Source organism: Shimia thalassica, assembly GCF_001458215.1.
GTDB classification, from domain to species: domain Bacteria; phylum Pseudomonadota; class Alphaproteobacteria; order Rhodobacterales; family Rhodobacteraceae; genus Shimia; species Shimia thalassica.
Map to the genome: position 1 here is coordinate 1,662,141 of NZ_CYTW01000001.1, position 56,294 is coordinate 1,718,434.

Below are 56,294 nucleotides of genomic sequence, written 5' to 3' on the forward strand. Positions count from 1 at the left end.
AGCGGCCTGCCATGCGGCCTCTGAGCCGGCCATTCCGCCGCCAAGGATATGCAATGTGTGTGTCATGGCGCGGACATAAGCCCGAAACAGCGTTTTGGAAAGGGGAGAAGAAGAACCTGGGTCGCCGGGCGGGTATGTCATGGTCCAGAGAGAGGACCCGGAGGGACCTTCCGCGCGGCGACCCAGTGTTGAAAAGTCGTGCAGTGACGACATGACCGTTATCGCACGAACGCATAGCTTGTCCTAGGGGAAAATGACGGTTTTTGTGCCCTCAGACGGAAACAATCTTTTGTGATTGCGACGTTTCGGTGAACAATAAATGAGCAGTTTTTTAAGAGGGGGTGGCCCTTTGATAGGGCGAGGTAAGTCGGGGTGCCCGTCTCAAATGGCCGCCCCCCTCAGCGATCACTGTTCAGTGGTCGCATAGCGAACTGTTCGGACGTCGACGCAGCAAATGGCAACCAACCAGCCCCTTCTGGGCCGAGATCAGGTTACCCGTTTTGCGTCTATTCCGAATCCGGCACACCAACTGCGCCGGACGATTTCTTTCACTGTATCCGATCCTCTTGTCGCGAATAACAAAAATTCTTGAAAAACACCGTTGCGAAGGTGGAAACGCTTACTGTGACCAGTCGGGATCGCGTTTCTCGAGAAAGGCGCTGATGCCTTCTTCGGTGTCCCGGTACAGCATGTTTTCGACCATAACGTCGCCGGTATAGGCATAGGCGTCCGAGGTGTTCATGGTGATCTGGTTATAGAACGCCTCTTTTCCGACCCGAACGGCCGCACCCAGCTTGGCCGCCACGGTCTCGGCCAGCTCTGTCGCTTTTGCGTCCAACTGATCGGCGGGCACGACATGATTCACCAATCCGATATCGCGGGCTTCGTCGGCATTTAGAAACCGGCCCGTTGTCAGCATTTCAAAGGCCTGTTTGCGATGCACATTGCGGGTCAGGGCAACCATCGGTGTGGAACAAAACAGCCCGATATTGACGCCGTTCACGCCAAATCGCGTGCCCTCGGCGGCAACGGCCATGTCGCATGTGGCCACCAGTTGGCATCCGGCGGCGGTGGCGATCCCATGAACGCGGGCAATCACGGGCTGGGGCAGGGACTGTACCGTCATCATCATCTGGGCGCAGCGGTCAAACAAATCCTTGAAATACGCCTTGCCGCCATCTTCGGCCTGTCGACCCGCGGTCATTTGCTTGAGATCATGCCCCGCACAAAAGGCCTTGCCCGATCCCGAAAGCACCACAGCGCGCACAGATCTGTCTTCCTTGAGACCGTCCAGCGTGCTTTGCAGCGCGGCGAGCATTTCATCGGAGAGCGCGTTCAAGCGGTCCGGCGCGTTGAGATTGAGGTACGCAACTGCATTAACGTCGCGACGTTCCAGAATTTCCATCTTGTCCTCCCTAGGGTATGGCGCAAACCTAGCGGGACAATTTGAGGGAGGGAAGTATGCAAGCCGTGATGACAGCAGAAGAAATGATGGAATACCTCGAAGAGGTGTTCCCACAAGTTAACAATGACTTTGCGATCGATCATATGGATGGCACGAAAACTGTCATGCGCCTGTTGACGGCAGAACGTCACTTGCGCCCGGGCGGAACGGTTTCGGGCCCTTCGATGTTCGCCTTGGCCGATGTTTGCGCCTATGTCGCGACAATGGCCTGTATCGGCAAACAGGCGCTGGCTGTTACGACAAACTGTTCGCTGGATTTCATGCGCAAACCCGAAGCCGGCAAGGATCTGGTCGCCGTCGCGACGCTTTTGAAGCTGGGCAAATCCCTCTCGGTGACGGACATCCTGATCTATTCGGAAGGGATGGAGGCTCCGGTGGCGCGGGCGTCGATGACCTATTCCCTCCCGCGTGCAAGCGGGGCATAACCCGCACACCCCAACCAAAGCTCATCACACAAAGCAAAGCGGCCATGCGTTTCAATGTCATGGTATAAGTATTCTGAATTTGATATGTGATGCGGGCGCTGCGAAGGCCTCACCTGATCCTTCGTCGATTCACAGGAGACACAGCAATGACTGACGCGCCTATATCCGAGCCCAAACTCAAACATTTTCCTGTGCCATTCTTTGCGGTGGTCATGGGGATGATGGGCTTGACACTTGCCCTGCACACCGCTGCCGATGTGTATCCCGTTCTGGCCATGGTATCCGAGGTTTTCATGTGGGGCGGCATTGCGGCTTTCTTGGTGATTTCAATGTTTTACATCGCCAAGTTCATGACCTATCGGACTGCCATCTATGCCGAGTGGAACCACCCCGTGCGTCTGGCGTTCTTTCCGGCGATTTCAATTTCCCTGCTTTTGATCGCAACGGCGCTGATGTCCAGCTTTCCAGACGCGGCGCGCGGCATCTGGATCATCGGGGCAGCATTACAAGCGGTACTGACGCTGGCAGTGATTTCAGGATGGATCAGCCACCGGTCATTCGAGGTGGGACAACTTACGCCGGCGTGGTTCATTCCTGCGGTGGGAAATGTGGTGGCACCAGTGGCGGGCGCACCGCTTGGCTATGTTGAGTTGTCCTGGCTGTTTTTCTCAACCGGACTGGTGTTCTGGGTGGTTTTGTTGACTTTGGTGTTCAACCGCTTGATCTTTCACAACCCGATCCCCGGCAAACTGTATCCGACTCTGGTCATTCTGATTGCACCACCGGCGGTCGCGTTTCTGGCGTATGTGAACCTGACAGGGGACATTGATCCGTTTGCGCGTATCCTGCTGAACAGTGGATATGTTTTTGCCGCGTTGATGGTGATCCAGATCCCGAACTTTGCCAAACTTCCTTTTGCGCTGCCTTGGTGGGCGCTGAGCTTTCCAGTGGCGGCGCTGACGATTGCGTCTTTCCGTTTTGCCGCGCTGGCAGGATCACAGGCGCATGTGGTGATCGGAACCTGCATTCTTGTCGTGCTCTGTGCAATCATGGCAGGGCTGATCTATCGCACGGCTGTGGCCATCATCCGAAACGAGATTTGCGTGCCGGAATAACACCGTGACATATAAAAAGGGCCGGGATTTCTCCCGGCCTCAGGTCACTGACGTGTAACGGGGTTAGCCACGCCAGAACATTTTGGCGGCTTCATCTTTGGCCTCTTGCAAAGAGATGCCGACATCCTGAAGGCGCGCGGCGTCCAGTCGGGCCAATGCACGACGGGTGCGCACGCGCCTGTCCCAAGTGGTGACGGTCACCGCAAATGCCACTGCCCAGCGTGCGACAACCGGAAGAGGATAGTCTTGCGCGAAAGAAATCAGCTGCTTGCTGTGGTGTGCCGTTTGTACCATTGGGAATGTCCTTTTGTATTGATACAATTTGTTACCTGCGATAATGTATTGGTACAAAATCTATTCGTTTAGGTACAGGAATACATTGTGACTGATACAATTTGGCCGCCGGACTTTCAGGATTCAACGCAATCCAAGTATATTGTATTGATACAATCCTTGCGCGCTGCCGTACGATCCGGTGCCTTGTCTCCCGGAGAAAAGCTGCCACCCGTGCGTGAACTGGCCTGGCAACTGGGCATCACACCGGGCACGGTTGCGCGGGCTTACAAGCTGGCCGTGCAGGAGGGATTGCTTGATACCACGGTGGGGCGGGGCACTTTTGTATCGTCTGGTCACCGTGAAGATCCGCCCGATGATATCTCGCTTGTCGCGCACATGGCCCATGACGATTTGAACTTGCGGGGCATCCGCGTGCCCGATGTCGGACAGGAAGGCATCATTCGCGACATCATGCGCCGCCTTGGGACGGACGGCGGCATGGGGTATATTGATTGCCCGGCGCCAGACAAGGATCTTGCCGCCCGCAAAGCTGTTGTTCAGTGGATCGGCGAAGATCGCGTGGGACGCTTGTCGCCTGACGATATTGTCCTTGGCCTTGGGGCGCAGCATACGGTTATCCTGACACTTCAGGCCTGTCTCTACGGGCCCAATCCCATCATCCTGACCGAAGACCTTGCCTTTCCGGGTGTGCGCCATGCCGCGCGGATGTTGCGGGCGCAGGTTCTTGGGGTGGGCATGGATCAACAGGGGCTGCGCCCTGATCGCTTAGAGGCGGTCCTGCGGGAACATGGTGGTCAGGTTCTTTTGACCTCGGCCGAAACACACAGCCCGACCACCATTCGCACCACACTTGAACGGCGTCGCGAGATCGCTGATGTGGCCAGCCGGTATCAGGTGCAAATCATCGAAGATGACTGTCACACGGTGGCACGTCCGGAATTGCCGGCCTATCGCGCCATATGTCCCGAGTGGTCTTGGTATGTGTCATCGCTGACCAAATCGGTTTCCGCCGCCCTGCGGTTCGGGTTTGTTGCCTGTGCGAAGGGGCAGGGGGGCACGGCGCATCAAGTGGCCCAGTCGTCCTTTTATGGGTTGCCGTTGCCGATGCTGGATATTTGCGAAGCCTTCATCACAAGCGGGCAGGCCGAAACCGTCCGTCAAAAGGTTGAGGCGCGGATTGCCGAACGTGTGCGTCAGGCCGTGAACATTCTCGGACAGTGGGACATAAGCTGGCGACCGGATGCACCCTTTGTCTGGTTAAAGCTGCCGCGCGGCTGGCGGTGTTCCACATTTATGCTAGCCTGCGGATCGGAAGGCATCGGCATAAAACCCGCGGACGAATTTGTTCTGGCGGATGGGCATGCACCAAATGCGGTGCGCATCGGCATGAATCCAGACCTGACAAACGCGGAATTTGAAGGCGCCTTGCAGAAACTGTCCCAAATGCTGGCAAAACCGCCTGCTACGGTCGATGTTTGATGGGGTATTTTAATACCTAATTTTCAAGCAATTGATTTTAAACAATTAAATAGATCTTTGTGGGATTGACTGTGCGCCCTACACCTTTATAACCCGCCCATCGAATTTCGGTGCGCCGGAATACGGCGTATCTGTCAACCAAAACTCAGGTAGACCCAAAATGAAAACCTTTTCTGCTACTCCGGCAGACATCGAGAAGAAATGGATCATCATCGACGCTGAAGGCGTCGTGCTTGGTCGTCTCGCATCGATCGTCGCCATGCGCCTGCGCGGCAAGCACAAGGCGTCTTTTACTCCGCACATGGACATGGGTGACAATGTCATCGTGATCAACGCGGACAAGATCCAGTTGACCGGCAAAAAACGCACGGACAAAAACTACTACTGGCACACAGGCCACCCTGGCGGCATCAAGTCGCGCACTGCTGAGCAAATCCTCGAGGGGAAGTACCCCGAGCGTGTTGTGACCAAAGCGGTTCAGCGCATGCTGCCTGGCAACCGTCTGTCGCGCAAGGTTATGACCAACCTGCGTGTGTATGCCGGCGCCGAGCACCCGCACGAGGCACAATCGCCAGAAGTGCTGGATGTGAAATCCATGAACCCGAAAAACACCCGGAGCTAATCAATGGCTGATCAAATCAACTCGCTTGAAGAGCTGAACGCCGTTGCTGGTGAAGAAGCTGTTGTAGAAGTTGCTGCACCACGCGAGCCCGTTCGTGACGAGCTGGGCCGTTCGTATGCAACCGGTAAACGTAAAGATGCTGTTGCACGCGTTTGGATCAAACCCGGTTCGGGCAAGGTCATTGTGAACGGCAAAGACCAGGACGTGTACTTCGCGCGCCCCGTTCTTCAGCTGATCCTGCGTCAACCAATGCAGATTGCTGGCGTTGAAGGTGAATTCGACGTGTTCGCAACTGTTAAAGGTGGTGGTCTGACTGGTCAGGCTGGTGCGGTTAAGCACGGTATCTCGAAAGCGCTTCAGCTTTATGAACCCTCGCTGCGTGGCGCTCTGAAAGCTGCCGGCTTCCTGACACGCGACAGCCGCGTTGTGGAACGTAAGAAATACGGTAAGCGCAAAGCGCGTCGTTCGTTCCAGTTCTCGAAGCGTTAATCTTCGGTGCAAAAGAATTGAAAGGGCTGCCGTTTGGCAGCCCTTTTTTCGTGCGCATACGCGCCCGAAGCCTCCGGCGGGGATATTTTTGGCCTGAAGAATAAAGGGTTTCTTAACTGTGAACTGCGAGCCTTTGCTTGCGGTACAGGCGGGGACGCCGATGGCCGTGCCAGGAGAAGCTCCCCGGAAGAGCCGGGGAGTGGATCCGGACTTCTTCTGGCTAAAAATATCCGCGCCGCAGGCCGTATTCTGGCAAAGCCAGAATGCGTTAACTGTCTGGCGTGATCAGACCAAGGCCGCGTAGATACACACCAATCCCCGTTTCAAGCAGATCTTCAGGGGGAAAGGGGCTTTGGGTACCCGGCGAGTTTCGGGCGAACAGTTCGACGACGCCGTGACTCATGGCCCAGATATGGGCGCTGAACATGCTGGCGGGCGGGCGTTTTTCTGGCGGGATGTGTTGGCTCAAGTCCTGCGCAGCGCGTTCCATGACGCCCCGCGCACGTGATGCAACGGCGGCCAGTTCCGGGGTGCGGTTGACGGATATCCCACTTTCGAACATTGCGATATAGTGACCCGGATATTTGCGGGCAAAGGCAAGATAGGCGCGCCCCGTTGCCTCAAAAGACGCCAGAGCAGAGGGTTGGCCCTTGTCATAGGCAAACTGCATGACATCGGCAAAAATTTCATAGCCCTGCCTTGCGGCTTCGGCAATAAGGTCATCCCGCCCTTCGAAATGACGATAAACGGCGGCAGGGGTCACGCCGGCCTGTTTCGCCGCTTCGGACAGGGTAAATCCTGTTGGGCCTTTGGTTTCGATCAGCCGGAGTGCTGCATCGACAAGGGCCTGGCGCAGATTGCCGTGGTGATAGCCGCGTTTAGGCATTCCAGATGTCCGGTCCGCCACAAATGCTTGGGTCCAGGGCACCGATGGCATCTGTGTCTTTGCGATCATAATCCAGACGCGTCAGAACACTGCGCAGGGCCATCAATCGGGCGCGACGTTTGTCATCGGAGCGAATGATCGTCCAGGGCGCCGCCTCGCTGTGGCTGCGTGTCAGGGTCTCGTCGATTGCATCCGTGTACTGGTCCCAGCGTTTCAGGCCTTCGACGTCTATCCAGCTGAGTTTCCATTGTTTCAATGGATCGGATTCCCGTGCCAGAAAACGGCGTAATTGCTCGGCCCGCCCAACGTTGAGCCAGAACTTGAAAATGTGGATGCCGTCATTGACCAGCGCGTGTTCCAAAGGTGGGGTCTGGCGGAAGAAGCGTTCGCGTTCCGGTGCTTCGCAAAATCCAAAGACTTTTTCAACGACACCGCGATTGTACCAACTGCGATCAAAGAAGACCATTTCTCCGCCAGAGGGGAGGTGATCGAAGTAACGTTGGAAATACCACTGGGTTTGTTCGGCATCGGTGGGTTTGGAGAGGGCCACAACACGCGCGCCGCGCGGGTTCAGGTTTTCACGGAACCGTTTGATTGTGCCGCCTTTTCCAGCCGCGTCCCTGCCTTCGAAAACAATCGCAACCCGCTGACCGGTATCCTTGATCCAGCGCTGCAGTTTGACCAGTTCGCATTGCAAGGCCTTCATCTCGCGCTCATAGTCCTTGCGGCCCATCCGTTGCGCATGCGGGAAGCCGGCGTCAAGGATGGCGTCCTTGTCACCGTCGCGAATGGCATCGCGTATCTCTTTCGGGGCATCGTTTTCGTAATAGGCGCTGATGGCACCGTCGAAGGGTAGCTCCATGAAACCTCTCCGTTTTCTTTTAATATGGACGGGCGGTGACGCCTGTGCAATGCGCCAGCGCAGGTTTTGTCAAACACGGGGCAGGTGTCAGCTGCCGATTTCGTCCATATTATAGGGCGTGGTCTCGTAAAGTTCGGTGATCCAGTTTCCATAAAGAAGATGCGCGTGGCTGCGCCAACGGTTCATCGGCGGCTGGCTTGGATCATCATCGGGATAATAGTTCATCGGGACATTGATGGGCGTGCCCTCTGCCACATCACGATCATATTCCTGCTTGAGCGTTTCGCTGTCATATTCGAAGTGGTTGAAGATATAGATCGCGCGGTGTGCGGGATCTTCGACCAGACATGGCCCAACCTCTTCGCTGCTAAGAAGTGTGGTCAGCCCGTCTGCGGCGTCGATTTCGTCTTGTTTCATTTCGGTCCAGCGGCTGACAGGGATCACGCAGTCATCCGAGAAACCGCGCAGGTAATGCGACGCAGGGTCCATATTTTTATGGCGGAAACAGCCAAAGGCCTTGGCATCCAGAATGTGTTTTTGGACGCCATGGAAATAGTTGATCATGGCCATACCGCCCCAGCACACACCAAAAGTGGAATGCACATGGGTTTGCGTCCATTCAAAAACGTCGCGCAGTTCCTGCCAGTAAGTGACGTCTTCGAACGGCAAATGTTCGATTGGCGCGCCAGTGATGATCAAGCCGTCGAATTTTTCGCCAGAGGCCTTAACCTCATCAAACGGGCGATAGAATTCGGCCATGTGTTCCGCGGCGGTGTTGCGCGTCTTGTGTTCGCTCATCCGGATCAGGGACAATTCGATCTGCAGCGCCGTTGCCCCGATCAGGCGGGCGAACTGGTTTTCAGTCTGGATTTTCTTGGGCATCAGATTCAGCAATCCAATGCGCAAGGGACGGATATCCTGCCGCGCGGCCTGCCTCTCGGACATGACCATGACGCCTTCGCGCGAAAGCACGTCAAAGGCAGGCAGGTCGGAGGGCAGTTTAATAGGCATGATACTTGGTCTTTCCAGTTTAGTTTGGGTTATCTAGGAGGTCTCTCAGGCGCGCTCAAGTGCGGTGGCGATCAGGTCGTCAAAGTCGGAGGTGGTTTTGACCGCGGCAACCTCTTGTGCGGTGACGGTCACGCCCCAGTTTGCCATGCCCTGATACAGGGGCTGGCGGTGGGCAAGTGCGGCGGCATAGGTCCAGCGCACAAAGGCATCTGGATCAACCTGATGTTCGTTCAGGCCGTTTGTTTCCAGATACTCTGACCAACGCGCCTTAAGGAACCGAGGTTGATAATACATCGGTTTTGGAGCTTTGTCGAAACGGCGGGCCAGCTCTGCGGCGTGATCATCAGAGCCTTTGATCCAGACCATCAACGTGTTCTGGCTCAGTGCCTTGAGGATCGGATCATCGGGATTGTTGGGATCGACGACTTCGCAGATAGAGCCACCTGTATCGCAGACGAAATGATCGTAGCCATAAAGATCATGGGCGCGGGTGACGAAATGGGGCGTGTCAAGAAGCGCTGCGATCTCGGCGGTGCGGTGCTGATCCTGACGGCGCATATATTCCTCGAAGGGAACGCCGCCCAGATCGGGGTTTCCGGGTTTGCCAAGATAGGTCGAAAGCGGTGCAAGATTGTTGAAGGTGATGTTGGAGCCGATATAGATCGAGTCACTGAGCAAAAGGTCCCTGAGGAAGGGCACTTTCATCGCCTCGCGTTTGGCATTGTCAGCAATGTGTTCGCCCATGTAGCGCGTGCCGATACGGTAATCGATCGAATAGTGGAACCAGTCTCCGGCATCTCGCAACATATTGGACAGGTGGGTTTTTCCCAAGCCTGACATGCCAAAAAGAAGCACCTTTTTTTGCGCTGCATTGCGCCAGTCATCTGCAGAGGCGTAGATCATTGCCCGGTCCCTTGTTCTTGTCGGTTTTTGGTAACGGCGAGGCGCGCGCAGGTCAAACGGGAAAGCAAGGGATGTTGGGCAGAAGCCACCGAAACAGGGGCTCCCGCCATCTTCGGGGCCATTCGGCCCCTGCCAGATGTTGGGCCGGGCCGGGGGCGTTGCCCCCGGTGCGCATGTGACGGGCGGGTTTTACTGGGTCGAAGGTTTGAAGATCCGCGTCACAAGACGACCGTCAAGAATGACCAATCCCAAGGACAGCAGGGCAAACCCCGCAAAGGCATTGGCCGGAAGGGTTTCATCCAGAACCAGAGCGCCAAGAAGTATGGCGAAGGGCGGGATCAAAAGCGTGACCAGCATGAGATTGCCGCTGCCTGCCATCGCCAGCACGCGGTAGTACAGAAGATAGGCACCTGCGGTGGCGATCGAGGCGTAATAGATCAGCGCGATCCATGTAACGGGCATCAGATCCATCCGGAAGGGGCCGTCCACCATCCATGCCAGAGGCAGGGCCACAACCGACGACATGGTCAGCATGCCCGCCGCGGCCATTTCCGGTGGCATGCCAATCAGCCGTTTGCGCGCCCAGACACCTGCAAAAGCATAAGACAACGTCGCCCCGAGGGCCGCGAGCTGGGCGAGGCTTGTCAAATCCAACCGTGTGATATTCTCGAGGCCGATGGTTGTCGCAACGCCCAGGAAGCCGACGGAAACCCCGATCACTTTGCGTTTTGTCAGTTTTTCATCAACAAAAAAGAAGGCAGCGACCAACACCCCGAAAATGGCGGTTGTGGCGTTGAAAATCGAGGCAAGGCCGCTCTCGATATAAAGCTGGCTCCAGTTCAAAAGGGTGAAGGGGATAATGTTGTTTAACAATCCCATTCCAAGAAACGCCCCCCAGACACGCAGGCCGGTCGGGAGTTTCTGACGTTTGAGCAGGACGACGCACCACAGAATCAGGGCCGCCCAGAATGTACGGTGAGCGACCGCCGTAAGCACACCAACTTCGTTCAGCGCAAGACGCGCCGCCAGAAAAACGCCGCCCCAGACAAAGCCGAGCAAAAAGAGTTCGGCCCAGGCGCGGGAGGTCAGAGAGGTTTGTTTTGAATCAGTCATACCCGTGGGATAGCGCAGGGTCCGAAATCGCGCACTCCGATTCCTGCGCAATTCTTTCCCCCCACGACAGGGCAAGACGCCCGTGTCACAGGCTGGCTACTTGTCGCGAGATTCCGCGCGTGTGTCGGCGGTTTTGGGTGCGCGGGTTTCGTTGAGGATGTTCAGGTAGTTCCCAGAGAAAATGATAATAGCCCCGATCAGGACGAAGATATCCAAAGGCTCGTTATAAAACAGTGCGCCGATTACCGCGATCGCGGGCAGGCGTACAAAGTCGATGGGGACAACAACCGACGCAGGCGCAATGCTAAGTGCTGTGGTCAGGCAGAAATGCGCCAAAAGACCCGCGCATCCGATAAGGATGAGCCAAGGCACGCTTTGGGCCGAGGGCAGGGCGATATCAAAATCCCATCCGGCGCACAGAATGCCAAACACGGCCTGCATTGTTGTCAGATAGAACAGGATACACGTTGTCGTTTCCGTACGTGTCAGGCGTTTGGTGAGCATGATGGAAAAGGCAAATCCGATGGCCGACAATGCGGCCGTGACCAAACCGATGTTGAACGTGCCAACACCGGGGCGCGCCACGATCAGAATGCCGATGAACCCCATCACGGCGGCAAGCAAACGCATCGGTGTCAGGCGCTCTCCCAAGACCAGCGGCGACAAAACCAAAACCCAGAGCGGAGACGTGAATTCAAGCGCGAACACCTGTGCCAAAGGGATCAGTGTAAGCGAATAAAACCAAAGGTTTTGGCCGGTAAAATGCGCCAGATTTCGGACCAGATGGGTGCCCATTGAGCGGCGCGTGATCTGACGTTGCGTGCCCGCAAGCGCCGAGACCACAACCACAATCAGCACCCCGACAAAGCTGCGGTACATCATGATTTCGAATGTATCGAGCTCGAACGACACCGCCCGACCGGCGATGGCCATCGACGAAAACGACAGGATCGCCCCGATCATCCAGATGGCGGCTTTGATGGTGTCGCTCATTCGGCGACCGTGCAGCAACCGGTCAACAGGATCGGCGTTGTGTCGCGTTGTGTCAGGACCTGCACCGATATGGGCCAGTTAGTGCCGCCAAGACTGCATGCGGTTTCATTGGTCACCACGATTGCAGTGTCAAACGAGGAAATCAGGGTATAGGCGCGAGGCCAGTCGCGGCCTTGGGCGACGGTCGAATGAGGGATGTCGAAGTCGGTTTTGCGTTTGTGAAACCGAAACTGCGCCACAGGTCCGGCCAGCGTCAAAAACCATTCAGGGTCATGGCCTTCGCATGCCAAAGGTGGCTCGGCTTGGGCGGCACTCGCGGCCAGAGCGCATATGGCCCCAATTCGTTTAAGCATCTGACGTCCTCTCGCATTCTGTCTGTTGTCGCGGAAGGTGGCGCGATTTTCTAGACCTTTTTACGCGCGAACGAAAAACGCCACCCAATCGGGTGGCGCGTTTCTCTGGACTATTCCCACTCAATCGTGCCCGGAGGCTTTGATGTGATGTCATAGGTGCAGCGGTTGATGCCTTTGACCTCGTTGATGATCCGCGTGGCGGTTTCGCCAAGGAACTCGTGGGTGAAGGGGTAGTAATCCGCCGTCATGCCATCAACCGAAGTTACGGCGCGCAGGGCGCAGGCATAGTCATATGTGCGGCCATCACCCATCACGCCAACCGTGCGCACCGGAAGAATCGCAACAAAGGCCTGCCAGATTTCGTCATAAAGACCATGCTTGCGAATTTGGTCGATATAGATCGCATCCGCTTCGCGCAGGATTTCCAGCTTGGCGCGGGTGATCTCACCGGGGCAACGGATGGCAAGACCCGGTCCGGGGAAGGGATGGCGTCCGATAAAGCTGGCCGGAAGGCCAAGTTCGTGGCCAAGGGCGCGGACCTCGTCTTTGAACAGTTCGCGCAATGGTTCAACCAGTTTCAGACCCATCTTCTCGGGCAGGCCGCCCACGTTGTGGTGCGATTTGATCGTGACCGAAGGACCGCCCGAGAACGAGACCGACTCGATCACGTCAGGATAAAGGGTGCCTTGGGCCAGGTATTCCGCGCCATCAATTTCGTCGGCGTATTTCTGGAACACGTCGATAAACAGCTTGCCAATGATTTTGCGCTTGGTTTCGGGATCGCTTTGCCCCTCGAGTTCACCAAGGAACAAATCGGATTCATCAGCGTGGATGACATGAAGGTTCATGTTGTCGCGGAACATGCCGACGACTTCTTTGGCTTCGTCCTTGCGCAATAGGCCGTGGTCCACGAACACACAAGTCAGCTGATCGCCGATGGCTTCGTGCAGAAGGGCCGCCGCAACGGACGAGTCGACCCCGCCGGACAGGGCACAGATGACTTTCTTGTCGCCAACCTGTTCCTTGAGTTTGCTGATCATCTCCTCGCGATAGGCACCCATGGTCCAATCGCCCGCAAACCCTGCCAGTTTGACGAATTGTTCATACAGTTTCGCCCCGTTCGGGGTGTGGTGCACCTCGGGATGGAACTGTACGGCATAGAAGTGGCGTTTTGTGTCCGCCGTGATCGCATAAGGTGCGTTGGGCGAGGTGCCATAGACCTCAAAGCCCGGTGCAATTTCCGAAACGTGATCGCCGTGGCTCATCCAGACCTGCTCGTCGCCGTCCTGATACCAGCCTTCCAGCAGATCAAGTTTTTGCGTCTCGGTCACATAGGCACGACCGAATTCTGCGGTGCCGTGGCCTGATTCCACTTTGCCACCCAGTTGATGCATCATGACCTGCTGGCCATAGCAAATCCCGAGGATCGGCACGCCATAGTCAAAAATCTCTTGGGGCACGCGCGGAGAACCGTCGCGGGTCACGCTATCGGGGCCACCGGAAAAGATGATCGCCTTGGGCGCCATCGCGTTCACCATATCCATGGTGACGTTCTGGTAGGGGTGGATTTCGCAATAGACGTTCAGCTCGCGCAGGCGGCGCGCAATCAGCTGCGTGACCTGACTGCCGAAGTCGATGATAAGAAGGCGGGCATGGGATTTATCAGACATGTCTGCCGCATAAGGAAAAGGGGGCGTTTTCGCAAGTGGCGTTTGTTCGAATTTGCTTGCGATTTGCCGATTCCAAGCCCCGCCGCCCAGAGCCGCATCGCCGGTATTGCCCTGTTGGGTAGGCGGGGGTTGTTTATCACCTGTATATCGGTATATTTCGATATATGGACATTGAACAAGCCTTATCCGCCCTGAACAACCCGATACGCCGCCAAATTCTGGAATGGCTCAAGGATCGGTCCAATTTTCCGCCTGCCTTGCCGGAACATGAAGATCTGGATGGGGTGTGCGTTGGCTATATCCAGGAAAAGGCCGGTTTGTCCCAGTCCACGATCTCGAACTATATGGGTTTGTTGAAAAAAGCCGGATTTGTTCTGTCCGAACGGCATGGGCAGTGGACGTTCTATCGACGTGACGAGGCGGGCATACAATCGTTCTGCACGGCCTTTGAACAAGAGTTGCTTCGGAAATAAACGCAAGCAGGGCAATGGGTGTTGACCCAAAGAAAACTGGATATCGAAATATTGCGAAATGGGGGTGGGGTAATGACTGTATCAGAAGAAACAGGGGCAGGGGTGCTTGGGCGGCCTTTGGCACTGCCATGTGGTCTGGTGTTGAAGAACCGGATCATCAAATCGGCCATGTCGGACTCTCTTGGTGATGGCCAAGGCAATGCAACGCCCGCGCAAGCGCGCCTTTACGAGCGATGGGCCGAAGGCGGTGTTGCGCTGTCATTGATCGGAGAAGTACAGGCAGACCCGCGGTATCCGGAAAAGCCCGGCAATCTTGTGCTAGGGCCTGATACGGACAGGGCCGCCCTGCGCAATTTGGCGCTTAAGGGACAGGTCAACACTGCCCATCTTTGGCCGCAGCTTGGCCATGCGGGGGCGTTGTCTTATGCGCCCATCAGCGCGCCCAAAGGCCCATCAGCATTAGATCTGGATGGGCTGCACTGCGTCGGATTTTCGGTCGAGGATATCGAGGCCCTGCCGGCGCAATATGCGCGCGCTGCGAAAATCGCGGTCGAGGCCGGATTTAAAGGTGTTCAGATTCACGCAGGGCACGGGTTCTTGCTCAGCCAGTTCTTGTCACCTTTGTTTAATCATCGAACCGATTGTTATGGCGGGGAAATCGGCAACCGGTTTCGTCTCATCGGCATGATCATTGATGCCGTTCGACAGGCTGTTGGCGCTCGTGTGGCGGTCGGGATCAAGATGAACGCCACGGATCAGCTTGAGGGGGGATTGACCCAAGAGGATGCCCTCGAGGTGGTGCGTTTGCTGGATCAGACGTCTGTGGATCTGATCGAGGTCAGTGGCGGCACATATTTTCCGGGCGCGCCCTCCAGTTCCGACAGCACATCGGGGACCGGCCCATATTTTCTGGAGTTTTGCAAAACCGCAAGGAAAGCGACTAAAATTCCGCTTTGCGTTACCGGTGGTTTCAAGACCCGCATGCAGGCCGTTGCCGCTCTGACAAGTGGTGATGTTGATGCAGTTGGCATCGCACGTGGGCTTGTTGTCATGCCGGATCTGGCTGCGCATTGGGTGGCGGGAAACGGTCCTGATCCGTCCTTTCCGCGATTTAGCCAAACCGTTCCCGGTGGGGTGACGGCCTGGTATTCGATGCGGCTTACGGCAATATCGGAAGACCGCGAAGATCACTTTGATTTGGACTTGTCCGAGGCTTTGCAGGTGTACGACGCACGCGATCAGGCCCGATGTCACCTTTGGAATGCACGTTTTCAATCGTCATGATCGGGGAAATCCCAGAGGGATGGAGGGCCGGTTTTAGGTCAATAAACGCTTCAAACTGTGCTGAAAGCGGATGGAATGTCGCTTTTCAACCTCAATGGCCGTTATCCTTCGTCGCCGCTTTGTTTCTGCGTCCTAAAACCAAAAGAGAAACGCAACGCCTTTGGGTGAGGAATTGAGATGACAGAAGCCAGAACGCGCCGTCGGACTCGTGGAGGCGGGGGGGCTGCCCGCCGCGCTGAACGGGGAGCCGTGTCTTTCGAAACTGCAAAGTACATCGAACGTAATATCCCGAATTTCGAGGTTCTTAACGAAGAAGCGCTCGAGATCATCGAATACAATGCCGAAACCATTCTGGAAGAGGTTGGCGTCAATTTCGTGGATAATCCGGCAGCTTTGGAACGGTGGCGGAACGCCGGTGCCGATGTCAGAGGCGAACGCGTCCACATTCCACGTGGTCTGGCACGCGAGTTGATCAAAACCGCGCCGTCGCAATTCACCCAACACGCGCGCAATCCTGAACGCTCTGTCGAAATTGGCGGACGTAACCTTGTTTTGGCGCCTGTTTATGGCCCTCCTTTTGTGCGCGACGCAAAGGGTGGACGTCGCTACGCGACAATGGGTGATTTCAACAAGTTCGTGAAACTGGCCTATATGTCAAAGTGGTTGCACCACTCGGGCGGCACAGTGTGCGAACCGACCGACATTCCGGTGAACAAGCGCCACCTCGACATGCTGCTGGCGCATATGACCCTGTCTGACAAACCCTTTATGGGCTCGGTAACAGAACCAAGCCGCGCGCAGGATTCGGTCGAGATGTGCGAAATCCTGTTTGGTAAGGATTTTGTTCAGCAGAACACCGTGATGACCTCCTTGACCAACATCAACTCGCCAATGACGTTTGATGATGTGATGATGGGATCACTGGAAGTCTACGCCCAGAACAATCAGGCCTGCATCATTTCGCCCTTTATTGTCGGTGGCGCGATGGCCCCCGTTTCTGTGGCCGGCACATTGACACAGGTCTTGGCCGAAGTTCTGGCAGGCGTTGCCTATAGCCAGCTCGTGCGTCCCGGCGCCCCTGCCATCTTTGGTGCCTTTGTGTCTTCGATCGACATGAACTCGGGCGCGCCAACCTTTGGCACGCCAGAAGCCTCGCTTGTGACCTATGGCGCGGGTCAGCTGGCACGACGTCTGAAACTGCCATTCCGGTCATCAGGATCGTTCTGTGGCTCAAAGCTACCGGATGCGCAGGCGGCATATGAAACCGCAAACTCGTTGAACATGGGTCTGATGTCCGGTGTGAACTTCATGTTGCACTCGTGCGGATGGCTTGAAGGTGGTCTTGTGGCCGACTTTGAAAAATTCGTGATGGATGCCGACCAGCTGGGCACCCTGCATGCGATGGCCAAAGGTGTGCCGGTCGATGCGGACTCTCAGGCGATGGATGCCATTCGCGAAGTGGGACCGGGCGGGCACTATCTTGGGTGTGCTCACACGCAGGCACATTTCAAAACGGCGTTCTGGAAATCCGATCTGTTGGATTACAAGCCGTTTGAGACATGGGAAGAAGAGGGCGCGCGCGACACCTATCAATTGGCCACCAACCGTGTGGACCAATTGCTGGGCACCTACCAAAAGCCTGCTCTTGATCCCGCAATCGAAGACGCTCTGAACGCCTATGTCGCTCAGAAAAAGGAATCCATGCCCGATTCATTTATGTAATCTGGCCGGCTTCATGGCGCGAGGCGCGTAGAATGCGTGCCTCGCCCAGTATTGCGATCAATACATCCACATGCGCGACCAGATTGTATTCGGCCTCGCCGCCAAGACGTCGCGCATTTTCCATCGCTTCTATCTCCATCAGCTTGAATAAAGATGCCCCGCTTCTTGGCAGTGCTCCGGATTTGATATGCCGGGGCAAGTCGCGCTCGCGTCGATAGTTGTCAACGCCATGACGGGCTGCGCGGATCAAAAGACGTGGGCGGCGCAGATCCTGCAATTGGTTCAGAATATCTTTCATTTTACAAACCTCGCTTGATTGACGCGATTTTTATCGCACAACCTAAAAGGGTGTTGCGTGTGCGCCACTTTACCCGCGCGCTAGATTTTGCAACTGTTCATGATTTGGAAACAATGATGGGATTGTCGCGGGAATATTAACAGCTGGGTAACAAATCCCGTCTAATTTGATGAAAATTTGTGGAAATCCGAACCTCTCTGTTCGGGGTTCGCAGGCAGGCGGAGGGCACAGAATGACCCCTGACATGCAGCAGAGGCTATTGCCGACGTGGGTGCCGGATTCAGTGGTGCATTACCTTGCCCACACTGAAGGCGGTCAGTCTATTCGTGAAATCGCGCGGGATTCCGCGTGTCACGCATCTACGGTCCTTCGTCAAATTCGCAAACTGGAAACGCGTCGGGATGATCCACTTGTCGATCACGCATTGGACCGTCTTTCCAGCAACTATGTATCCCAGCCAAGCCCTCGTAAGATCAAGGAGACCCGACAGATGGCATCGGCACACAAAACAGAAATGCTTCCCGAAGATCAAATCCTGGATCAGGAGGCGCATCGCATTCTGCGCCGCTTGTGTGAAACCGGCGCGGTTCTGGCCGTGGCGCGAGACATGGAAAAGGCCGTTGTGGTCCGTGAATGCGAAGGGGCAACGGCGCGCACCGCCGTGGTCGACAAAGAAATCGCACAAGCCATGGCGCTCAAAGACTGGATTGTCTGCCCCAATCCGGGCCGCATTTCACGATATGCCATCACGGCGACAGGGCGGGTGGCGTTGAACCAGATGATCGCCCGCATGGAAAACCAGGCGCAGGGTTTTGCCGAATCCCAAGCCGTTTTTGCCAACCCCCATTTGGGCGAGGCGATCGACGGCATGCCCGGCCGATCCATGGCAGGGCGGTTTTCAGCAGCAGACAGCCCGCTTGTGGCGCTGGCCCGCCGCCGTGACAAAGACGGAAGTAAATTTCTAAGCGAAACCCTTGTTGCGGCGGGCGAGCGGCTCCGGGAAGATTATGAAATTGCACAAATGAATTCCGGCCCGTCACCGAATTGGGACAGTTTCCTGCAAGGCAACGCGGGATGGCAGTATGTGCCGGATTCGGGCGTCAGCGGCGTCAGTGGCGCGGCACGAAAACGTCTGGCGGATGCCTTGTCGGAACTCGGTGAAGGGCTGGCGGATGTCACATTGCGCTGTTGCTGTTTTCTGGAAGGTTTGGAAACCGCCGAAAAGCACCTGGGATGGTCCGCACGGTCGGGGAAAATTGTCCTCAGGATCGCGTTAATAAGGTTGAATGAATATTATCGTTCACAAGCAGGGGCTGTAGAGCATATGATAGGTTAGGGCCCTCTGAAGGGTTTTCGCTTGAAGTTTTGAGCCAACAGCGAGCGAAGGGGCGGTGCGTTGAAACATACGCGCCGCCTTCTTTTCGAAATACTCCCGCCATTCATCAATGCCTGACGGCATAACTTCATGTTGGGCCAAGCCGCGCTTTGCGGGGCTGTCATCACTCTACGGTGGGTATCGTTAAAGAAGTAGAAACAAAAAAACGGCCCGCGCTGGACGCGCGGGCCGAAAATCGATCAAAGTCAGCCTGATTAGGCGACTTCAGCCTTGGACGCCTTGAGGTGGTCCATCAGGTTTTCAGGAGAAGAAACGCCATAAGGGTCTTCGCCGTGGTTGTCTTCGAGGCCGGGCTCTTCGAACCATGCTTCGATTACGCCATTGTTGACGATGGCGGCGTAACGCCACGAACGGTCACCAAAACCAAGGTTGTCTTTGGCGACCAGCATGCCGATCTTGCGAGTGAATTCACCAGAACCGTCTGGGATCACCGAGACGTTTTCAAGGTTTTGCGACTCGGCCCATTTGTTCATGACAAAGCTGTCATTGACGGACATGCAGTAGATTGCATCGATGCCCATATCGCCAAATTCTGCGGCCATTTTTTCGAAACCGGGCAGTTGGTACGTAGAACAGGTTGGTGTGAACGCGCCGGGCAGCGAGAACAGGATGACCCGTTTGTTCGCGAAATAGTCGTCCGAGGTCATATCCTGCCAGCGGAACGGGTTCGGGCCGCCAACTGCTTCGTCACGGACGCGTGTTTTAAAGGTCACTGCGGGGACTTTGATGCCTGCATGCATGGGAGATTCCTCATCAGAAATTTTCAATCGAACAGGCACTTAAAATGATTCTAAGTTGGGTTCAATGCGGCAGGTCAAGCGATTGGAAAAATTGCGATTGCGGGCGTGCCAATGGCGCAGAAACAGGCGCAATTGCATAGCGGCCATGCACTGCTGGTACTTACTGTGCGAGCAGGTTATGCTTAGAAGACGGAAACCATGTTTACCCAAGGGAAAGACCGTGCGTGATCTGAAAGTCCCCGAACAGCGCCACCCCGAAAAGGCGCACCGACCCGACAACGCCCAGCCGCGCAAGCCAAGCTGGATTCGCGTCAAAGCCCCCACGGGCGACGGGTATAATGCCACGAAAAAGATCATGCGTGACAACAAGCTGGTCACGGTTTGTGAAGAAGCGGGATGCCCAAACGCCGGCGAATGCTGGAGTCAGGGCCACGCGACCATGATGATCATGGGCGAAATCTGTACCCGTGGATGTACCTTCTGTAATATTGCCACCGGCCGTCCCAACGCTCTGGACACGTTCGAGCCTGGCCGTGTTGCGGATGCGGTGCAAAAACTGGGCCTGAACCACGTGGTTATCACCTCTGTGGACCGCGATGATCTCGAGGATGGCGGGGCTGAGCATTTCGCCCAGACCATTCGCGCGGTGCGTCACCGCTCGCCCAAAACCACAATCGAAATCCTGACCCCTGACTTTCTAAAGTGCGACGACTCGGTGCTGAAAGTGGTGGTCGACGCCAAACCGGATGTGTTCAACCACAATCTGGAAACGGTGCCGGGCCTTTATCCCACTGTGCGCCCGGGCGCGCGGTATTTCCATTCGCTGCGTCTTTTACAGCGCGTGAAAGAGCTTGATCCCTCTATTTTCACCAAGTCGGGCATTATGGTCGGTCTTGGAGAAGACCAGCAATCGGTCAAGCAGGTCATGGATGACATGCGGGCGGCGGACGTGGATTTCCTGACCATCGGTCAGTATCTGCAACCAACGCCAAAACACCACGGTGTGGATCGTTTTGTGACGCCTGAAGAATTCGCGTCTTATGATAAGGCCGCCTATGGCAAGGGCTTCCTCATGGTCTCTGCCACACCACTGACCCGGTCGTCTTATCATGCGGGCGACGATTTCGCGAAACTGCGCAGCGCGCGCAACGCAAAGCTGGGACAGGCCTGAGCCTGCCCGACGAGGGCCATATAGTTTAGATGTTTGTTTGCGTCGCCAAGGGTGTCCAGTACACCTTTGGTTTCAATCGGCCTGTTGGGCTACGCTCAAAGAATATTCCTTCAAAAGCGCGTGCGCCCCATGTTGTTGGGGACAAGCCAGTCCGGCCATCCGATCCACCGTTCGATGGCAAATAGAACAAAACAAATCGCTATTACTGAAAAAACGAAAATCACCATTTTTTCAGATGGGGGATTACGCGCCCATCGGGACATGCGGATGAGGTGGCGAAAACTCATTCTGTGAACCGGACCTTGCCGATAAAGGGCAGGTTGCGATTGCGTTGGGCGAAATCGATTCCGTAACCCACAACAAATTCATCCGGAATGGAAAAGCCGATCCAGTCGGCCTTGATGTCGGCCTCGCGGCGCGAAGGTTTGTCCAAAAGGGCAATGGTGTGCAGCTTGGCCGGCTTGCGTGATTTCAAAAGACGCAACACGTGGCTGAGGGTGTGGCCGGTGTCGACAATATCCTCGACAACAAGAACATCTCGCCCTTCAATTTCGCCGCGCAAGTCTTTGAGAATACGCACTTCTCGACTGCTTTCCATAGCGTTTCCATAAGAGGACGCCTCAAGGAAATCGACCTCGACCGGCAGATCGAGTTCACGCACAAGATCGGCGATAAAGACAAATGACCCGCGCAAAAGTCCCACAACAACCAGCTTGTTGGTGCCTGCATATTCGTTTGAAATCTCACTGCTAAGCGTTTCAATACGCGCTGCAATGGACTTGGCCGAGATCATCTGATCGATGACATATGGACGCTCTGACATGAGACCCTCTTGATTTTTCGTGCGCAGCATACGAAATGAGCGGCCACTGTCACGCGAAAATGGGGCGACATGCCGACCCACTCTGAAACCCGCACTTTGCCGTACTCGGCCCAGCAGATGTATGATCTGGTGGCTGATGTCGCCTCCTATCCCAAATTTCTGCCGTGGTGTGCCGCCGCGCGCATCCGCTCGGTCACGCCCGAGGACGCACAGCGCGTGATGCTGGCCGACCTTGTGATCTCATTCAAAGTGTTCCGTGAACGCTTTGGAAGCCGTGTTGTCTTGAAAGACTCGGCCAGAAGCATCGATACGGAATATCTGGATGGCCCGTTCAAATTCTTGAAGTCGACCTGGGACTTCAAAGATATCGATGGCGGCTGCGAAGTTGCATTCTTTGTCGATTTCGAGTTCAAGAATGCCATCCTTCAAAAGGTAATCGGGGTGGTGTTCAACGAGGCGATGCATCGAATCGTCCGGGCTTTCGAAGATCGCGCCAAAGATCTTTATGGGTAGGACCGTGCCGCGGCACTGTCTTGCAAGACACAGGAGCGCCGTATGATCACGCAAAAGCTGTCCGATTTTGTCGTCGGGGTGGATGCCGCCACGATTCCCCCCGAGACCCTTCAAATGCTTCGGCTTTCCATGCTGGACTGGGCAGCCTGCGGCATTGCCGGGCGGGACGAACCCGTGGCGACCATAACCCGCGACATGGCGCTTGCCGAGGAAGGCGTGGCACAGGCGCATGTGTTTGGCGCACCACAGGCCATTCCGGCACGCGCTGCGGCTTTGGTCAACGGGGCAGCCAGCCACGCGCTTGATTATGATGACACCCACTTTGCCCATATCGGGCACCCGAGTGTTGCGGTTCTGTCTGCGGCCTTGGCTGTGGGCGAAGCCGACAACACTGAAGGTACTGCCTTGCAGGCTGCGGCCCTGATCGGGATAGAAACCTCGATACGGGTGGGTGTCTGGCTGGGGCGGGACCACTATCAAACCGGATTTCACCAGACGGGCACCGCCGGAGCTTTTGGGGCCGCTGTCGCCTGTGCGCGCCTGCTGGGGTTCACGCCAGATCAGACAGCTGCCTGTCTCGGGCTCGTGGCCACACGCGCGTCGGGGCTGAAATCGCAATTCGGCACCATGGGCAAACCCTATAACGCCGGTATCGCGGCAACAAACGGTGTCGAGGCAGCTTTGCTGGTGCAGCGCGGGTTCGAACCCAATCCGGATGCACTTGAATGCGCTCAGGGGTTTGGGCCCACACATGCCGGTCAGGCGGTCGAAAGCGCGCTCGACGGGGTGGGGGACAGATGGTTGTTTGACACGATCAGCCACAAGTTTCACGCTTGTTGTCACGGCCTGCATGCCACGCTTGAAGCACTGGCCAACATGAACCGCCCCGCGGTCGCGGATATTGCCTCAATTCACATCACCACGCACCCCCGCTGGATGACCGTGTGCAATCAGCCCGACCCGACAACCGGCTTGGGGGCCAAATTCTCATATCGTATGGTGACCGCCATGGCGCTAACCGGCCATTCAACGGCTGCGCTCGACAGCTATTCCGACGCGCTCTGTGCCGATCCTGAACTGGTTGCGCTGCGCAACAAGGTGTCGGTCACCGCCGATGACAGCCTGTCCGAAACGCAGGCAGAAGTGACCCTCACGCTCACCAACGGGCAGTCACTGAACACTGCACATGACCTCAATGCGCCCATCGCCCTGAGTGATCGCGAAACGCGCCTGCTGACCAAAGCCAGCGCTTTGATTGGAGTGGACAAAGCGCAAACGCTCTGGCAGGCGATCAACACCTTCGCTTCCGCACGCGACATGGGCCAGTTGATCGCGTCCTGATCTTCATCTCTTCTCAAATACTCCCGCCGGAGGCGCCCCAACGCACGTCTGTCCCCGGCTACGAAAAAGGGGCGGCACCCTTGCGGCCCGCCCCTTTCGATCTTTCATAAAACCCGTCTTACGAGTTCATGTCGTAGGCTCGTTCACCGTGAACGCTCAGATCAAGACCGTTGACTTCGGTTTCCTCATCAACGCGGATCGGCGTGATCACCGCGGTGATTTTGACCAGAACAACAGTCACAACCAGAGTAAAGACACCCACCACGGCCAGACCACCCAATTGCGCCGCCCATGTGCCACCGGTTTCAAAGCCGAGCAGCGGGAAGAAGGCAATCATGATCGTTCCGAAGATGCCGCCAACACCGTGCACCGCAAAGACGTCCAGCGTATCATCAATGTTAAAGATGTTGCGGATGACGTTCACGGCTTCCTGACACAGGATGCCCGCAACTGCACCAATGATCAGAGCTTCGATTGGACCCACAAACCCCGAGGCAGGGGTGATCGAGGCCAGACCCGCGATTGTCCCTGTGACAAGACCCACCATAGACGCTTTGCCGTATTTGACCTTTTCCCAAAGCGCCCAGCTGAGCGAGGCCGTCGCAGCTGAGATATGCGTTACGGTCAGGGCCATCGCCGCGCCACCATCTGCAGCAAGCTGCGAGCCGCCGTTGAAGCCGAACCAGCCAACCCAGAGCATCGCAGCACCAATCATGACCATCCACGGCGCATGTGGGGGTGTTGTGCGGTGCTTGCGCGGGCCAAGGGCTACGGCAATCACGAGGGCCGCAATACCCGCAGTTTCGTGTACGACGATGCCGCCGGCAAAGTCTTTGACGCCGGTTTCACCAAACAGGCCGCCGTCCGCCAGAAATCCACCGCCCCAGATCCAGTGCACCACGGGTGCATAACACAAGAGCATCCAGAGGCCTGAGAACACCAGCACAAAGGCAAAGCCGATCCGCTCAACATAGGCGCCGACAATCAGCGCGGGGGTGATGATCGCAAAGGTCATCTGGAAGGCAAAGAACAGAACCTCTGGCAGGGTGCCGGACAGGCTGTCTGCATCGACACCCATCAGGAACATTTTGCCCAGCCCGCCCCAATAGCCGCTGTCCCCATCGCCAAAGGCAATGCTGTATCCGAACATCAGCCACAAGATGCTCATCAAACAGGCAATCGCATAGGTTTGCATGAAGACGCTGAGTACATTTCGGGCACGAACAAGACCGCCGTAAAACAAGGCCAGTCCCGGCAACGTCATGAACAGGACCAACGCGGTGGCCACAATGATCCAAGCGGTATCCGCTCCGTTCATTTTTTCTTCCTTCCCTAAAGAGTGATGCTTTTCGCGCCAGAAAGCGGAAGAAAGATGCGATTCATAGATGCATGTGGGTCTGAGATGCGCAAAAACAGAGCATTTTGCGAAATGACTAAATAATAGGCGTAAATGAGTGGTGTGTGATGAAATTTGGGACAGTTGCAAAATTTTGTCGGAAAAGCCGTGTTTTCGGTCGATTCCTGTCGCCTCGCGCAAATCCGGCTGGCGGGGCAGTGCCCGTATTTACATCGATGTGGCCGCAGCAAGCAAAAGAGACAAGGCGTGATCGCAGGCGTTGATGCGCACCTTGTCTCGGCCCAAAGCGCCGAACTCTATGGTTTCGGTCTGGCATCCGGCCTGTGTGGCGATGCCAAAACAGACGCGTCCTTCGGGTTTGAATTCTGATCCCCCCGGACCTGCGATGCCCGTTATCGACACCGCGATCTGTGCGTCGCTGTTTACCAGCGCCCCCAGCGCCATTTCACGGGCGACCTCTTCCGAGACCGCGCCAACCGCTTCGAGTGTGGCGCCGCGAACGCCCAGCATTTCGGTTTTGGCTGTGTTGGTATAGGTGACAAACCCGCGATCAAACACATCCGAGGAACCGGCAATATCCGTTAAAGCGGCCGAAACCATGCCGCCGGTACAGCTTTCGGCCGTTGCAATGCGACGGGATTTGGCGCGCGCCGCCTCTAAAACCTGAACCGCGAGCACCGTCATATCAGCACCACATGATAGAGCGCCGCCAGAATGAGCGTGACGATACCTGCAAAAATACCGGCCCAAATGTCATCAAGCATCACGCCGTCCGCGTCATGGCGGCGATCTGCGCGCCCGACAAGCCATGGTTTCTTGATGTCAAACAGGCGGAACAAAAGGAACGCGGCAATCGGGCCGGGCCAGACCATCGACATGTCCCGCATCGCAAATCCCGCAGCAGGAAAGAGCATCGCAATCCACATGCCGGCCACTTCATCGATCACGATTTCCGAAGGGTCGTCGCCGGGTTTATCGCGCAACTCGGTGCGGCAAGCCCAGAACCCGATGATGACCGACAGCAAGGTGGCGACGACCAAAGGCCAGAACCCCAGATAGCGTTCAATGCCCCATCCGATGATCAGGGCCGCCAGTGAGCCCCAGGTGCCCGGCGCCCAAGGCAACAGCCCCGCGCCGAAAAAGGTTGCGACAAGTCTGCTCATGATTTCACCAGTGTCGCGGTTGCAATTGCCGCGATCCCTTCTTCTCGCCCTGTAAATCCAAGACGCTCGCTTGTTGTGGCTTTTACGCTGATACGATCCGCATCAAGTCCCATAATCTCTGACATGCGCTGCATCATGGCGGCGGCATGCGGGCCGATTTTCGGGCGCTCGCAGATCAATGTGCAATCCACGTTTGAAATGGCAAAGCCTTTTTGCGTCGCAAGTTTGACAGCATGGTCAAGGAAATGGGCGCTGTCGGCATCTTTCCATTCGGCCTCGGAGGGCGGGAAGTGGCGACCGATGTCTCCTTCGGCAAGGGCGCCATAGATGGCGTCTGTCACGGCATGCATGCCAACGTCCGCGTCCGAATGCCCTTTGAGCCCATGCGTGTGGGGGACGCATACGCCGCACAAGACAACGTGATCGCCGTTTTCAAAGGCGTGTACGTCAAAACCGTTGCCCAGCCGAATGTCCATCTGTCCTCGCAATATTCTTTCCATGCGGGCAAAGTCGCCCGGGGTGGTGATCTTTAGATTGGCCTCATTGCCTGCCACGATGGCCACGTCAAGACCTGCGGCGCGGGCCACTTCCACATCATCGGCAGCGCCTCCGGCATGGGTGCGGTGTGCAGACAGGATATCCTCAAAGCGAAACCCCTGAGGTGTCTGGGCTCGAAACAGCCCCTCGCGGTCCTGCGTGCCGGACACGTTGCCGTTGTGACCGCGCCACAGTGCATCTGTGACAGCAAGGGCAGGGGCCGCGCCCGCGCTTTGGCCGAGGGCGGCAATAACGTCGGTGATAACCTCTGCGCTGACACCCGCCCGTGCCACATCATGGATAAGGACGGCATCAAAACCGCGCCCCGCCAGGGCCTCAAGACCTGCGCGCACCGATTGGTCGCGCGAGGCCCCGCCAGAGACGGTTTCAACATCCAGAGATTGCGTGAATTCGGTGTCGTCCGGATGGACCACGACAACAACGTGGTCAATTTGCGGATGGTTCGTAAACGCCTTGATCGCCCAGTCGGCGACGCGCAGACCGGCAAGGGGGCGCCACTGTTTCGGGATGCCGGCACCGGCGCGCGTGCCGCGTCCGGCGGCGACGATCACTGCGGCAACTGTCTTGGGCAAATGTGTCATGGGAACTGTCTAATGCGTTTTTGCAGGAAGCTGAATCAAAGAATTAAGATGTTGCGCTGAGCAGGTGCATTTTCTCGCGGCATTTGCACGCGTGAATTGTTAGCGGAAACGAAAGCGTGGTTTTAATCCTGCGACCCAGAGTAGCAAATGACCCATTGAGTGTGATTAAAAAATAAGCATATGCATAAATCCAATACAAATGACCCTCTGCTTTCATTGAGATCACCCGCTGAGTCGGTTAGCACGAAGGTACTGCACAAGGATTAGGCATGTGACCGTTCAAGTCGCACATCTCACTTTTGACCCACCCGTGTTTCTGGCGCCTCTCGCCGGAATTACCGATTTGCCGTTTCGCGAACTGGTTGCGTCCTTTGGGGCGGGGCTTGTTGTGTCTGAAATGGTGGCCTCGCAGGAAATGGTGCAAGCCAAGGCGGGCGTGCGTGAAAAGGCCGAGCTTGGATTTGGCAAAAGCAACACCTCGGTCCAGATCGCGGGGCGGGATGCCTATTGGATGGCAGAAGCCGCCCGTCAGGTCGAAGCAAACGGAGCCGCGCTTATTGATATTAACATGGGGTGCCCTGCGAAAAAGGTCACCTCGGCCTCCGGGGCAGGGGCGTCAGGCTCGGCCCTGATGAAAGATCTGGATCATGCGGTTTCTCTGATCGAGGCCGTGGTCGAGGCGGTTGACCTGCCGGTCACGCTTAAGACGCGGCTGGGATGGGACGATGATATGCTGAATGCCGCCGAGCTCGCCCAACGGGCAGAGCAGGCCGGTGTGAAAATGGTGACCATTCACGGCCGGACACGGTGCCAGTTCTACAAGGGTTGTGCGAACTGGGCCGCGATTGCAGACGTAAAAAGCGCTGTATCTGTGCCCGTGATCGCAAATGGCGACATCATCGACAGCGCGACCGCCCAACAGGCCATGAACCAATCTGGCGCGGATGGCGTGATGGTCGGACGGGGCGCGCAAGGCAAACCCTGGCTGTTGGCGCAAATTGCGGCGGATACCTTTGGCGGGCAGGCGCCCGAAATTCCCGAAGGTGATGATCTGGCCGACATGGTCGCGAAACACTATGAAGACATGCTTGCGTTCTATGGCGTGGAACTTGGAAGCAAAGTCGCCCGAAAACACCTTGGATGGTACATGGACGGCGCAAACACCGCCAAAGACATGCGCCGCGTTATCCAGACTGCAAACGATCCCAAATTGGTTCTTAAAATGCTGCCCGAAGCCTTTGCCGGCGGTGGAGACAGGAAAGATGCTGCATGACAATTGATACCCCAGCCCTTTGGAATTCCTTGCCGGTTCCGGCTTTGCTGGTTGATCCCGAGGACCGGATTGAAGACATCAACCCGGCGGCGGAATCGTTTTTGAATGCCTCGGCAAAATCCATGCGCGGCGTGCCCGTCTGGGACAAGATCGCGGTTGATTCCCCGCTGGAAGATGCGTTTTTGCGGGCGCGCAAACATGGCACGCCTCTGTTCGTGAACGACGCCGACATCGGGACAGGGGACGGACCGCCCATTCAGGGCAATCTCAAGATCAGCCCCGTGGCCGACAAGGACGGCTATATGCTGTTCCTGATCACTTCGCGGGCTTTGGCGGGACGTATGACGCAGTCACGCGGCGTGAAGTCCTCGGCCAAGTCGGCCATCGGCATGGCCGAAATGCTGGCGCACGAGATCAAAAACCCGCTCGCCGGAATTACGGGCGCGGCGCAATTGCTGTCGATGAACCTTGCGCCGGAAGATCTGGAGTTGACGGATCTGATCGTCGAGGAGAGCCGCCGTATCGTGAAGCTGTTGGAGCAAGTCGAGCAATTCGGCAATCTGTCACCGGCCCAAAAGAACCCTGTGAACCTGCATGATGTGCTGGACCGCGCGCGCCGGTCGGCCATGGTCGGATTTGGCGCCCATATGGTGTTCCATGAAGATTATGACCCCTCGCTGCCCTTTGCCCAAGGGGATGCGGATCAGCTGTTGCAGGTGGTTCTGAATCTGTTGAAAAACGCATCAGAAGCTGCTGATAAAAAAGGAACTATCCGCCTGAGAACCTATTACGACCATTCGTTCAGAATGCGGCGTTCCGACGGGTCCGGACAGGCTCTTCCGCTACAGGTCGAGGTTGTGGACGACGGTCCCGGTCTGCCGCAAGACATCAAAGGAGACGTGTTTGATCCCTTTGTGTCCGGGCGCGAGAACGGCACCGGTCTTGGCCTTGCCTTGGTGAGCAAAATCATCTCGGACCATGGTGGTCTGATCAATGTAGATAGCGTCCCCGGACGCACAGTGTTTCGAATTTCCCTGCCGCGTCTTTCCAAAGACGTGGAAAAAACCCTGAAGGAGACTTAACGATGGACGGCACCGTTCTTGTCGCTGACGACGATCGTACAATCCGAACCGTTCTGACACAGGCGCTCACGCGTGCGGGATGCAAAGTGCATGCCACGTCGTCACTGACCACGTTGATGCGCTGGGTGGGCGAAGGGAAAGGCGATGTGGTGATCACAGATGTGATGATGCCAGATGGCAACGGGCTGGAAATGCTTCCCAAGATTTCCGAGGACCGTCCCGGTTTGCCCGTCATCGTCATTTCGGCCCAAAACACCATCATGACGGCCATTCAGGCGGCCGAGGCCGAGGCCTATGATTACCTGCCCAAGCCGTTTGATCTGCCTGATCTGATGAAACGGACAGGCAAGGCGCTTGAGCAGAAACGGCGCGCACCTTCTGCGCCACAGCCCGAAAATGACCGTCCCGACGAATTGCCACTGGTGGGGCGCACCCCCGCGATGCAGGCCCTGTATCGTCTAGTTGCCCGTGTGATGAACACAGATCTTCCGGTTTTGATTTCAGGTGAAAGTGGCACAGGTAAATCTTTGATCGCGCGTGAAATTCACGACTTTTCGGATCGCCGGACATTGCCCTTTGTTGTGGTCAATGCCGCAGACCTGAGCGACATTGAAGGCCCCAGCCGCGTTCTGGCAAAGGCCAAAGGCGGAACCGTGTTGTTTGACGAGATCAGCGACATCGAGGACGAAGTTCAGGCGCGTATCGTGCGCATGATCGATAATCCCGGCGATGGAAACCCGCGCTTTATGGCGACCTCGCAGGTGAACCTCGAGGATGCCATGGAGAAGGGCAAAATCCGTCAGGATCTGTACTATCGCTTAAACGGCGCGACGATCCACGTCCCGTCGTTGCGCGAACGTGTTGATGACATCCCTTTGCTGGTCGAACATTTTCTGGGCCGGTCCGAACGTGACGGCGCCCCGCAACGGGTGTTCTCCGAAGACGCGAACGAGCTTTTCCGTGCTTACAGCTGGCCCGGCAACGTGCGACAACTCGAAAACGCTGTGAAACGCCTTGTTCTGACAGCGCGCGCCGAAGAGATCGCGCTGACCGAGGCCGAAGCGGTATTGGGCGCACAGCCTCAGGTAGGCCCATTGTTGGGTGGCGAAGACACCGAAAAGCTGTCTGCGGCTGTGGCGCGTCATCTGCGCCGGTATTTTGATCTGCACGGGAACATGCTTCCGCCAGCGGGCCTTTATGGGCGTATCCTGCGCGAAATCGAGCTTCCCTTGATTGAAATCGCGCTTGATGCGACCGGCGGTAATCAGGCGAAATGCGCCGATTTGCTGGGGATCAACCGAAATACGCTGCGTAAAAAAATTACTGATCTGGATATTCACGTGACACGGCGGCGAAAGTTGATGTAAAACTGCCACAATAACGTGGCCGATTTGCCGCAGAATCTGCGGAAATGGGCCAAATAACATGGCGGTGTGCCTTTTAACGGCACGGAATCAATTGAGGTGTCGGGTGATCTCCCGCGCGAACACAAGTCACTGGATCAAGTTCCGGCGTTTGCGCCGCCAACGCCGTGTGCAAAATATTGCCACTTGGGGTTTGGTGGGTTTGGGGCCGTTTCTGGCCCTCGCAACCTTTCTGATTTTGGGACCGGCAAATCAGGGTGCCTCCTCGCCTGCGCTGCGGGGCATTCTGCTTGCTGATATCGTTTACGTTCTGGCGGTGACCGCGCTGGTTGCGCAGCGTGTGGTGCGCATGATCGCATCGCGCCGCGAACAATCCGCCGGCTCGCGGTTGCACCTCAGGCTGACAGGGGCCTTTGCGATTCTGGCGCTGGTTCCGGCCGTGACGGTCGCCATCTTCGCAGGGCTTACCGTGAACATTGGCCTTGAGGGATGGTTTTCCGAACGCGTCAGTGGTGTGATCGAAAACTCTGTGTCGGCGGCGCAAGCCTATGAGCAAGAGCATGTTCTTGACCTCAATCAGGATGCTGATGCGCTTGCCGATTTCTTGAACGGCAACCGTCGCCAGACCTTTTTCCTGACCGATGGTGATTTGCGGGTTCTGCTGACAGCGGCCCAAGCACAGGTGCAGCGTGGCCTGAAAGAGGCCTATATCATTGATGGCACAGGGGAAATTCGCGCGCGGGGCGAAGGGTCCTATCTGTTCAACTATGAAAAACCGACGCTTGAACAGATTGCCGAGGCCCGCGAAAAAGGCCGCACGACAATTCGCGATCTGGAACAGCACGAGCTGCGTGCACTGGTGCGTCTTGATGCCTTTGTTGATCGGTTCATGTATATCAGCCGCGAGGTCGACGGCAGTATTTTCAACCTGCTGGATGAAACGCGCGAAACCGCAATTCTGTATCGTCAGCTTGAACAGGAACGTGGGCGCGTTCTGTTTGAATTCAGCATGATCTACCTTGGGTTTGCGGTCATCCTGATCCTTGCGGCGATCTGGATGGGGCTTTGGTTCGCCGAACGTCTTGCGCGCCCCGTGGGGCGCCTGACCAGTGCGGCCCAGCGTGTTGGTGACGGTGATCTGGATGTGCAGGTGATCGAAGAAGACGGCGATGACGAGATCGCCATGCTCAGCCGGTACTTCAACCAGATGACCCGCCAGTTGAAAGGCCAGCGCCAGACGCTTTTGGACAACACACGCCAGATTGAGCGCCGCCGCCGGATGTTTGATTCTGTTCTAAGCTCGGTCACTTCGGGCGTCGTTGGTCTGGATGATGTTGGCAAAGTGTCTTTTGTGAACCGGTCGGCAGAGCGTCTGTTGGATTGGTCGGAAGATCACCAAAGCATGGCAATCGCCGTGGCGGTGCCCGAGTTTGGACCGATGTTTGAGGCATTGACCAAAGGGCCAGGCGAAGTTGCAAAGGAAGAGGTGCGTGTCACCCGCAGCGGGCGCGTGGAAAACCTGTTGGTGCGCATGTCGACCCGTCGCCGGGAAGACGGCACGCTTGAAGGATACGTTGTGGCGTTTGATGACGTCACGGATCTTGTGACGGCCCAACGCATGGCCGCATGGGGCGACGTGGCACGCCGCATCGCACACGAGATCAAGAACCCTCTGACACCGATCCAGTTGTCGGCGGAACGCATCAAACGCAAGTTTGCAGGGCGGGTTGGCGAAGACCGCGAGAAGCTGGAACAAATGACGGATGTCATCGTGCGCCAGACAAATGACCTGCGCCGGATTGTCGACGAGTTTTCGAAATTCGCACGGATGCCGGAACCGGACAGGCGCAAGATCGACCTGATCCCTACGTTGGAAGGGATCATTCTGTTGCAGGAAAACGGCCAGCCGAACGTGCGTTTCGAACGTGACATTTGTGAGGGGCCTGTCTGGGCCGAGCTTGACGAGACCATGATTTCTCAGGCTCTGACAAATCTCATCAAAAACGCCGGGGAAGCTATTGAATCCCTAGAGGAAAAGGGCGTACCTGACGATCACGAACCGACGATACGGGTCGTGTCCGAACTGTTGGACCGACAGCTTGAGATCAGGATATCCGACAACGGCATTGGCCTTCCGGAGGATCGGGCCCGTCTGTTCGAGCCTTACGTGACAACACGTGACAAGGGCACCGGACTTGGGCTGCCAATTGTCAAAAAGATTATCGAAGAGCATGGCGGAAGCCTTGCTCTGCAAGACGCCGAGATATTCGGCAACAGTTTACATGCTGGCGCAATGGCCGTGATCCGGCTGCCCCTGATGGGTGCGCCGCAACAGGAACAGTGACGTTGAACGAGGTGGGGCAAGACCATGGGTGATATTCTGATCGTGGATGACGAGCGCGATATTCGCGAGCTCATTTCCGATATTCTGGAAGACGAGGGTTATTCGACGCGACTTGCGGGGAATTCTGATGAGGCGATGAATCAGGTCACCTCCGAGGAACCCGCCTTGTTGATCCTCGATATCTGGCTGAAAGACAGCAACATGGATGGCATCGACATTCTGAAGGTGGTCAAACGCGACCATCCGGATGTGCCGGTGGTCATTATCTCGGGGCATGGCAATATCGAAATTGCAGTCGCCGCGATCAAGCAAGGCGCTTATGACTTTATCGAAAAGCCGTTCAATATCGATCAGCTGCTGGTGGTTATCCGCCGTGCCATGGAAACCTCGAGGCTGCGTCGTGAAAATCAGGAATTGAAGCGACAGGATGGCAAACCCACCGAGATGATCGGGGAAAGCGCATCCTTCCGCACCATGATCGGACAGTTGGACAAGGTCACCAAATCCAACGGTCGGGTCATGTTGAGCGGCCCCGCTGGTGTCGGCAAGGAAATGGCCGCGCGCTATATCCACGCCAATTCCAATCGGTCCTCTGCGCCCTTTGTTGTTGTCAGCTGCGCGGGCATGGATCCGGACCGTGTCGAAGAAATGCTGTTTGGCCGTGAAAGCGCGGACCGCGGGATTGATCAAGGTCTGCTTGAGCAGGGCAACGGCGGCGTCATCTATTTCGATGAAGTTGCGGACATGCCGCTTGAGACGCAATCCAAAATCCTGCGTGTTTTGGTGGATCAGAAATTCCAGCGCGTGGGCGGCAACGATCTCGTGCGGGTTGATCTGCGTGTGATTTCGTCCACCAGCCGCGATCTTGATGCGGAAATTCAGGCCGAGACCTTTCGTCAGGAACTGTATCACCGCCTGAACGTGGTCCCGATTCAGGTGCCTTCGCTGGAAGAACGCCGCGAAGATATTCCGCTTTTGGCCGGCTACTTCATTACCGAATGTAATGACGCACAAGGCCTGCCTCTGCGCGAGTTGTCGGAAGAGGCCGTCGCCCTGATGCAGACAATGGTGTGGCCGGGCAACGTGCGCCAGCTCAAGAACCTGATCGAACGTGTTCTCATTCTTGGCGATGGCAATGGCCCCATCGAAAGCAAGGAACTTCCCGGCGAGGGGACAAGCAGCGAGGACGAAGGACGCGTTGTTCTGTCCGGTGCGCTGGCGACATTGCCTTTGCGCGAAGCCCGCGAGGCATTCGAACGCGAATACCTGCTGACCCAGATCAACCGGTTTGGCGGCAATATCAGCCGCACGGCGAATTTTGTCGGGATGGAGCGCAGCGCGCTGCACCGCAAGTTGAAATCACTGGGTGTTGTTACGACAAACAAGGCTGGTGCACGCGTCGCCCAGATGGAAAAACAAAACTCGGAAGAGGGGTAACCCCCTTTTCCTGCGGGCCTAAAGCGGCTTGGTAAGGTCAACCAGAATCTTGCCGCCGCCGTCCTGTTTCACCGCACAGATCGACGGCGTGATGGCAGGAGAGTTCGACAGGGGCGCAAAGGATTTTCCCTTGATGTCTTCGGGTTTGCAATACGGGATCGTGGTGCGCTGGTATCCGCGTTCCGTCATGCAACTGTTGACCGCGCTATAACGGCGCCCTTCGTTCGCGTCATAGGTTTCAACGCGGTGCCCGACGACCCGTCCTCGTGAATCAAAGATCGGAATCCAGTCGTTGATGATCATGGGCGGAACCGTTTGCGCGGCAAAGGTGTTGCACTGGGCCTGATCCACATTTGTCTGGGTCGTGCTGGCGCCAACTTTGTACATTTGCGAATATTCGGTACAGCCGACCAGAGCGAAAACAGCCAGTCCCGCGATCATTCCGTGTCTCATTACAATCTCCTTCGCAGGTACAGTTAGATCGGTTTTGACAAATCGACCAGTACAGGCCGCGCATCTTTCTGTGCGACAGCGCAAATATTCGGGGCAGGGGCCGGTGCACCGGTTGCGGGCGCGTATGAGGCTCCGCCAAGCTGATCATTTGTGCAAATGGGATAAACAACCGGCGTATAACCTTTGAGCCGCATACAATCGTTGCGGTGGGCGTTTCGCATCCCGGCGTTCACGTCAGTGGACCCCACATAAGTGACCCCAAGCCCCCAGCCGCCGTTGTAGTATCCCGTGCCATAATATCCGCCACTGGGATAGGTGGTCGGGAAATTTGCGGCGGGAAACAAACGGTTGGCTTCAAGACTGCATTCTGTCTGGTCACGTGACACCGCGGCGGTGCTGGCTCCGTTTTTGGCATAGGTCTGATAGGTGGTCGCACCACATCCCCCCAACACGACCAGAGCAAACACGGCACAACAAAAAGAACGCTTAAAGGCAGACATCTCTGAACTCTCTGATATTGCATCAAAAGAAAGCCCGATATGCGCAGGGGGGTCAATGGTTGTATTTGACCTCGGGCGTGCCTTCTGTCATCCCTTGGCTCTGAAAACCCATCAGAGGAAGCTCATGAAGGTCATTATCTGCGGTGCCGGTCAGGTCGGATGGCAGATCGCCCGACATCTATCTGGCGAAAAGAACGACGTCACCGTCGTTGACAGCAATCCCGAACTTGTCAGCCGAGCCACCGATACCTTGGACGTACAGGGCATTGCGGGATTCGCAAGCTATCCCGATATTCTGGACAAGGCGGGCGCGCGCGATGCGGATATGATCATCGCGGCGACCTATTCCGATGAAGTGAACATGGTCACCTGTCAGGTGGCCCACTCGGTTTTTGCTATCCCGCGCAAGATCGCGCGTTTGCGCAGCCAGTCCTATCTGGATGCGATTTATTCCGATCTTTACCGGCGCGACCACATGCCTATCGACGTGGTGATCAGCCCCGAACGCGAAGTGGCGGAAGCCGCGCTCAAACGACTGTCGGCCCCTGCCGCCTTTGACACCGAGACCTTTCTGGATGGTCGTGTGCAGATGCTGGGCTTGACGCTTGATGAAGAGTGTCCAGTGGTGAACACGCCTCTGCGACAGCTGACCGACCTGTTTTCGACGCTAAAGGCCGTGGTTGTCGGTGTGCGCCGCGAAGGCACCTTGTTTGCACCCGAACCCAACGACCAGCTTTTCGTAGGCGACGAAATCTATGTCTTTACCTTTACCGAAGACGCAAACCGCACCATGGAAGTGTTCGGCAAAGATCAGAAAAAACAAGAACGCGTGATTTTGATCGGTGGCGGCAATGTCGGTCTGATGGTTGCACAGCAGCTTGAGAAACGCGCCGACCGTATTCGCGCCAAAGTGATCGAGAACAGCCGCGCCGTGGCCGAAGTGGCCGCCGAAGCGCTGGAACGCACAATCGTGTTGCATGGGGACGGTCTTGATTCCGCGATATTGTCCGAAGCCGGGATCGACCGCGCAGATGCGGTTCTCGCGGTGACGGATGACGACAAGGTCAACATGCTAGCCTCGGTGCGGGCCAAATCACGCGGCTGTCCAATGGCGATTGCGCTGATCAACGATCCGACGTTGGTGCCGTTGATGAACCCTTTGTCGATTGATGCCTATATCAACCCGCGCGCCACTACGGTGAGCTCGATCCTGCGCCATATCCGCCATGGGCGGGTGCGCGACGTCTATTCGATCGGGGATGCCGAGGCCGAAATTATCGAGGCCGAAGTTCTGTCAACGTCGCCTATTGCGGGCCAACAGGTGCGCGATGTGGATTTCCCGGAAGGTGTGCTGATCGGCGCGATCCTCAAGGGAAAAGAAGTCATCAAACCCAAAGGGGGCACCCGAATTGAAGAGGGCGACGTTATCGCGCTGTTTTCTTTGGCCAGTGATGTTCCAGAAGTCGAGCGCCTGTTGCAGGTCTCGATAGACTTCTTCTGATATCATGCTGCTTGCTCTGTTCAGATTGCCGCTGTTTCTGTTGCTGATCGGGTTTTCCGGTCTGATCATGCTCATCCCTGCGGTTTATGCAGGGGTGCTGCATGACCTGCACGAGGCGCGCAGCTTTTTCTATAGTGGTATTCTGACCCTGTTTGTCTTTTCCCTGATCGCTGTTGCCATGTCGGACACGGGCGAGCGTCCGCGCGCGCTGGACCATCTGGTGGCGGTTTTTCTGACGTTTACGGTTCTGCCGCTGGTTCTTGCATTGCCCTTTTGGGAAGGTCTGGCGACCACGACTTTCCTCAACGCCTATTTCGAAATGGTGTCCTGTCTGACAACAACAGGGGCCACGCTGTTTGACAATCCTGACCGATTGTCACCGTCATTGCATCTCTGGCGGGGTCTTGTTGGCTGGTTTGGCGGGTTGTTGATGTGGATTGCTGCGGTCGCCGTTTTTGCGCCGCTCACCTTGGGCGGATACGAGGTGACGGCGCGGCTCGCTCCCGGACAGTCGGGCTCACACGCGGGCCGGATTGAAACCGTAAGCGCCATGCGTCGTTGGCAACGCGGTCTGTTTGCTCTGTTTCCCATCTATGTCGGTCTGACACTGACGTTGTGGGTGTTGCTGCTGGTTCTAGGAGAGGACAGCCTTGCCGGTCTGATGCATGCCATGTCCGTCATGTCGACAAGTGGCATTTCCTCGATCGGGGGCGTCGCCAACGCCAAATCCGGAATCGGGGGCGAAGTAGTCATGTTCCTGTTCTTGTTGTTTGCCTTATCCCGTCTGACCTTTTCGGCAGACAGCGGCGCCGTCAAACGGGACAACCTTTGGACAGACCCTGAATTTCGTCTTGGCATCCTGATCGTTCTGGCCATTCCGCTGTTTTTGTTCATGCGTCACTGGTTGGGCGCGTATGAGTTTGACGAACTGCAAAACGCCGCTGGTGCGGTGCACGCCGCATGGGGCGCGATGTTTACGGTTCTGAGCTTTCTGACCACAACGGGGTTTGAAAGTTCCGAATGGGTCACGGCCCAAGGGTGGTCGGGACTGTCGACGCCCGGCATGATTTTGCTGGGGCTGTCCATTGTGGGCGGTGGTGTTGCCACCACGGCAGGCGGGGTCAAGCTTTTGCGCGTATTTGTTCTGTATCTTCAGGGATTGGGGGAAATGCAGCGCCTTGTGCATCCGTCCATCGTGATAGCGGACAAGGGCGGCACGCGCCACATCCGGCGACAGGGGGCCCAGATCGCATGGGTGTTTTTCATGCTCTTCGCGATCTCTCTGGCCGTGGTTACCGTGATTTTGGCAGGCCTTGGGGCCAGCTTTGAAGACTCTTTGATCATGGCGATTTCCATGCTGACAACGACAGGTCCGCTGACCCAAGTGGCAGGCGAAGCTCCCATTGATCTGATTGCGCAAAGTCCGTGGATCAAGCTGGTTCTGAGTGCGGCAATGGTGCTTGGGCGGTTGGAAACGCTCGGAATTATCGCACTTTTGTCACCCGAGTTGTGGCACAAATGATGCGCTTGGCAGGGCGTGTTCTTCAAATAGGTACTTTTTGGGGTAGAAACTCTTAGGACAGCACTCCATACTCACTCAATAATATTGCACCCGTGGCACCAAACAAGAACAAAGGCAAACGCGTGATGGCTTCGGATCGACAAAATCTTCAAGATGCTTTTCTCAATCATGTTCGCAAAACCAAAGTTCCCGTTACGATCTTTTTGATCAATGGCGTGAAACTTCAGGGCGTGATCACCTGGTTTGATAATTTCTGTGTACTGTTGCGCCGTGATGGGCAAAGCCAGCTTGTTTACAAGCATGCTATTTCGACCATCATGCCGGCCCAACCCATTAGCCTGTATGAAGGTGAAGACGCCTCTTGATGGAGCATGACGCGCAGGTCACCCGTGCATGGGTCCTGCATCCCGATATCTACGGCGCAAATCAGCGCCGCGAGGCCTCTTTCGCTTTGGAAGAGGCCGTTTCGCTTGCTGATGCCCTTGCTGAAATCGAAGTGGTCGGATCAACCGTGGTCCGCCTTCCCAAAGCCCATGCCGGCATGTTGTTCGGGTCTGGCAAGATCGAAGAACTGAAAGGCCTGTTCGAGGCCAATGATGTCGAACTGGTCTTGATCGACGGGCCGGTCACACCTGTTCAGCAGCGCAACCTTGAAAAAGCGTGGAAGGTCAAACTTCTGGATCGCACGGGTCTGATCCTCGAGATTTTCTCGGATCGGGCGCGGACGCGTGAGGGTGTGCTTCAGGTTGAAATGGCTGCGCTGTCGTATCAAAGGACACGCCTTGTGCGGGCCTGGACCCACCTTGAACGCCAAAGAGGCGGATTGGGGTTTGTTGGTGGTCCGGGGGAAACCCAGATCGAGGCCGACCGCAGGGCGATTGATGACCAATTGGTGCGTCTGCGCCGCCAGTTGGCCAAAGTGGTGAAAACCCGTGAATTGCACCGCAAGGCCCGTGCAAAGGTACCGTTTCCCATTGTTGCGCTTGTTGGCTACACCAACGCCGGAAAGTCCACACTTTTCAATTATGTAACGGGTGCGGACGTGATGGCCAAAGACATGCTCTTTGCCACGCTTGACCCGACAATGCGGGCCGTTCACTTGCCCGATGGGCCCGAAGTTATTCTGTCTGATACGGTGGGATTCATTTCGGATTTGCCGACCGAGCTGGTTGCGTCTTTCCGCGCCACGCTGGAAGAAGTTCTGGCCGCAGATCTGATCCTGCATGTGCGTGACATCGCGCATCCGGATTCAGAAGTGCAGGCCAAAGATGTGGAAGACATTCTGACCTCTTTGGGGGTGGGCACCGGCACCAAACAACTCGAGATCTGGAACAAAATCGACCTTCTGGATGACGAGCGGCGCGAAGCCATGAACACGCGTGCCGCGCGCGATGACGAGATTTTCGCGATCTCTGCGGTGACTGGCGAAGGGTTGGAAGATCTCTTTGCCGCGATCACGACAGCCCTTGATGCAAAGCGCACCGAAGAAGACCTGCATCTTGAGTTCTCTCAGGGAAAACACCGCGCCTGGCTGTTTAAGGAAGGCGTTGTTGAAAACGAAACCCAAGACGAAGACGGCTTTCATCTGCGTGTGCGCTGGACAGCTCGGCAGGCGAGAAAGTTCGAGGGCCTTTAGTGCTTGTTTTGGGGCCACGTGCCGAGTGGCAATGGCAGCTTTGAGCCCAAAGTGGTAGATATTGAATGGAGAGCAGGAAGCCTTGACTGCGCGCATCGATTGCCTGCTTTATCGTGACAATATGAACCATGGCGCGCCAATAAGTTGCCGATATTCTGCCAAAAGGCTTTTTCATGCAAAAATTCGGCATTATCTTATTATCATTGTTTGCTTTGTTTTTGGGGGGAGGAGCATTCTTTGTGTTTGCCGTTGCCGCTGAGACCTGTCTAAGCGGGCCGAACACGGAAGGGTGCATTATTTTACAAACGTTTAGCCTGCTTGCGCTGATCCCACTTGCTGTCAGTGTCGGTGTCGGGTGGCTAGCTTTGAAAATGAACAACGGCACCATAGAGAAAGACACCTTTGTTTTTCTTTTTCTGTTGGTTCTACTGATTTGGCTCGGCCTAGTACTTTTCACCTTTTAATATTGAGCATTGCTTCAAGGCTTGTAGCTGAGTGCAATCTCATAAAACTCGGTTTTCTGCACAGCGCAACCGAGATTTCCGAACGGCAGCTTAGTCCCGCAAAGCCGCCGTTGCGTCTTTCCTAGGAGAGGCAGCGGCATTCATTCCTTCGGCAACAATCGTGTCACACCCACGGCTGCGGCCCGCGCAAGTTCCGGATCAAGCGACATCGGCACGTATTCGCCACGCCGCCACAACTGGGCCATGTCATCGTAATAGCGAGACAGGAAGTGACCTGATTGGCCGGTTGAGATGATAAACACCGAACTGTCTGGGTCCGAAAAGTCATAAACTCCACGATACCCTGCGGCGTGCACGTTCTGGAACGGGTCCGGACCTGTGCCGCTGGTTTTGCCGCGTTGCAGGGTATTGTCACCGCCGCTGGTGGATTGGCGGATATTCACGAAATAGCGCAGAACCGGCGCGTCCCCCAGAACCGTATGATCGTGCGTGGCCTGGTGGGCATCGCCCCAGCGCAGGCTTTCCAGCTGATCACCATAGCGTTCCGAAATCCAGACCAGCGCATCGTCAAGCGCAAGCTGCGCCATCATCGTGCAGGTCTCTTTGGGGGCGCTCTGGATCACGTCGCACCAGACGGAGGCCCCGTCAACATCGCGGTAGACCCGCTCGATGAACAAAGGTTCGACGTGGGTGTATTCCTCGGAAAGCGGCCCCAACTCGTCCTGAATCAGGCGATCCTGCAGGGCACGCAGCCACGCGGCATAGATCAGCGGTTCCGGCATGTGCTCGTTCATTTCACCGTTCCAGTCCGCCAACAGGGTCAGGGCACGCTGGCGCAGGCGTTCGGGCGTGCCGTCTGCCGCTGTTTCACCCGTGAACCACAGATCGGCGCCGACCAAGGGCAGCAGGGCCCGTGCCGAAAAGCTCACCGTGTCCAGTTGTGCCTCGATAAAGCTGTCGCGGGTGTGGACCTGACGGCCCTGCATGAGGCGGGTCCAACGCTGGATGCGCTGGCTGTCGCCCCAGTGAAACGACACATGCGCAGGGAAGGGGCGTTCAACCGTTTTGTTGTTGGTATTGCCCACGATGCCGCCCTTTGGCGACACGAAAGAAGGGTTGGACATATACGGCATACGCCCCTGCCAGCGGTTTTCCGGCAGCCAGCCAAGCGACGGCATTCTGCCCTTGCTTTGGTGTGCCGCATTGCGACGGGGTACGGCTCCCACAACTTTGAGCGCGATGGTGTTGCTGTCTGCAAGCGTCAGGTTCTGGGCTGGCGAGATATAGTCTTCGGCGGCAACAATCGCATCTGGCACGGTCTGGGCATACATGAGGGCGATTGCGGCGGTTAACGACGTGTCGCGCGGGCTGAGCGCTGTCCACCCCAAGGCGGCCACGTGGCCTTCGGGTGTAATGGTGTTCAGGCTATAGTGCGCGCCGGGAAGAACCGGTCCGTTGTCTGTCCAGCGCAGGGTCAGCGTAACCGGCGCTTCGTCAGCGATGTTGACGATAGACTTGCGGGTCACAAAGCGCTTGAACCCGTCTGGCGTGCGGTATTCTTCGGGGTTTGCAGGGTTTAATTCCTCGATAAACAGATCCTGATCATCGACATAGCCCGAGGTTAGCCCCCAGCCGAGACTGTTACTGCGCCCCGTCAAAATGGCGGGGATGCCGGGAATGGTGGCGCCGATGACACCGCCATTGGCAAGCTCCATGCGTGCCAGATACCAGATGCCCGGTGCCGTCAGCCCCAGATGCGGATCATTGGCCAAAAGTGTGCCACCGCTGGCAGAGCGGTTCGGGGCTGCGGCCCAGGCATTCGACGCACCCGTAAGAGCGCGGTGTTTGAAGGGCGACAACGGATGGTCCGGAAGCGGCGTTGTTGCGGCAAAGCGGGCATTGCCCGGCACCAGTTCGGCGTATTCCGGCAGGGCCGCCACGCCAGAACCCGGCGCATCCGGCAGAATGTCGGCAAGACGTTTCTCATCAGGCAGCAAAAGCGACGTGCGCGCCCGCAGGACCTCTTCCTCAAGATGCCCCGACAGCTGCAAGGCCATCAGCTTCTGGATCGCCAGTGAATCGGCGGGTTGCCAAGGCGATATTGCGCTTGGGAACAGGAACAATTCTGGTGCACCACGCCCCAGCGAGTTTTGGTTGATCTCGTCGATGCGTGTGTTCACGCCGTTTGCATAGGCCTTGAGCGCGGCTTGGGTGCGGGCATCCTGCGCCGCCACCGAATGGCGGGCCAGCGTTGTAAAATCAAAACGGCGGATAAGAGAATCGATGCTTAGGGTTCGATTGCCAAAGATTTCCGACAGCCGCCCCTGTGCCGTGCGGCGCAACATCATCATTTGCCACAACCGGTCCTGTGCGTGGGCATATCCAAGCGCAAAGAACGCATCCTGATCGTTCTCGCCAAAAATATGGGGCACGTTGGCATTGTCGCGCACGATCTCGACAGGGGCGACGACACCCACCGTGCTCAGGGTTTTGTCATATTGTGGCAAAGACCGGGAGGCGAGGAAATAGACCCCGGCCACGATCAGCACAACAATCACCACCATGCCGCCTGCGATGCGCAACAGCCATTGAACAAACTGACCCATACCGAATCCCGAAATCTTTCTTGCTTTATGTTCCCCAGAACGGGCAAACACTACGACGAAAGAGATCGAGGGGAAAGCACATGGCGAAGGTAACATTTCTGGGTTTGGGCGTAATGGGATACCCGATGGCGGGACATCTTCAGAAGGCAGGGCATGAAGTGACGGTTTACAACCGCACAACAGCCAAGGCCGAAGCATGGGCCAAAGAACACGGTGGCGCTTTTGCGGCGACCCCGAAAGAAGCCGCGGCAGGGGCAGATTTTGTCATGTCCTGTGTCGGCAATGACGATGATTTGCGCATGGTCTGTCTTGGTGAAGACGGCGCGTTTTCCGGCATGTCCAAGGGCAGCATTTTTGTCGATCACACGACGGTGTCTGCAAAGGTGAGTAAAGAGCTTTATGCCATTGCTCAGGAACAGGAAATTGCGTTTATCGATGCCCCCATTTCGGGCGGTCAAGCCGGTGCGGAAAACGGCGTTTTGTCCATCATGTGTGGCGGTGACCAGAACGCTTATGATGCGGCTGCGCCGGTCATGGCGGTCTATTCCAAAATCTGCCGTCTGATTGGTGAAAACGGTGCGGGTCAGATGACCAAAATGTGCAACCAGATTGCGATTGCTGGACTGGTTCAAGGTCTGTCAGAGGCGCTTCATTTTGCGGAAAAGGCAGGTCTGGACGGGCGCTCTGTGGTTGAGGTGATCAGTCAGGGTGCGGCCGGAAGTTGGCAAATGGCAAATCGCTATGAAACCATGCTGGATGACGAGTTTGAGCATGGTTTCGCCGTCGATTGGATGCGCAAGGATCTTGGCATCTGTTTGTCGACTGCTGATGAAACCGGCGCAAGTCTGCCGGTCACGGCGTTGGTCGATCAGTTCTATAAAGACGTCCAGAACATGGGCGGGGCGCGTTGGGACACATCCAGCCTGTTCAAACGTCTTCGCAAACTCGGCTAAAGCGCGTCAAACAGCGTCAAAAGATGATCGGTATAAGGGCGCCCTGCGGTCGGATCACGATCTTCTAGCAAAGCAAGGAAAGGGGCGTTATGCCCCTTTCGATCACACCATAGGCTTTTGACCGGAGCCCCCACGCCACGCGCGCGGCGTTGGGTCAGGCGGGGATTTTCGGGACGAATGATCTTGTCCCGGTCATTGTTCAGCAAAACACAAGGCGGACCATGGGGGGTTAACCGCCACGGTTGCACCGCACAGGCCGATACCGCGAACACGGCATCCGGGCGCGGGCATTCCGGCAAAAATCGTGGCGGATAGGCCAGAGCCAGACCCGCAATCCCACCAGCCGAAACGCCGACGAACCCCACTTTTTCGCTGTGAATGCCGTGGGCCTTGTGAGCAGCGCGCATCCATCCCAAAGCAGCGCCCAAATCCTGCCGTGCGGCCTCAAAGGCGCTGCCGCTCAGGCGAGAAGACACCGATAGGCCGGAATTGGCCGTTCGTGTTTGTGAAATCTGGATCAATCTGCGGTCTGCGGGTGAAAACGCCTCGGGTTTCGTGCCCAGACGATAAGACGCGCTGGCCATGGCCAGATCGTGATCGGTCAGGAACTGGGCCAGACGTGTAACGGCCGCATCGGCGCGCGCGCCTTTGTAAAAACCGCCGCCATGCGCAAACAAAACCGAGGCACGGGCAGGGCCCTTGGGCAGATATAAATCAAGCGCCAGCCCGTTGGGCTGACGCCTGTCATATGTGATGTCATTTATGACGCGCATAAAGAAGCGTGATCAGGGAATGATGCGTGTGTATTTAACACCTTCCAATGTCGCCCCCACATGCAGGCCAGCCTGGCCAAAGATCACAGCGTAAACCGGTGCCGTAATGGTTGTTGTGTCGGCGGCAAGGTTTTGCCCCTGATCGATGACGGCGTACTTTACGTCTGCGCCTGCGGCCCAACCGCTTGAGCGGCGGAATTCATTCAGGGCACCTTCGGTCATGAAGAACAGAACATGCGCCGATTGCGAGGCGCCAATCTGGAAACCGACGCTGCCAGAGGTGGCCGAGTAATAGTCAACTGTGACGCCGTTGATCTGAAGTGCGCCACGGCCATAGCCCGCGCCAAATCCAAATCCGGCTTCGGTCACAACCGGCATGATCAACATGCCTGCGGATTTATCAGCAAGGTCTACGGTGTTGGGATAGTTATTGTAGAGAAAATCGAGCGTCTGGTCGACACGTGCGTCGATCTTCTGAGAGCCATTGCTGTTGATACCGTTGCCGCATGCCGCCAAAAGGCCAAAGCCCGCGAGCGCAGCCAACGTCAAACCGCGTCTGGTGAATGTATTCATGTTATCCGCCTGTATACTGCTTATTGTTTTGTCGGTGTTCCGATCATTGCGCGCGATTATAGGGGGCATATCGCCCTCTGTCACTAGCCCGATCGCTGCGCGTGCAAAAAGTCCGGCGCGTTATTGCTGGTTCAGATGTCTGGCCACGGCAGGCGCAAAGTAGGTCAGAATGCCGTCACACCCGGCGCGCTTGAAGGCCATGAGGCTTTCCAACATCGCTTTGTCGCCGTCAATCCATCCGTTTTGGGCTGCGCCCATGATCATCGCGTATTCGCCCGACACCTGATAGGCAAAGGTCGGCACGCCGAATTGGTCTTTGACCCGCCGGCAAATATCCAGATAGGGCATGCCGGGTTTGACCATCACCATGTCCGCCCCTTCATCCAGATCCCGCGCGACAAGACGCAAGGCTTCGTCAGAGTTGGCAGGGTCCATCTGATAGGTGGCTTTGTCCCCCTTCAGGGCACCAGAGGCGCCCACGGCATCGCGGAAAGGCCCGTAAAAGGCACTCGCGTATTTTGCCGAGTAGGACAGGATGGCAACGTTTTTGTGGCCTTCGGCCTCGATCTTGGCGCGGATAGCGCCGATGCGCCCGTCCATCATATCGCTGGGTCCCAGAATATCTGCACCGGCCTCGCATTGTGCTATGGCCATTTTGACAAGCGCTTCGACGGTTTCGTCGTTCATGATTTCACCATCGACGACAATGCCGTCATGGCCATTGATGTTATAAGGGTCCAGCGCGATGTCGGTCATGATGGCGATTTCGGGAACCGCTGCCTTGATGGCGCGAATGGCACGGTTGGACAGGTTCTCGGGGTTCCATGCTTCGGCGCAGTCCTGGGTCTTGAGCGAAGCATCCGTGTAAGGAAAGATGCAGATCGCCGGAATGCCCAGTTCGGCGGCTTCACGTGCGGCGTCGACAATTTTATCAACCGACCGGCGCATCACCCCGGGCATCGAGGGAATTGGTTCTTCCACGCCTTCTCCGTCGCGCACAAAGACCGGCCAGATCAAATCTTCCACCGACAAGGCGTTTTCGCGAACCAGTCCACGGATCGCGGCGGATTTACGTGTGCGGCGCAAACGGGCGTGCGGAAAAGCGGCGGGTTGATGGCTCATGGCTGTCCTCATTTTTCAGTGTCCAACTGGTGCCACGGAATTTCACACATCTCAAGGCTAGGATTTGCCGCAGAGCCGCGTTATGTGAAACATCAAAGCCAAGAAAGGCAGAGGCAGTGGACTGGTATCAAACCGTTTTTGAAATGATCGACATGCGGAGCTTCTCGAACCTGTGGTTCTGGATTTCGCTTGCTGTGATGTGGTCAACCGCCAGCCATTGGGTGCTGGGCGTGCCATTTGACATGGTTTTGCGCGCCAAACGCGTTGGGGGGCAGACCGAAATCGATCTCGAAGACCTCGTGCGGATCAACACCAACCGTCTGTTGCATGTCGGGCGCGTCTCGGGCCTGTGGTTGTTGGGGATTGCGTGTTTTGTCCTGACGGGTCTCGCGGTGCTGGGCTTTGCCTATGGTCTGGAATTTGCTCAGGCCGTGTTCATGCTGATGTTCCCGATGTCGCTGGTCGGTCTGATGTCCTTGTCGACCGCCGCACGCATACAGGAAGAAGAGGCATCCGGTGACCTGCTGCGCAAAAGGCTGACACGTCATCGTCTGTATGTTCAAATCCTTGGCATGCTCTCTATTTTCGTGACCTCTCTTTGGGGCATGTTCCAGAACATGCAATCTTCGCCAATTCTCTGATTAGGCTCAAAATGTCGACACAACAACATATCAAAGTGGGCGGCGCGCCAGAAGGTTTTGACGCCCGTTTGATTCTGAACGAGGTCGCCAAGACAGGCGGGCCGGTTGTTCATGTGGCACGTGACGACAAACGTCTGGCCGCGATGCAGGCGGCACTTGCCTTCTTCCAGCCGGACATGCCTGTTGTGACCTTTCCGGGGTGGGATTGCCTGCCCTATGACCGTGTGTCGCCCAACGCCGACATTGCAGCAATGCGTATGGCCACATTGGCCGGACTTGTGCATGGCATGCCGCAACAGTTCGTGTTGCTGACCACGTTGAATGCCGCCACCCAGCGCGTGCCGGCGCGCGAAATCCTGAAAGAAGCGGCTTTTAAGGCGCAGGTGAACTTCCAGATCGATGAGAGCGCATTGCGCGGGTTTCTGGTGCGTATGGGCTTTACCCAGGCGCCGACCGTGATGGAGCCGGGCGACTATGCCATTCGGGGCGGTATTATTGATATTTTCCCTCCGGGAGACAGCGGGCCTGTGCGGCTTGATTTGTTCGGGGATGTTCTGGACGGTGTGCGCCGCTTTGATCCGGCCACTCAGCGCACCACCGAAAAATTGGAAATGATCGAACTCGCGCCTGTGTCCGAGGTCATTCTGGATGATGCGGCGATCACGCGGTTCCGTCAGAATTACCGGATTGAGTTTGGCGCTGCGGGAACGGATGATCCGCTTTATGAAGCCATCAGCGCGGGGCGCAAACATCAGGGTGTCGACCACTGGTTGCCCTTCTTTCACGAAAAGCTGGAAACGCTGTTTGACTACCTGCCAAAAGCAGTTATTTCTCTTGATGATCAATCGGATGCGACGCGTATTGCACGTTGGGAGTCTGTGGTTGATCAATACGAAACCCGCAAACATGCGTTGCAGCAAAAGAACCGGATGGACTCGGTCTATAAACCTGTACCGCCCGAACTTTTGTATTTGGACGATGATGCTTGGGGAACGGCAATTGCCGGTCGCCGTGTCTTGCATTTCAAACCCTTGCCACAGGCAAGCGGGGCCGGTGCGATTGATGCAGGTGGACGGATCGGTCGCAATTTCTCTCCTGAACGTCAGCAGGAACAAGTCAGCCTGTTTGCGGCGCTTGCGGATCATATCAAGAAGAAGCTGCCACAGGGACCGGTCTTGGTGGCCAGCTATTCCGAGGGCGCCCGCGAGCGTCTGACGGGATTGATCGAAGACGAAGGCGTCGCCGAGGCGATCCCGATCACCGATGCCACGCGGATCGGCAAATCGGGGCTGTATCTTGCGGTCTGGGCGCTCGAGCATGGGTTCGAAACCTCGGGTCTGACCGTGATCTCGGAACAGGATGTTCTGGGGGATCGTCTGATCCGTGCGCCGCGTAAAAAGCGCCGCGCCGAGAATTTCCTGACCGAAACCCAATCGCTGTCACCGGGTGATCTGGTGGTGCATGTGGATCACGGCATCGGGCGGTATCACGGGCTTGAGGTGATCACCGCAGCAGGGGCCGCTCACGAATGTATCAGCCTTGAATATGCTGAAAACTCGCGGCTTTACCTGCCAGTCGAAAACATCGAACTGCTTTCGAAATATGGTCACGACCAAGGGTTTCTGGACAAACTTGGCGGCGGCGCATGGCAGGCCAAGAAAGCCAAGCTCAAGGAACGCATCCGCGAGATGGCCGACAGGCTTATCCGGATCGCGGCCGAACGCGCCCTGCGCACGGCGCCAATTCTCGAGGCCCAGCACCATGCCTGGGAAGAATTCAGCGCCCGTTTCCCGTATCAGGAAACAGATGACCAGCTGCGCTCGATCGGTGATGTTATGGGGGATCTGTCTTCCGGCCAGCCGATGGATCGCCTGATCTGTGGCGATGTTGGATTTGGAAAAACCGAGGTCGCCATGCGCGCGGCCTTTGTTGCGGCGATGTCGGGCATGCAGGTTGCCGTTGTCGCGCCAACAACACTTCTTGCACGTCAGCATTACAAGAGTTTTGCTGAGCGTTTTCGCGGATTTCCTTTGGAAGTCAGAGCTTTGTCGCGCTTTGTTTCATCAAAAGAAGCAGAGAAAACGCGCGACGGCCTCGCGCATGGCACTGTTGATATCGTGATCGGCACCCATGCGTTGCTGGCCAAAGGCATTCGTTTCAAAAACCTTGGTCTGTTGATCATCGATGAAGAACAGCACTTTGGCGTGGCGCACAAAGAGCGCCTGAAACAATTGCGCAGTGACGTACATGTTCTGACCCTCACGGCGACGCCTATTCCGCGGACCCTGCAACTGTCGCTGTCAGGTGTGCGCGATTTGTCAATCATTGGCACACCGCCGGTGGACCGGCTGGCGATCCGGACTTACGTGAGCGAATTTGATGCGGTCACCATCCGCGAGGCCCTGTTGCGCGAACATTATCGCGGAGGGCAGTCGTTCTATGTTGTGCCACGCATTTCCGATCTGCGAGAAATCGAAGAGTTCCTGAACGAACAGGTGCCGGAAGTGACCTTTGTCACCGCGCATGGCCAGATGGCAGCGGGCGAGTTGGATGACCGCATGAACGCGTTTTATGACGGCAAATTCGATGTGCTTCTGGCCACCACGATTGTCGAAAGCGGGCTGGATATTCCGACGGCGAACACAATGGTGGTGCACCGCGCGGATATGTTCGGCCTGTCGCAGCTCTATCAAATTCGTGGACGTGTCGGACGTTCCAAAACCCGTGCCTATGCCTATTTGACCACGAAACCCCGCATGAAGCTGACACCTGCTGCGGAAAAACGACTGCGCGTTCTGGGCTCGCTCGACACTTTGGGCGCCGGATTTACGCTGGCCTCGCAAGACCTTGATATTCGCGGGGCAGGGAACCTTCTTGGGGAAGAACAGTCCGGGCAAATGCGCGATGTGGGCTATGAACTCTATCAGTCGATGCTGGAAGAGGCGATTGCCAAGATCAAAGCCGGTGAGATGGAAGGTCTGACCGAAGCGGATGACCAGTGGGCGCCACAAATCAATCTGGGTGTGCCTGTTCTGATCCCCAAAGACTTTGTGCCGGATCTGGATGTACGTCTGGGCCTCTATCGCCGCCTGAGCGGTCTGCACACCAAGGTCGAGCTGGAAGGTTTTGCGGCCGAGCTGATCGACCGGTTTGGCAAATTGCCCCGAGAGGTCAACACCTTGCTGTTGGTCGTGCGGATCAAGGACATGTGCAAACGCGCCGGTATTTCCAAACTGGACGGCGGACCCAAAGGGGCGACCATTCAGTTCCACAATGATAAATTCGCCTCTCCGCAAGGGTTGGTCGAATTCATTCAGGACCAGCGCGGGCTTGCCAAGGTCAAAGACAACAAGATCGTGGTCCGTCGCGACTGGAAAAAGGAAAGCGACAAGATCAAGGGCGCCTTTGCCATCGCGCGCGACCTTGCAACCAAGGTTGTGGCTGAAAAGAAGAGGGTCAAAGCCGCCAAGGCCGCCAAGGGGTAACGGCGCGGATTCTAGAACCTTGCCACGTGGGAACTTCTCGCCGTAGTCTGGTTAAACAGATCACAGCTGGAATTTGCCGATGTCCCTCGTACGATCCACCCTGACCGGGTGTTTTTTCGCTGTTTCCCTTGTTGGTATAGGGCAGACCGAAGAGGCGCCCAAAATCGATCCCATTGCCGCGGAAACCATTGAACGTGCAGGTGCCCTTCTGGCGCAGGCCGAAAATATCTCGGTTCGCTGGTTTGTTGCCTATGACGAGATACTGGATGGCCGTGAAAAGCTGACTCATATGCGCAGCGGGTTTAGCCTGTTGTCGCGCGAAGACGGGTATTATGCCCATGTCGTCGATGGTCTGGACACGCGCGAGATGTATTATGATGGCACGACACTCGCCATCCATGATGTCGAAAAAGACGCCTATGTTCAGGCCTATATCCCCGGTGATTATGAGGAACTGATTGATCGCGCGGATCAGGAATACGGTCTGGAAATTCCAATCTGGTCCGTGCTGAGCAAGCGCTATCAGGGGCAGTATCTCGAAGATGCGGAAACAGCGGCCTATATCGGGCTGACCCGTGTTGGCGCTCAGTTGGCGCATCATGTGGCCCTCAGCAATTATGACGAAGACTGGCAGGTCTGGATTGCGGCAGACGACGACAATCCGGAACTTTTGATGCTGGTGGGAACCGATCCCTACACACAGGGCTGGCCCCAGTATCGTGTCTATTTTTCTGATTGGGACATGAACCCCGAAATCGAAGAGGGCGCGTTTTCCTTTCAGCCGGGTGAAAATAGCGAACGTATGGTCTGGCCCAAAAGCCCGGATCAGTGAGGAGAGACACGATGAAACAGATATTCGCTGCGTTTCTGGTTGCCGTTATGGCAATCGTAACCTCACCGCAAAGTCTTCTGACCTTCTCGTTTGATGCGTCCAAAGCCATGGCACGCGGCGCAGGAGGAGGATTTACCGGCGGCGGCAATCGCGCCGGAGGGCGACCAGCCGGAGGAGGGGCCAAAGCACGCCCTGCCAGTCGGCCCGCGTCGCGTCCCGCCAGCCGTCCATCCGCAGGAGGACGGCCGCCCAAGGCAACGATGCCGTCAACGCGTCCCGCGGCCAAGCCACCGGCCGCTTCACGGCCCTCAACCCGTCCTGCCACGGGCAACCGTCCGTCGGTTGGCACGGGAAACCGCCCGCCCACAGGCGCGCGGCCATCAAACCCGAACGTGAACCGCCCAAATCAGCCGTCGACGCGGCCGGGTGGAAATCGTCCGCCGAATGCGGGCAACCGTCCGGGTGTTAAACCGCCGGGTAACGGTCAACGTCCACCAAATATGGGCCGCCCACCAGGAGGCCGTCCGAAACCTCCGGGACATCGTCCGCCGGGATACCACCCGCCGCACACGCGCCCACCGGGATATCGGCCACCCTATCACCGTCCGCCGTACTATCGCCCACCGCATTATCATTGGGGGCCATATTACTATCATCCCAGCTGGGGGTGGTTCTTTACCGCCGCTTTGGTTGGCTCGACCTTGGTTTATGTGTCGGATCTGCCGGATGACAAGGATTGTCAGAAGGTCGTCGAAGATGGTGAAACGCTGTATCTCTGTGATGGTGTCCTGTACCGCTCGACCTATTATGAGGACGAGCGCGTCTATGAGATTGTCAGCGATGCACCTGATGCACCGGAACCCGAAACTGTGTTTGGGCTGTCTTTGACAGAGCCGATGACCCGTGGTGCCGTTGTACGTGACCTGCAAGGCAAACTTTCCGAAGCCGGCTATGATGTCGGTGCCGTGGATGGTGTCTTTGGAAGCTCAACCGAAACCGCGCTGATGTGGTATCAGTACGACAATGGTCTGGATGCCACTGGGATTGTCGATGCGGACACCGCCGCGCTCATGGGGTTTGAAAGCCCTGTCAGCACTGCGCCAGCAACGCCGCCCGCCGCAGCACCAGCGGATGAACCTGCAGCAGAAACCCCTGCCGAACCAACGCCCGTGCCGTCTCTGGAAGAGGCGCCAGAGGCCGAGACCTCAGACGAGGCGGAACAACAGCCTGCTCAAGACTAACGGCGAGGGCCGGACAAACAAAAGAGGAGCGCTAGAAGCGCTCCTCTAAACGTTTCATCCACAACATCAGAGCAAATCCAAAAGCAGAGGCAACGCAAATGCCTGCTGCAACAGGCACCACTGTGCCATCAAAGGCCAACCCGATCGGAACGGCCAAGGCCCCGCCAAGAACCGTTGCAAACGCTCCCATGACGCTGGCGCCAGTACCGGCCATATGGCCCAGAGGTTCCATCGCCAGCGCGTTGAGGTTGCCAAGGGTCATCCCGGCCATGAAGAACACGGTGGTTTGCCAGACGACGAAAATCAAAAATTGCGCCATTCCCGAGTCCATCATGACCGCAGCAATAAACATGATCGCGGACAGCCCGATCTGGACGCCCAGCGACACCGTCACAAGATACCGCATACCAACCCGCACAACGAGCCACGCGTTCAACAGGCTGGCACTGCCCGAGACCAAGGCAATAGCGCCAAACCACAAGGGGAATTCGGCGCCGCGCCCAAAGGTGATGTCATAGATTTGCTGAACCGAGGAAATCAGGCCGAACAGGATCGCGAAACAAAACGACTGAACCAGCATCGAGATGCGCACCGACGGGATGGCCCACATTTCCTTCATACCGCTCAGCAGCAAAGACAGGCGGAAAGGGCGACGGTCCTCGATGGCCAAGGGCTCGGGCAAGCGGATCGAGACCCACAAGACCGAGATCAGCGAAAACACCATAAAGGCAAGGAACACACCGCGCCATCCCGTGAAGGCGATGATGACAGCCCCCAAAGACGGCGCAATGGCGGGAACAAGGGTAAAGATCATCATGGCAAAGGAGACAATCCGCGCCATCTCGCGTCCCGAAAACAGGTCGCGAATAATCGCAAGGGTGACGATACGGGGGCCAGCGGCCCCGACACCTTGCAAAAGACGCGCGGCAAGCACCAGTTCAAGCGACTCGCTCAGCCATCCGACAAAGGCGCAGACGGAATAGATCAGCGCGCCCCCGATCAGAATACGTTTGCGCCCGAATGCATCGGACAGAGGGCCGGTAAACAGGGTGCCAATGCCCATGCCCAACACAAACGAGGTCAGGATCAGCTGTGCCCGATTAAGGTTATCAGGGCTGAGTTCGCGCCCGATTTCTGGCAATGCGGGCAGCATGGCATCAATTGAAAATGCGATGGTGGCAAACATCATCGCGCAAAGCGCCACAAACTCGCTGCGGGACATTGTTAGGGAAGCGGGCATAAGACTACCGTAAATAAAATGGACCTTTAATCGCTAACACAGCGTGATCCAACGGGCCACCCGCATTCGCTTGGGGTGGGCCGTGCCGACGCGTCACAAATTTTCAGGGGCGGTTTGCGGTCTCTGGCTGGTCGTCCAGATTGTCGGCGTGGGGCTCTTCTTTGGCTTTGTGGTGGCCCAGATGCGCCACCAGCCATTCCGAATGCGCCGCGTGCTTTTCGGCCGTGATGCGACCGAACTGTTGGATAACAAAGGCAAAAATGCCGATGCCAAGGAAAATATAGACCGTGGTTCCGATCTTACCAAGGGTGGTTACGGGCACAAACTGTCCATAGCCAACCGTCGACAATGTCACGACGCAAAAGAAATAGCTGTCGACCCAGCTCCAGCCTTCGACAAAGTGAAAAAACACCGTGCCGCTGCCAATCACCGGAATAAGCAGCAACAGGATCATGTAGAAGATCCTTTCGCGTGGCGTCATGCATTGGCCTCTTGTTCTTTCAGCTCTTCAATCACCTTGATCCACAGATCCGCAGGCTGTGCGCCGGGCACGGCGTGCTGGTTGGCGATGATAAAGGTGGGAACCGAGTTTACACCCATTTCACGGCTGTGCGTGTCGCGTTTGCGGATCATATCGACATCTTCGTCCGATTTCAGCAGCTTGCCAATCACGGCGGCATCCAACCCGCAACTATCAGCGATATCGCACAGCACTTCGCGGCTTCCGATGTCGCGGCCGTCGTGGAAATAGGCGGTGAACAGGGCATTCACGATTTCGTCCTGTTTGCCTTCAATTCCGGCCCAATGGATCAGGCGATGGGCATCTACGGTGTTGGGAGTTTTCTGAATAGCCCCAAAATCGAGATCCAGACCATCTTCGCGGGCATGCTTTTCAATTTCGCCATAAACCCGCACGGCATTTTCTTTGCCGCCAAATTTGGTCTCGAGATAGGTCCGGCGATCCATGCCTTCGGCAGGCATATCGGGGTTCAGCTGGAAGGGGTGCCATTCGATCACAAAGGGATGATCCGGCACATCGGCCAAAGCTTTTTCAAGGCGTGTTTTGCCGATATAGCACCACGGGCAAATAGGATCGGAAAGGATATCAAGTTTGATCATCGGTCGGCCTCAAAGGTTTTGCGCAGGGCGCGGCGGCTGAGTTTGCCATTCGGATTGGTCGGCAAGGCCTCAAGCCTTTTGTACAGTCTCGGCTGCTTGTAACGGGCCAAGTTACTTTCCGCAAATGACTTGAGGGCTGCTTCGTCAAGATCCGTGGTCGCGGTATAAAAGGCCGCAATAATCCATGTGTCTTCCTTGATCTCGATGTCGGTGACACCCACGGTGCCAAGACCGGGAAAACGATGCAGGGCGGCTTCCACCTCGAGCGGCGAGACACGGAAACCACCGGCGTTCATCATGTCATCCGCGCGTCCTGCATAGGTAATATAGGCATCGTCATCCATGACGCCGCGATCCCCTGTGAGAAACCAGTTGTCCTGAAACCGCGCTTCGGTTTCCTGATGCGCATTAAAGTAACCCAGCATCAGACCGGGGTCGCGGCGATCAACGGCAATGGTGCCCTCGGTGCCCAAGGGGACAGGCCCATTTTCATCGACGATGGCAATGCGACGCCCGTTTTGCGGGGTGCCCAAGGTATTGGGATGCGCAGGCGACGAGGGGCTAGCAGAAATAAAGGTCGAACATTCGGACATGCCGTAGGCTTCGTAGAGTGCGGTGCCAGTATCAGAGAGCCATTCTTCGCGGATAGTTTCCGAAAGTTTTTCTCCGGCGGTCAGACCATGACGCAGATCAGGCAAATGGATGTCCGGATGATCGCTTAGCATCTTGCGATAGATCCCCGGCGCGGCGGCGAAAATCGTTGCCTTGTGGGTTTTGAGCAGCTTTGGAAGGTCATGCAGGTCCACGCCTTTGTTGGGAATAAGCGCCGTCGCGCCCACCGACCAGGGATCCATCAGACCGGTCCCCAAGGTAAAGGTCCAGTTAAAGGCCCCTGCATGCATCAACCGGTCGGACTGGCGCAAACCGTACCAGCCCTCATGCATCATCTGTCTGGCCCAGATGGCGCGGTGGGCGTGGCACACCGCGCGCGGCTGACCCGAGGTGCCGGAAGTATAGATGATATAGCCCA

55 protein-coding genes (2 of these 55 cut by a window edge) are annotated in these 56,294 nt (G+C 56.6%); 27 read left to right on the top strand and 28 right to left on the bottom strand.

What is annotated here, in order from left to right; all coding sequences use genetic code 11:
* Together trmFO and PH7735_RS07495 are read right to left on the bottom strand one after the other, a co-directional pair.
* On the bottom strand, positions 1-66 hold the beginning of the coding sequence (trmFO, locus tag PH7735_RS07490) for a methylenetetrahydrofolate--tRNA-(uracil(54)-C(5))-methyltransferase (FADH(2)-oxidizing) TrmFO (RefSeq protein ID WP_058311192.1). Its footprint begins 1,275 nt before the window's first position; 66 of the gene's 1,341 nt are visible here — the first part of the coding sequence; the start codon lies at positions 64-66; its stop codon lies beyond the left edge, outside the window.
* A 553-nt stretch (positions 67-619) separates the two neighbouring features.
* Positions 620-1,405, bottom strand: coding sequence for an enoyl-CoA hydratase (locus PH7735_RS07495; RefSeq protein WP_058310641.1), 786 nt, complete (start codon positions 1,403-1,405; stop codon positions 620-622).
* A 56-nt stretch (positions 1,406-1,461) separates the two neighbouring features.
* Between PH7735_RS07495 and PH7735_RS07500 the strand changes: the two genes are divergently transcribed.
* Both PH7735_RS07500 and PH7735_RS07505 read left to right on the top strand, forming a co-directional pair.
* Complete coding sequence (locus PH7735_RS07500) at positions 1,462-1,890, top strand: PaaI family thioesterase (RefSeq protein WP_058310642.1); 429 nt, start codon at positions 1,462-1,464, stop codon at positions 1,888-1,890.
* 146 nt (positions 1,891-2,036) lie between these two features.
* Positions 2,037-3,005: an SLAC1 anion channel family protein gene (locus PH7735_RS07505; RefSeq protein WP_058310643.1), complete on the top strand. Its 969-nt coding sequence runs from the start codon at positions 2,037-2,039 to the stop codon at positions 3,003-3,005.
* A 63-nt stretch (positions 3,006-3,068) separates the two neighbouring features.
* Here the strand turns inward: PH7735_RS07505 and PH7735_RS07510 are convergent, their stop codons facing one another.
* Positions 3,069-3,299, bottom strand: a complete 231-nt coding sequence (locus tag PH7735_RS07510; protein ID WP_058310644.1) for a DUF1127 domain-containing protein — start codon at positions 3,297-3,299, stop codon at positions 3,069-3,071.
* Between the two features lie 87 nt (positions 3,300-3,386).
* Between PH7735_RS07510 and PH7735_RS07515 the strand changes: the two genes are divergently transcribed.
* The 3 genes from PH7735_RS07515 to rpsI all read left to right on the top strand — a co-directional run bounded on the left by PH7735_RS07515 (position 3,387) and on the right by rpsI (position 5,892).
* The gene (locus tag PH7735_RS07515; RefSeq protein WP_233488280.1) at positions 3,387-4,781 is read left to right on the top strand and encodes an aminotransferase-like domain-containing protein; all 1,395 of its coding nucleotides are present in this window, start codon (positions 3,387-3,389) and stop codon (positions 4,779-4,781) included.
* A 160-nt stretch (positions 4,782-4,941) separates the two neighbouring features.
* A complete protein-coding gene (rplM, locus tag PH7735_RS07520; protein ID WP_058310646.1) occupies positions 4,942-5,403 on the top strand; it encodes a 50S ribosomal protein L13 in 462 nt (153 codons plus the stop codon).
* 3 nt (positions 5,404-5,406) lie between these two features.
* Positions 5,407-5,892 (top strand): 30S ribosomal protein S9, encoded by a 486-nt coding sequence (gene rpsI, locus PH7735_RS07525; RefSeq protein ID WP_058310647.1) that lies wholly within the window; start codon positions 5,407-5,409, stop codon positions 5,890-5,892.
* A gap of 268 nt (positions 5,893-6,160) precedes the next feature.
* Here the strand turns inward: rpsI and PH7735_RS07530 are convergent, their stop codons facing one another.
* The 8 genes from PH7735_RS07530 to guaA form a co-directional block, all read right to left on the bottom strand.
* Positions 6,161-6,778, bottom strand: coding sequence for a TetR/AcrR family transcriptional regulator (locus PH7735_RS07530; protein WP_058310648.1), 618 nt, complete (start codon positions 6,776-6,778; stop codon positions 6,161-6,163).
* Complete coding sequence (gene ppk2 / locus PH7735_RS07535) at positions 6,771-7,640, bottom strand: polyphosphate kinase 2 (protein ID WP_058310649.1); 870 nt, start codon at positions 7,638-7,640, stop codon at positions 6,771-6,773. The genes PH7735_RS07530 and ppk2 overlap by 8 nt, the downstream gene beginning before the upstream one ends.
* An 87-nt stretch (positions 7,641-7,727) precedes the next feature.
* Positions 7,728-8,651, bottom strand: coding sequence for a homoserine O-acetyltransferase MetA (metA, locus tag PH7735_RS07540; protein ID WP_058310650.1), 924 nt, complete (start codon positions 8,649-8,651; stop codon positions 7,728-7,730).
* 45 nt (positions 8,652-8,696) lie between these two features.
* Positions 8,697-9,554: a hypothetical protein gene (locus PH7735_RS07545; RefSeq protein WP_058310651.1), complete on the bottom strand. Its 858-nt coding sequence runs from the start codon at positions 9,552-9,554 to the stop codon at positions 8,697-8,699.
* Between the two features lie 189 nt (positions 9,555-9,743).
* Entirely contained in the window at positions 9,744-10,667 is a 924-nt protein-coding gene (locus PH7735_RS07550; protein WP_058310652.1) for a DMT family transporter, read from the bottom strand.
* A 96-nt stretch (positions 10,668-10,763) separates the two neighbouring features.
* Complete coding sequence (locus PH7735_RS07555) at positions 10,764-11,660, bottom strand: DMT family transporter (protein WP_058310653.1); 897 nt, start codon at positions 11,658-11,660, stop codon at positions 10,764-10,766.
* Positions 11,657-12,013, bottom strand: coding sequence for a hypothetical protein (locus PH7735_RS07560; RefSeq protein ID WP_058310654.1), 357 nt, complete (start codon positions 12,011-12,013; stop codon positions 11,657-11,659). The genes PH7735_RS07555 and PH7735_RS07560 overlap by 4 nt, the downstream gene beginning before the upstream one ends.
* Before the next feature lie 110 nt (positions 12,014-12,123).
* Positions 12,124-13,683, bottom strand: coding sequence for a glutamine-hydrolyzing GMP synthase (gene guaA, locus PH7735_RS07565; RefSeq protein ID WP_058310655.1), 1,560 nt, complete (start codon positions 13,681-13,683; stop codon positions 12,124-12,126).
* A gap of 164 nt (positions 13,684-13,847) precedes the next feature.
* Between guaA and PH7735_RS07570 the strand changes: the two genes are divergently transcribed.
* The 3 genes from PH7735_RS07570 (at position 13,848) to PH7735_RS07580 (ending at position 17,162) form a co-directional block, all read left to right on the top strand.
* Complete coding sequence (locus PH7735_RS07570) at positions 13,848-14,156, top strand: ArsR/SmtB family transcription factor (RefSeq protein ID WP_058310656.1); 309 nt, start codon at positions 13,848-13,850, stop codon at positions 14,154-14,156.
* A 72-nt stretch (positions 14,157-14,228) separates the two neighbouring features.
* Positions 14,229-15,440, top strand: a complete 1,212-nt coding sequence (locus PH7735_RS07575) for an NADH:flavin oxidoreductase/NADH oxidase family protein (RefSeq protein WP_058310657.1) — start codon at positions 14,229-14,231, stop codon at positions 15,438-15,440.
* Positions 15,441-15,617: 177 nt separating this feature from the next.
* On the top strand, positions 15,618-17,162 hold the full coding sequence (locus PH7735_RS07580) for a trimethylamine methyltransferase family protein (protein WP_058310658.1): 1,545 nt from the start codon (positions 15,618-15,620) through the stop codon (positions 17,160-17,162).
* Here PH7735_RS07580 and PH7735_RS07585 read toward each other — a convergent pair.
* Complete coding sequence (locus PH7735_RS07585; RefSeq protein WP_058310659.1) at positions 17,155-17,460, bottom strand: DUF6477 family protein; 306 nt, start codon at positions 17,458-17,460, stop codon at positions 17,155-17,157. The two genes, PH7735_RS07580 and PH7735_RS07585, sit on opposite strands and share 8 nt — an antisense overlap.
* A gap of 232 nt (positions 17,461-17,692) precedes the next feature.
* Between PH7735_RS07585 and PH7735_RS07590 the strand changes: the two genes are divergently transcribed.
* On the top strand, positions 17,693-18,796 hold the full coding sequence (locus PH7735_RS07590; RefSeq protein ID WP_058310660.1) for a DUF6456 domain-containing protein: 1,104 nt from the start codon (positions 17,693-17,695) through the stop codon (positions 18,794-18,796).
* Positions 18,797-19,050: 254 nt separating this feature from the next.
* Here the strand turns inward: PH7735_RS07590 and PH7735_RS07595 are convergent, their stop codons facing one another.
* Positions 19,051-19,596, bottom strand: coding sequence for a peroxiredoxin (locus PH7735_RS07595; RefSeq protein WP_058310661.1), 546 nt, complete (start codon positions 19,594-19,596; stop codon positions 19,051-19,053).
* A gap of 220 nt (positions 19,597-19,816) precedes the next feature.
* On the opposite strand from PH7735_RS07595, the gene lipA reads away from it, so the two are divergent.
* Positions 19,817-20,767 carry a lipoyl synthase gene (gene lipA / locus PH7735_RS07600; protein WP_058310662.1) on the top strand — a complete coding sequence of 317 codons (951 nt, stop codon included), beginning with the start codon at positions 19,817-19,819 and terminating at the stop codon, positions 20,765-20,767.
* A gap of 283 nt (positions 20,768-21,050) precedes the next feature.
* Here lipA and hpt read toward each other — a convergent pair whose 3' ends face one another.
* Positions 21,051-21,590, bottom strand: a complete 540-nt coding sequence (gene hpt / locus PH7735_RS07610; protein WP_058311193.1) for a hypoxanthine phosphoribosyltransferase — start codon at positions 21,588-21,590, stop codon at positions 21,051-21,053.
* Between the two features lie 69 nt (positions 21,591-21,659).
* Between hpt and PH7735_RS07615 the strand changes: the two genes are divergently transcribed.
* Both PH7735_RS07615 and PH7735_RS07620 read left to right on the top strand, forming a co-directional pair.
* Complete coding sequence (locus PH7735_RS07615; RefSeq protein ID WP_058310664.1) at positions 21,660-22,103, top strand: type II toxin-antitoxin system RatA family toxin; 444 nt, start codon at positions 21,660-21,662, stop codon at positions 22,101-22,103.
* Between the two features lie 42 nt (positions 22,104-22,145).
* Positions 22,146-23,444 carry an MmgE/PrpD family protein gene (locus PH7735_RS07620; RefSeq protein WP_058310665.1) on the top strand — a complete coding sequence of 433 codons (1,299 nt, stop codon included), beginning with the start codon at positions 22,146-22,148 and terminating at the stop codon, positions 23,442-23,444.
* 118 nt (positions 23,445-23,562) lie between these two features.
* On the opposite strand, the gene PH7735_RS07625 is transcribed toward PH7735_RS07620, so the two are convergent.
* The 4 genes from PH7735_RS07625 to PH7735_RS07640 form a co-directional block, all read right to left on the bottom strand.
* Entirely contained in the window at positions 23,563-24,762 is a 1,200-nt protein-coding gene (locus PH7735_RS07625; RefSeq protein ID WP_058310666.1) for an ammonium transporter, read from the bottom strand.
* Between the two features lie 246 nt (positions 24,763-25,008).
* Positions 25,009-25,485 carry a CinA family protein gene (locus PH7735_RS07630; RefSeq protein WP_058310667.1) on the bottom strand — a complete coding sequence of 159 codons (477 nt, stop codon included), beginning with the start codon at positions 25,483-25,485 and terminating at the stop codon, positions 25,009-25,011.
* On the bottom strand, positions 25,482-25,964 hold the full coding sequence (locus PH7735_RS07635; RefSeq protein WP_058310668.1) for a phosphatidylglycerophosphatase A family protein: 483 nt from the start codon (positions 25,962-25,964) through the stop codon (positions 25,482-25,484). Before PH7735_RS07635 ends, PH7735_RS07630 begins: the two co-directional genes overlap by 4 nt.
* Positions 25,961-27,103 (bottom strand): bifunctional 2-C-methyl-D-erythritol 4-phosphate cytidylyltransferase/2-C-methyl-D-erythritol 2,4-cyclodiphosphate synthase, encoded by a 1,143-nt coding sequence (locus PH7735_RS07640; RefSeq protein ID WP_058310669.1) that lies wholly within the window; start codon positions 27,101-27,103, stop codon positions 25,961-25,963. The genes PH7735_RS07635 and PH7735_RS07640 overlap by 4 nt, the downstream gene beginning before the upstream one ends.
* Before the next feature lie 271 nt (positions 27,104-27,374).
* Between PH7735_RS07640 and dusB the strand changes: the two genes are divergently transcribed.
* The 5 genes from dusB (at position 27,375) to ntrX (ending at position 34,603) form a co-directional block, all read left to right on the top strand.
* Positions 27,375-28,376, top strand: coding sequence for a tRNA dihydrouridine synthase DusB (gene dusB, locus PH7735_RS07645; protein WP_058310670.1), 1,002 nt, complete (start codon positions 27,375-27,377; stop codon positions 28,374-28,376).
* Entirely contained in the window at positions 28,373-29,458 is a 1,086-nt protein-coding gene (locus PH7735_RS07650; protein ID WP_058310671.1) for a two-component system sensor histidine kinase NtrB, read from the top strand. Before dusB ends, PH7735_RS07650 begins: the two co-directional genes overlap by 4 nt.
* A 2-nt stretch (positions 29,459-29,460) precedes the next feature.
* Positions 29,461-30,825 carry a response regulator gene (locus PH7735_RS07655; protein WP_058310672.1) on the top strand — a complete coding sequence of 455 codons (1,365 nt, stop codon included), beginning with the start codon at positions 29,461-29,463 and terminating at the stop codon, positions 30,823-30,825.
* Between the two features lie 103 nt (positions 30,826-30,928).
* On the top strand, positions 30,929-33,166 hold the full coding sequence (locus PH7735_RS07660) for a sensor histidine kinase NtrY-like (RefSeq protein ID WP_058310673.1): 2,238 nt from the start codon (positions 30,929-30,931) through the stop codon (positions 33,164-33,166).
* A gap of 24 nt (positions 33,167-33,190) precedes the next feature.
* Positions 33,191-34,603, top strand: coding sequence for a nitrogen assimilation response regulator NtrX (gene ntrX, locus PH7735_RS07665; protein WP_058310674.1), 1,413 nt, complete (start codon positions 33,191-33,193; stop codon positions 34,601-34,603).
* Positions 34,604-34,621: 18 nt separating this feature from the next.
* Here ntrX and PH7735_RS07670 read toward each other — a convergent pair whose 3' ends face one another.
* Together PH7735_RS07670 and PH7735_RS07675 are read right to left on the bottom strand one after the other, a co-directional pair.
* The gene (locus PH7735_RS07670; RefSeq protein ID WP_145865281.1) at positions 34,622-35,056 is read right to left on the bottom strand and encodes a hypothetical protein; all 435 of its coding nucleotides are present in this window, start codon (positions 35,054-35,056) and stop codon (positions 34,622-34,624) included.
* Positions 35,057-35,079: 23 nt separating this feature from the next.
* Positions 35,080-35,556, bottom strand: coding sequence for a hypothetical protein (locus tag PH7735_RS07675; RefSeq protein ID WP_058310676.1), 477 nt, complete (start codon positions 35,554-35,556; stop codon positions 35,080-35,082).
* A gap of 124 nt (positions 35,557-35,680) precedes the next feature.
* Here PH7735_RS07675 and trkA point away from each other — a divergent pair, with 124 nt between their 5' ends.
* From trkA to PH7735_RS07700, 5 genes are all read left to right on the top strand, one after another.
* The gene (gene trkA, locus PH7735_RS07680; protein WP_058310677.1) at positions 35,681-37,057 is read left to right on the top strand and encodes a Trk system potassium transporter TrkA; all 1,377 of its coding nucleotides are present in this window, start codon (positions 35,681-35,683) and stop codon (positions 37,055-37,057) included.
* 4 nt (positions 37,058-37,061) lie between these two features.
* Positions 37,062-38,579, top strand: a complete 1,518-nt coding sequence (locus PH7735_RS07685) for a TrkH family potassium uptake protein (RefSeq protein ID WP_058310678.1) — start codon at positions 37,062-37,064, stop codon at positions 38,577-38,579.
* 125 nt (positions 38,580-38,704) lie between these two features.
* Positions 38,705-38,944, top strand: coding sequence for an RNA chaperone Hfq (gene hfq, locus PH7735_RS07690; RefSeq protein ID WP_008204623.1), 240 nt, complete (start codon positions 38,705-38,707; stop codon positions 38,942-38,944).
* Positions 38,944-40,215, top strand: coding sequence for a GTPase HflX (gene hflX, locus PH7735_RS07695; RefSeq protein ID WP_058310679.1), 1,272 nt, complete (start codon positions 38,944-38,946; stop codon positions 40,213-40,215). The genes hfq and hflX overlap by 1 nt, the downstream gene beginning before the upstream one ends.
* Before the next feature lie 173 nt (positions 40,216-40,388).
* Positions 40,389-40,679 (top strand): hypothetical protein, encoded by a 291-nt coding sequence (locus PH7735_RS07700; RefSeq protein WP_058310680.1) that lies wholly within the window; start codon positions 40,389-40,391, stop codon positions 40,677-40,679.
* A 140-nt stretch (positions 40,680-40,819) separates the two neighbouring features.
* On the opposite strand, the gene PH7735_RS07705 is transcribed toward PH7735_RS07700, so the two are convergent.
* On the bottom strand, positions 40,820-43,285 hold the full coding sequence (locus PH7735_RS07705) for a penicillin acylase family protein (RefSeq protein ID WP_058310681.1): 2,466 nt from the start codon (positions 43,283-43,285) through the stop codon (positions 40,820-40,822).
* A gap of 20 nt (positions 43,286-43,305) precedes the next feature.
* Between PH7735_RS07705 and PH7735_RS07710 the strand changes: the two genes are divergently transcribed.
* Complete coding sequence (locus PH7735_RS07710) at positions 43,306-44,238, top strand: NAD(P)-dependent oxidoreductase (RefSeq protein WP_267885802.1); 933 nt, start codon at positions 43,306-43,308, stop codon at positions 44,236-44,238.
* On the opposite strand, the gene PH7735_RS07715 is transcribed toward PH7735_RS07710, so the two are convergent.
* From PH7735_RS07715 to hemB, 3 genes are all read right to left on the bottom strand, one after another.
* On the bottom strand, positions 44,235-45,011 hold the full coding sequence (locus PH7735_RS07715) for an alpha/beta hydrolase (RefSeq protein ID WP_058310683.1): 777 nt from the start codon (positions 45,009-45,011) through the stop codon (positions 44,235-44,237). The genes PH7735_RS07710 and PH7735_RS07715 overlap by 4 nt on opposite strands.
* 12 nt (positions 45,012-45,023) lie before the next feature.
* Positions 45,024-45,584 carry a lipid-binding SYLF domain-containing protein gene (locus tag PH7735_RS07720; protein WP_082645153.1) on the bottom strand — a complete coding sequence of 187 codons (561 nt, stop codon included), beginning with the start codon at positions 45,582-45,584 and terminating at the stop codon, positions 45,024-45,026.
* A gap of 120 nt (positions 45,585-45,704) precedes the next feature.
* Positions 45,705-46,706, bottom strand: coding sequence for a porphobilinogen synthase (hemB, locus tag PH7735_RS07725; RefSeq protein WP_058310684.1), 1,002 nt, complete (start codon positions 46,704-46,706; stop codon positions 45,705-45,707).
* A 116-nt stretch (positions 46,707-46,822) separates the two neighbouring features.
* Between hemB and PH7735_RS07730 the strand changes: the two genes are divergently transcribed.
* The 4 genes from PH7735_RS07730 to PH7735_RS07745 all read left to right on the top strand — a co-directional run bounded on the left by PH7735_RS07730 (position 46,823) and on the right by PH7735_RS07745 (position 52,905).
* Complete coding sequence (locus tag PH7735_RS07730; RefSeq protein ID WP_099273317.1) at positions 46,823-47,347, top strand: component of SufBCD complex; 525 nt, start codon at positions 46,823-46,825, stop codon at positions 47,345-47,347.
* Between the two features lie 11 nt (positions 47,348-47,358).
* Positions 47,359-50,832, top strand: a complete 3,474-nt coding sequence (gene mfd / locus PH7735_RS07735; protein WP_058310685.1) for a transcription-repair coupling factor — start codon at positions 47,359-47,361, stop codon at positions 50,830-50,832.
* A gap of 79 nt (positions 50,833-50,911) precedes the next feature.
* Positions 50,912-51,664, top strand: a complete 753-nt coding sequence (locus PH7735_RS07740; protein WP_058310686.1) for a DUF2092 domain-containing protein — start codon at positions 50,912-50,914, stop codon at positions 51,662-51,664.
* Positions 51,665-51,675: 11 nt separating this feature from the next.
* A complete protein-coding gene (locus PH7735_RS07745; protein WP_058310687.1) occupies positions 51,676-52,905 on the top strand; it encodes a peptidoglycan-binding protein in 1,230 nt (409 codons plus the stop codon).
* 31 nt (positions 52,906-52,936) lie between these two features.
* Here the strand turns inward: PH7735_RS07745 and PH7735_RS07750 are convergent, their stop codons facing one another.
* The 4 genes from PH7735_RS07750 to PH7735_RS07765 form a co-directional block, all read right to left on the bottom strand.
* Positions 52,937-54,145: a multidrug effflux MFS transporter gene (locus tag PH7735_RS07750; protein ID WP_058310688.1), complete on the bottom strand. Its 1,209-nt coding sequence runs from the start codon at positions 54,143-54,145 to the stop codon at positions 52,937-52,939.
* A gap of 103 nt (positions 54,146-54,248) precedes the next feature.
* Complete coding sequence (locus PH7735_RS07755; protein WP_058310689.1) at positions 54,249-54,626, bottom strand: potassium channel family protein; 378 nt, start codon at positions 54,624-54,626, stop codon at positions 54,249-54,251.
* Entirely contained in the window at positions 54,623-55,264 is a 642-nt protein-coding gene (locus tag PH7735_RS07760) for a DsbA family oxidoreductase (RefSeq protein ID WP_058310690.1), read from the bottom strand. Before PH7735_RS07760 ends, PH7735_RS07755 begins: the two co-directional genes overlap by 4 nt.
* Positions 55,261-56,294, bottom strand: partial view of a class I adenylate-forming enzyme family protein gene (locus PH7735_RS07765; RefSeq protein WP_058310691.1) — the 3' portion only. 487 nt of this gene lie beyond the right edge of the window; the window shows 1,034 of its 1,521 coding nt (coding positions 488-1,521); its start codon lies off the right edge, out of view; its stop codon occupies positions 55,261-55,263. The genes PH7735_RS07760 and PH7735_RS07765 overlap by 4 nt, the downstream gene beginning before the upstream one ends.

Excerpts from the sequence above, each read along its gene's own strand:
- PH7735_RS07495 (WP_058310641.1), bottom strand. The coding sequence starts at position 1,405 with ATGGAAATTCTGGAACGTCGCGACGTTAATGCAGTTGCGTACCTCAAT.
- PH7735_RS07500 (WP_058310642.1), top strand. The coding sequence starts at position 1,462 with ATGCAAGCCGTGATGACAGCAGAAGAAATGATGGAATACCTCGAAGAG.
- PH7735_RS07505 (WP_058310643.1), top strand. The coding sequence starts at position 2,037 with ATGACTGACGCGCCTATATCCGAGCCCAAACTCAAACATTTTCCTGTG.
- PH7735_RS07510 (WP_058310644.1), bottom strand. The coding sequence starts at position 3,299 with ATGGTACAAACGGCACACCACAGCAAGCAGCTGATTTCTTTCGCGCAA.
- rplM (WP_058310646.1), top strand. The coding sequence starts at position 4,942 with ATGAAAACCTTTTCTGCTACTCCGGCAGACATCGAGAAGAAATGGATC.
- rpsI (WP_058310647.1), top strand. The coding sequence starts at position 5,407 with ATGGCTGATCAAATCAACTCGCTTGAAGAGCTGAACGCCGTTGCTGGT.
- PH7735_RS07530 (WP_058310648.1), bottom strand. The coding sequence starts at position 6,778 with ATGCCTAAACGCGGCTATCACCACGGCAATCTGCGCCAGGCCCTTGTC.
- ppk2 (WP_058310649.1), bottom strand. The coding sequence starts at position 7,640 with ATGGAGCTACCCTTCGACGGTGCCATCAGCGCCTATTACGAAAACGAT.
- metA (WP_058310650.1), bottom strand. The coding sequence starts at position 8,651 with ATGCCTATTAAACTGCCCTCCGACCTGCCTGCCTTTGACGTGCTTTCG.
- PH7735_RS07545 (WP_058310651.1), bottom strand. The coding sequence starts at position 9,554 with ATGATCTACGCCTCTGCAGATGACTGGCGCAATGCAGCGCAAAAAAAG.
- PH7735_RS07550 (WP_058310652.1), bottom strand. The coding sequence starts at position 10,667 with ATGACTGATTCAAAACAAACCTCTCTGACCTCCCGCGCCTGGGCCGAA.
- PH7735_RS07555 (WP_058310653.1), bottom strand. The coding sequence starts at position 11,660 with ATGAGCGACACCATCAAAGCCGCCATCTGGATGATCGGGGCGATCCTG.
- PH7735_RS07560 (WP_058310654.1), bottom strand. The coding sequence starts at position 12,013 with ATGCTTAAACGAATTGGGGCCATATGCGCTCTGGCCGCGAGTGCCGCC.
- guaA (WP_058310655.1), bottom strand. The coding sequence starts at position 13,683 with ATGTCTGATAAATCCCATGCCCGCCTTCTTATCATCGACTTCGGCAGT.
- PH7735_RS07570 (WP_058310656.1), top strand. The coding sequence starts at position 13,848 with ATGGACATTGAACAAGCCTTATCCGCCCTGAACAACCCGATACGCCGC.
- PH7735_RS07575 (WP_058310657.1), top strand. The coding sequence starts at position 14,229 with ATGACTGTATCAGAAGAAACAGGGGCAGGGGTGCTTGGGCGGCCTTTG.
- PH7735_RS07580 (WP_058310658.1), top strand. The coding sequence starts at position 15,618 with ATGACAGAAGCCAGAACGCGCCGTCGGACTCGTGGAGGCGGGGGGGCT.
- PH7735_RS07585 (WP_058310659.1), bottom strand. The coding sequence starts at position 17,460 with ATGAAAGATATTCTGAACCAATTGCAGGATCTGCGCCGCCCACGTCTT.
- PH7735_RS07590 (WP_058310660.1), top strand. The coding sequence starts at position 17,693 with ATGACCCCTGACATGCAGCAGAGGCTATTGCCGACGTGGGTGCCGGAT.
- PH7735_RS07595 (WP_058310661.1), bottom strand. The coding sequence starts at position 19,596 with ATGCATGCAGGCATCAAAGTCCCCGCAGTGACCTTTAAAACACGCGTC.
- hpt (WP_058311193.1), bottom strand. The coding sequence starts at position 21,590 with ATGTCAGAGCGTCCATATGTCATCGATCAGATGATCTCGGCCAAGTCC.
- PH7735_RS07615 (WP_058310664.1), top strand. The coding sequence starts at position 21,660 with ATGCCGACCCACTCTGAAACCCGCACTTTGCCGTACTCGGCCCAGCAG.
- PH7735_RS07620 (WP_058310665.1), top strand. The coding sequence starts at position 22,146 with ATGATCACGCAAAAGCTGTCCGATTTTGTCGTCGGGGTGGATGCCGCC.
- PH7735_RS07625 (WP_058310666.1), bottom strand. The coding sequence starts at position 24,762 with ATGAACGGAGCGGATACCGCTTGGATCATTGTGGCCACCGCGTTGGTC.
- PH7735_RS07630 (WP_058310667.1), bottom strand. The coding sequence starts at position 25,485 with ATGACGGTGCTCGCGGTTCAGGTTTTAGAGGCGGCGCGCGCCAAATCC.
- PH7735_RS07635 (WP_058310668.1), bottom strand. The coding sequence starts at position 25,964 with ATGAGCAGACTTGTCGCAACCTTTTTCGGCGCGGGGCTGTTGCCTTGG.
- PH7735_RS07640 (WP_058310669.1), bottom strand. The coding sequence starts at position 27,103 with ATGACACATTTGCCCAAGACAGTTGCCGCAGTGATCGTCGCCGCCGGA.
- PH7735_RS07650 (WP_058310671.1), top strand. The coding sequence starts at position 28,373 with ATGACAATTGATACCCCAGCCCTTTGGAATTCCTTGCCGGTTCCGGCT.
- PH7735_RS07655 (WP_058310672.1), top strand. The coding sequence starts at position 29,461 with ATGGACGGCACCGTTCTTGTCGCTGACGACGATCGTACAATCCGAACC.
- ntrX (WP_058310674.1), top strand. The coding sequence starts at position 33,191 with ATGGGTGATATTCTGATCGTGGATGACGAGCGCGATATTCGCGAGCTC.
- PH7735_RS07670 (WP_145865281.1), bottom strand. The coding sequence starts at position 35,056 with ATGAGACACGGAATGATCGCGGGACTGGCTGTTTTCGCTCTGGTCGGC.
- PH7735_RS07675 (WP_058310676.1), bottom strand. The coding sequence starts at position 35,556 with ATGTCTGCCTTTAAGCGTTCTTTTTGTTGTGCCGTGTTTGCTCTGGTC.
- trkA (WP_058310677.1), top strand. The coding sequence starts at position 35,681 with ATGAAGGTCATTATCTGCGGTGCCGGTCAGGTCGGATGGCAGATCGCC.
- PH7735_RS07685 (WP_058310678.1), top strand. The coding sequence starts at position 37,062 with ATGCTGCTTGCTCTGTTCAGATTGCCGCTGTTTCTGTTGCTGATCGGG.
- hfq (WP_008204623.1), top strand. The coding sequence starts at position 38,705 with ATGGCTTCGGATCGACAAAATCTTCAAGATGCTTTTCTCAATCATGTT.
- hflX (WP_058310679.1), top strand. The coding sequence starts at position 38,944 with ATGGAGCATGACGCGCAGGTCACCCGTGCATGGGTCCTGCATCCCGAT.
- PH7735_RS07700 (WP_058310680.1), top strand. The coding sequence starts at position 40,389 with ATGCAAAAATTCGGCATTATCTTATTATCATTGTTTGCTTTGTTTTTG.
- PH7735_RS07705 (WP_058310681.1), bottom strand. The coding sequence starts at position 43,285 with ATGGGTCAGTTTGTTCAATGGCTGTTGCGCATCGCAGGCGGCATGGTG.
- PH7735_RS07715 (WP_058310683.1), bottom strand. The coding sequence starts at position 45,011 with ATGCGCGTCATAAATGACATCACATATGACAGGCGTCAGCCCAACGGG.
- PH7735_RS07720 (WP_082645153.1), bottom strand. The coding sequence starts at position 45,584 with ATGAATACATTCACCAGACGCGGTTTGACGTTGGCTGCGCTCGCGGGC.
- hemB (WP_058310684.1), bottom strand. The coding sequence starts at position 46,706 with ATGAGCCATCAACCCGCCGCTTTTCCGCACGCCCGTTTGCGCCGCACA.
- mfd (WP_058310685.1), top strand. The coding sequence starts at position 47,359 with ATGTCGACACAACAACATATCAAAGTGGGCGGCGCGCCAGAAGGTTTT.
- PH7735_RS07740 (WP_058310686.1), top strand. The coding sequence starts at position 50,912 with ATGTCCCTCGTACGATCCACCCTGACCGGGTGTTTTTTCGCTGTTTCC.
- PH7735_RS07745 (WP_058310687.1), top strand. The coding sequence starts at position 51,676 with ATGAAACAGATATTCGCTGCGTTTCTGGTTGCCGTTATGGCAATCGTA.
- PH7735_RS07750 (WP_058310688.1), bottom strand. The coding sequence starts at position 54,145 with ATGCCCGCTTCCCTAACAATGTCCCGCAGCGAGTTTGTGGCGCTTTGC.
- PH7735_RS07755 (WP_058310689.1), bottom strand. The coding sequence starts at position 54,626 with ATGACGCCACGCGAAAGGATCTTCTACATGATCCTGTTGCTGCTTATT.
- PH7735_RS07760 (WP_058310690.1), bottom strand. The coding sequence starts at position 55,264 with ATGATCAAACTTGATATCCTTTCCGATCCTATTTGCCCGTGGTGCTAT.